Here is a 57,671-nt window from a genome sequence, read left to right on the forward strand (position 1 = left end):
CCCTTGTGCATGTCGAAGGACACGCCGTTGAGCGCGACGATGCCGCCGAACACGACGCTGACGTCGCGAACCGCAAGCAGGGGCTGTCCATCGACCGAATTCAACCGGGTCATAATGGATCGCCTTCATGCGATCGACAACTGTCCGGCCCCCACGCGCCAAACGGTGGCGGTCCCTCTACCCATCGCAACATTCTCCCTCCCCTTCGCAATCATCCGGTTTCACTCGGGGCTTCGAGTTTGAAGTCCCTTGTAAGCATGATCGGCGCTGGCAATGCTGATCTCAGCAGATTCCAATAGATCGCCTCGTCACCGCACTAGACGCGGAAGACCGTCGTCGATGCTCCCCCATCGACGGCAAGGACCTGGCCCGTGATGAAGCTGGCTTCGTCGCTGGCAAGAAAGAGGCACGCTGCGGCAACCTCGTCTGCGAGCCCCGCGCGGCGGAGAGGCGTCGATTGAACGGAGTACTTTCTGAATTCAGCACTGTCGCGCAGACGTGCTTCGGTGCGCGGCGTTTCGATGATGCCGGGCGCAACCACGTTCACGCGGACGTCGAAGGCGGCGCAATCGTGTGCCATCTGTCTGCTCAATCCGATGACGCCTGCCTTGGTTGCGGCATAGGAGGTGTTGTTGGGAAATCCCAGCATGCCCTGCACCGACGATATGTTGACTATCGACGCGGTCATCTTTTTCGAGCGGCACAATTGCAGGAAGGGCCGCGAAATGCGCAAGACGCTCTTGAGATTGGTATCGACGATGCGATCGAATTCATCGTCGGTCGTATCGTAGACACCAGTCGTGCCGGCGATACCCACATTGTTCACCAGCACATTGGGGCAGTTCGAGATCCTGGCCGCGGCCTCAAGGATCACTTCACCTGAGCCAGCTCGGCTGACGTCGACTACCACAGCAATTGCAGTTGCTCCCGCCGCTTTACAAAGCTCGGCGGTTTCTTCGAGGCCTTCGGACAGGCCGGCCGCGATCACCGACGCGCCCTCCTGTGCGAAGCGAACAGCCGTGGCGCGGCCGATACCAGATCCCGCACCGGTCACGATGGCTGACTTCCCAGAAAGCCTATCTCTCATCTCTCCCTCCACCGCATAATGTGTGACGCGCCGTGCCCTGAATCACGAAGAGAGCCGGGTCGCTGCTTTGTTCTTCTGCAACCGAGATAGGGCGCGAGCCTGTTGCTTTCGTCCTAATCAACGCTGACGGAGCCCGCCGCACCAAGGGCATTGGTGAACTACAGCAGCTTGGGCCTGCTCCGAGACTTGGAGACCGACGAAAGCGTCAACGACAAAATGCCTGATCGCTGCGCAAGATACGTGTAACCTTGCTTGGTAAATTCCAATGCCAGCGCATCCTCGAGCAAACCAAGCCGCGCCGACCAACGGTACGTGATCGCGCGCAGCGAGGAGACGATCTCACGTCCGCGTTCGAAAATGGCGACCAAAACCTCGGCTCGCGCAAGAGCCGAGGCGATCACCAACTCAACAGGATCCGCACCGACGATCGCTACGCTGTCCATGGCTGCCACGTTCACTCCTGGAGGCTCTTGCTTGACCGTCACAGTAGGCGACCAACCGTGCGCAAGAAATGCCACGGCCGAAAGAGAGTCTTGCGCAATCTGGAACTATCATTCACGCGAGAGTGGTGCCGGCGCGCCCGATCGTCCGTCTGATTTTTGCGCGTGATTCTCGCGCGGTCGGCACCCCCTGCGCGCGCACAGAAGCAACAATCACACTACTGGCTGCGTCACCAACGCTACCGGCTTTTGCTTGGCTTCGACCGGATAGGGTCCGAGGGAGAGAAAGATCACGGCAGGGACGATCTGCAATGCCGCCAACATCAGCAGAGGCGTGATGGCGCTGTTAGAGACAGCCATGACATATGCGAACACTGCGGGTCCGATGGTACCTCCGCCAAAAAACATCGTCAGAAACCAGCCATAAATCCTGGCGACCGCAAGTGTACCGAAAAAGCGGCCGGCCAGATATGGCATCAGATCGGTCTCACCGCCGATCGCCATGCCTCCGATGAACGCCCCGACGTAGATCAACGCCGGCGCGTCAGTCATGGCATAGATGACATAGCAGGAGGCCGTGAGCAGAAGTGCAACGACGCCGATGATCGACCCATGGATTTTGTCCAGCAGGTAGCCGAAAGTGATGCGTCCGAGCAGCATGGCGATTCCCGTGATGGCCACAACCTTGGCCACCTGAGCCGGGGCCGCCCCCGCGGTCTTGGTAAGAATGAACGTCATGTTGGCCGCGATTGCATAGGTCGACATACCCATGATCCCAAAACACACGGCGAGCTTCCAGAACGCACCGGGGCGAAGAATCTCGCGGAGCTCCAGCCCGGCGACCTCCAGCCTCGTCGTTGCGACATTACCGGCCGGCTCAGCCCCGTCGGGAAGCAACCCATAAGGTGTGGGGCTGTTTTTGACCAGAAGCGCGACCAGCGGCAAGCAAACCAGCAGCTGAACGGCAGCGACCGCAAGCAGCGCAGCAGACCAGCCGAACTGCGCGATGATCATCTGGATCATGACCGGCATCAAGAACGCACCGATCGCCTGCGAGCTGGCGGCAAGGCCCAGCGCCCTCCCGCGCTTGCGATCGAACCACAGCGAGATGGCGCGCGCATAAGACGGTACGTTGGTGCCGGCGCTGACCAGACTCATTAATGCCAACGTCAGATACATCTGGTTCAGCGAATTGCCGATTTGGCTCAACATGGCCAGCGAGATCGCAAATAGGACGATGCTGATCATGGCAACTTTTCGCGTTCCCCAGCGGTCGAGGAACCAGCCGAGGATCGGCGACATTATGGCCTGTACCAGTAGAAATATCCCAGCGGCCTTGGCAAGCTCGGTCTGCGCCCAGCCGAACCGCTGGGCCCATGCGCCGGCCAATAAGGCAAAGCTTGCTGCGAAGAAAACTATCGAGCCAAATCCGATGCCGGCCGCCGACCCCACGACGACCTTCCAGCCCGGAAACAATCCACGCTTTGCCATGACGATTCCCCCTCGATTCCATTTTCAAACGGGTTTCACGGTGCGCGCATCGTCATGCCCATTCCGCAGATCGATCTGTCCTTCGAAGGCAGAGGCGAACCAGTTCACCCGTTTACCTTCAATGCGGTGAGCAGGGCGGTGAGGTCCGAAGCCTGATCTAGCCCCTCCACTGCCGTGATGAGCGCTTCGGCTAGGGTTGGATCAATCGGGTCGATCAGGGCGTGTGTCTTCGCGACCACCTCGGCATGCGTCATCGGCTGCACGGCCGAGCCCTTGGCGAGCGTCGGATTCCCCGCGGGGGTGTCGATAATCGTACCGTCGGAGAGCTCGATATGCAGTCGAGGGCCGTCTTCCAGGCCGATCGACTTGTCCAGGGTAAAGGTGATCCTGTCGAATACACTGCGTACCTCGGGCTCGTTGAGCCTCGGCGGCTCAAACTGGCCGAGGCCGGCCTCGCCACTAATCAGCGTCACGCTCACCGCATAGGGCAGGCTGAACTGCGCGTCGAAGACTGTCTCGATCGGATAGACATCGATCATATCGTAGGCGGTCTGCCCAGCGGTGATGTCGACGCGCTTTACATTGTTCGCCCGCAGGCCGTGGCTGCTCATCAGCCCGAGCACCGTGTCGATCGTGGAGTGACTGCCGCGGCAACAGGCGTAGGGCTTGAGGTAGGAAGAGGCGACGTTGAGGTTGACGCCGAGACCAGCCAGCGCTTTCTCCCGGAATCCCGTGCCATCGTTGTAGGTGGTGAAGAGCCCACCGAACTTCGACTCGAAGATCCTGTGCGGACCGGTAATGCCACCCTGGGCAAGCAGGGCTGCATTCACACCGGTCTCGCACGCCTTTCCGGGATGAAGGCGCTTTGTCATCGCGCCGTCGTCGATGAATGCCCACACGCCACCGGTAAAGGAGCCCGCGATGCCTAGCGCATTTGCAAACTTCTCGGCGTCCAGCCCGAGTACCTTGGCTGCGGCTGCCGCTGCGCCGAGGCTTCCCATCGTGCCCGACGAGTGCCAGCCCCGACCTGTATGCACCGCGAAGCCGCCGATCGCGAGCAGCGAGCGATATCCGACGTCGTACCCGGCAATCGTCGCGAGCAGGAAATCCCGCCCTGAGGCGCCCGCCGACTCGGCAACTGCCAGAGCAGCCGGAATAACGGTCGATCCGGCATGTCCTGCCCCGCCGCCATCGTCAAAGTCACGGGCATGCGCCGATGTGCCATTCGCGAGCGCGGCCTGGGAAAGCGGCAGTCGATCCGGCGTGCCCCACACTGTCGCGCCAGCTTGTCGCCCATTCGCCATGGTGAGTACGCGGATGACACTGGCAGCTTCCGACGTCCGCGCGCCCGCGAGAGCAACGGAGAGAGTATCAAGGACGTGATCCTTGATGCCGGCGATGTCCGCTTCGGGGATGTCAGCCCAGGTCAGCCCCGACCACAGCGCCGCGAAATGCTCGGTCAAGGTGCCGATGCCGTCGGTGTCAAATGCCATGGTTGCCTCTCCAGGGCGAGCGTTAGGCTGGCTTTGAGCCAGCAGTGAGTTCCTGAAGGATTGCGGCAGTGTGCTCGCCCAACTGCGGAACCGGTCCCATCCGAGCCTCCCAGCGATTGCTGCGCCCCGGCGGAAGGAGGGCGGGAATCTCGCCGGCCGGACTGTCGACGGAGCGCCAGCGGTCGCGGGCTCGCAACTGTGGGTGCTGCCACAACCCCGCCATGTCATTGACCGACGCATTGGCGATGCCTGCCTTGTCGAGGCGTTCGAGCACCTCGGCACGGTCCAGCGACTTGAACTTGTCGAGGATGATGGCGTCCAGCGCCTGCCGGTTGGCGTTGCGCCGCGTATTGCTGTCAAAGCGCTCGTCCAATGCCAGCGCCTCATCGTCGAGAACGTCCGCGCAGAAGGCGCTCCACTCCCGCTCGTTTTGCAGGCCCAGCATGACCGTGCCATCGCCCCCGGTCGCGAATGGCCCATAAGGGTAGATGCTGGCGTGCGATGCCCCTGCCCGCAAGGGCGGCGATGCGCCATCGAACGCGTAATACAACGGATAACCCATCCACTCGGTCAGCGCCTCCAGCATGGACAGGTCGATGTGCGCCCCTTCGCCGGTTTTATTGCGCAACAACAGCGCGGAAAGGATGTTGCTGTAGGCGTACATGCCGGCGGCGATGTCAGCGATCGAGTTGCCGGCCTTGCTGGGCGTATCGGGCGTGCCGGTAATGGAGAGAAAGCCTGCCTCGCTCTGGATCAGCAGGTCGTAGGCCTTCTTGTCGCGGTAGGGGCCGTCGCCACCGTAGCCCGAGATATCGCACACGATGAGCCGGGGATGCGCGACGTGCAGCGAGGCGTAATCGAGCCCCATGCGCGCCGTGGCGCCGGGCGCCAGATTCTGCACCAGCACGTCTGCCTGGCCCACCAGGGCCTTCAAGGCCGACAGCCCCTCCGGGTCCTTGAGGTCCAGGATCAAGCTTTCCTTGCTGCGGTTGGTCCAGACGAAGTGCGACGCCTCGCCACGGACCCGATCGTCGTAGGCGCGGGCGAAGTCGCCCGTGCCGGGCCGTTCGACCTTGATGACGCGTGCCCCGATGTCCGCGAGCTGGCGCGTGCAGAAAGGCGCTGCGATGGCGTGCTCGAGGGATACGACTGTGATGCCTTCCAGCGGCAATGACATTAAAGGAAACTCCGGCGTTCTAAGTCAGGGCCGCGGTTGCCTGCATGGTCAGCCAACCCTCATGATCAGCCGCCCATAGGCCAACCGAGCGCCCGTCTGGGGACGGCGCGCCATTCAGGCTGAACGATTTCCCGTCGAACGTGGGACGAACAGCTTTGAACTGGAAGCTGGCAATTTCCCGGTTAGGCGCCTGGCGTCGCACCAAATCGATCAGAAGCGTTGCGATGAGCGGTCCGTGAACCACCAAGCCAGGGTACCCTTCAACCTTCGTCACGTAATCGCGGTCATAGTGGATGCGATGTCCGTTGAACGTCAGGGCCGAGTAGCGGAACAGAAGAACATCGTCCGGCTCGACATTGCGCTGCCAAGGGGGGCCAGCCTGTGCTGGCGTTGGAGCGGGCTCCGCATCGCCGGGGCGCTTCGCTTCACGATAAACGATGTCGTGAAACTCGGTAATCGCTGGTCCAGTGTGACCAGCGCGAAAGAGTTCATGGCGCACCTTCACGAACACCAGACGACCGGTGCGCCCATCCTTGATGGCGACATCGTCGATCGTCGACACCCGTTTGACCTGGTCGCCTACTCTCAGCGGCGCATGGAATTCAAACTGACCGCCCGCCCACATCCGACGCTGTAGCGGCACCGGCGGCAAGAAGCCGCCTCGGCGGGCATGGCCGTCCGGCCCCAGTTCGCTTTGCCGGTGAGCGGGAAGAAAATACAGCCAATGCCACAGCGGTGGAAGCCGCATCCCCTCGGATATCTCGATCTCCGGGAGATCCAACGTCGCGTTGAGCGCCCGAACCGGCGCTCGCGTGATCTCATCATTGAGAGTCTCGCTCCGTCCGATCCATTGGCGTAGATGCGAAAGATCAGTCATTGCGTCGCTCATTTCCTACCGTGCCTCCTGAAAAAGTTCGGCTACAGAAATGATCACGCCGCAACTTCAACTCGCCTTGAAAGCCAGTCACGCAGGCTCGCTGCCACCATCTCCGGAACTTCGACCGTCGAAAGGTGCCCGCAAGGGAAAATTTCCAATTCCGCCCCTGGTACTGATCGCGCGATTTCATTGGCGAGGCTCGGTGCTGAAATGCGGTCTTCATCACCTGCTATGACGAGGGCCGGCACCGCAATCTGCCGCAGCTTGCTGCGTTGATCCAGGCGATCGAGTACAGCCTGTTGTTGCCGCAAATACCCGTCTCGGCCAACGGTGCGAGTCATTGCAGCGGCGAGGGTCGCGAGCTCCGCCTTACCTCCAGCGACGATCTCCCCGAGCTTGTCCGCGACCGTGTCGAACAGACCACGCTTGGCGTCCTCGAGAAACGTAGTTGAGCGTTGCAGCTGAAGCGGAGACGCGGGTCTCGCATTCGTATTCACAAGGGCCGCTCCCGCCAAGCGGGTATCGCCACGTAGCGCGACCTCCAGCGCCACGTACCCACCCATCGAAATGCCGGCAATCACAAATTTGTCGGGAGCATCCGCCAGAATCTCGTCAGCAAAGTCGGCGATCGATGTGCCGCTGCACCGGGCAATGGTTGGCTCGACGATGTCGGAAAGCCGGTCAATGACGGGCTGCCACAGGCGTCCATCGGCCGCCAATCCAGGAACGAAAATAACCTGATGTTTGCTCAAGAGATGCTCCATGTCATATTCGGGAGCCTCAGGCTGCGCACTATCAAGGAACGGTTCGCGCGATCCAGAGGCGAATGTTTAGATCGGTTGGAAGAACTCAAATGGTCTCGCGCTGCGAAGCCTTCTTAAGCGGGACTGGCGGCTCAGAACTCATCCGGGACGTCAGCATCAACCGTTCGACCAACGTTGCCTTATCGGCGGCAAGGCTTCGAATCCTCGCCATATCGGCAGCGCGCTGCGCCGGATCGCTGGTATCGAAGATCATGCGCTTGTTCTCCGATGCCGCAGGTGAGACGATCTCCAGAAAGACGCGACGACGGTCTTCCGCATACTTGTCGAGCACCTCATCGCCCGCACTGCCTTGCACCACGGCGGCAAGAGCTTTGTAGAGGACGTACACGTCGAACAGCCCACCAACGAGGCCGTAGCCACCGCTGGGATTGGTCGCATGCGCAGCATCGCCCGCGAGCAGCACCCGTCCAACGCGAAACGTCGTGGCCGCGCGTTGGTGCATTCGATAGGGTGAATAGGCGTGCAGCGTATAATCCTTCGCGGCCGGGACAATCACCTTCAAGAACTCACTGATACGCTCCGGGATGCCATCCTCCGGCAGGTTCAAGTCCTCGCTGTAGGTACATCGCCAGAGATCATTTTGATCCAGCTTGACGATGATGGCCCCATAGGTCGAATCGATCAAAAAGGTCGTTCGGGCAAAACCGTACTTGGCAAAATCGAGATGGAGATTGGCCGCGACAAAACGCTTCGGCCAAGTCATGCCCTCGAATTCCAGGCCCAGCCTGCCTCGAACCGCACTGCCAGCACCATCGGCTCCGATAAGCCAGCCACTGCGGAACTTGAGCTCTCCGTCAGGTCCAGTGGCTGCAACCGACACGCCCTCGGCATCCTGCTCGATGTCCGTGACGTTGACGCCCCAGTGAACAGTCACATTCGGGTAGGCCGCGAGCCTTCGCAGCGCAATCTCCGCGAGCCGATGCTGACCGAGGTGAAGGTTGTATGGAAACTTCGTGAGACCTTCCAACACATCCAGGCTGAAATCGATTCGTTCACCGGTCGCAAACTCGATATAGCTGTAGTCCTGCTTCGAGAAACCGAGCTGGAGCGCCTCGTCCAGCAGACCCAACTCCGACAAGCCTTCAAGACAGGACCAGTGGTACGTGATTGCGCGCGGCGACGCGACGATGCCCTTCGCCCGCTCCAACACGCTGACGGTGATTCCGGACTTCGCCAATCCGAGTGCAGCAATCAGCCCGACAGGGCCAGCGCCGACGATTGTGACGGCCTCTGTAGAGGTCATGATTATCCTTTTCCCCTTTGGTATTCGTTATGAACCAAGTCCTTCTACGGAGTTTGCGCGACGCCGACGTCGCGAACCCACGAGCAGATGTGTCGAGAGCCACGCGTCATGAGTCCTCTCGAGAGACGAGCGAACTGACCACCTGCCAGCTCAGCTCACTCTTCAGCATCGTTCGGATCTTGACGAAGTCGGCACGACGCTCGAACGCCAACACGCCAGTGACGATCTCGCCCCGCCTGTACAGGAAAAGGGAGCCACCCGAATTTCGACTCTCGGCGACCTCTTCATCGCCTGCGCGATGGCCAGCAAACTGGATCCGCACGCCATGCTGATCCGACCAGAAGTATGGAATGTTTGCGCAGACCTCTAGCGGCGATCCAAGAATGTCATTTGCGGCGTTGACGCCGGCGACACGCCCCTGCTCTGCTGCATTGGTCCAGTGTTCAACCCTCATATCGGCACCCCAACGCCGGTTCGGCCACCGGACCGCATCGCCCGCCGCGAACACGTGATCGGCCGCCCGCAGCGTGCCGTCACAGACAATGCCGTTCTCAAGGCGCAAGCCCGACCTTTTCAACCACTCGGTCGAAGGCCTAACGCCCACGCCGACGACAATCACGTCGGCAGGGACTTTGGTTCCGTCGCTCAGCTTCAATACGCGACTGCCGTTGCCTTGCTGCACGACATCGGTCACCTGCTCTCCAAAGTGGAGCTCGATGCCGGCTCCTCGGTGAAGCGCCTCGTAACTTCTGAATACGGCATCGCCGAACCTGCCCAACGGCTTTCGCGCAAGATCGACAAGCGCGACCTGTCGTCCTTCGTTCGCCACCATTGACGCCAATTCACCGCCGATGAAGCCCGCACCTACTATGGCCACGGACTTCAGAGGATCGGCGAGTGCACGACGAAAAGATATAGCGTCTTCGTAACGTCTGAGCGAGAACACATCCGGCAAGCCGGACAATGCAGGCGGCATGACCGCCTCGCAGCCCGTGGCAACCACGAGCGACCGATACTGAAGCGCCCCGGACGAATGGCGTATCGTCCTTCCCTCGACATCCAGCTCCTCGGCCCTCGTACCGAGCATGAAGTTGACGCCGTGGCTCTTCAGGTCGTTGACGGCCGGATAAATCAGTGCGTCGAGCAACAGCGGTTTCGTCAGGCCTACTTTCGACAGAGGAGGACGCTCGTATGGAGGATACGTCTCGTCACTGATCATCGCGATGGTGAGGTCGGGGGCATGGCGAGCGACCGTCTGCGCCGCTCGTAACCCAGCGATCGACCCACCGACAATTGCTACGTCACAAGACGTCTGCGGCATCGCCGTATTCATTTCCTCAGATCGACGGCAAGCGACTTTACAAGCCACCGGCCGCCAACCTGCGCGACCTCCGTCGCGTCGTCGACGACGACCGAGTTCGGGTAATGCGTTGCGAGATAGCGGACGACTTCCTCCATCTCGACCCGCGCCAGGCTCTGGCCCAGGCATCCGTGCGCACCCGTACTGAACGTGAGCGGTTGATTTCTCTCTCTATGCAGATCGAACTCGCCAGGCCGCTCGAAACGCTCCGGATCACGGTTGGCCGACCAGATAGCGACGTGAACGTCCGTGCCTTGAGGGATCACCGTTCCGTCGAGATCAATGCTTTCCGTAGCAATCCTGCTCACGATGCCGGGTCTGGGAAAGAGCCTTGTCGCCTCGACGACCGCCGCGGGGATCAACGATGCATCGTTTCTGATCCTCGACCAGATGTCGCGATTGCGCAGGAGAGCCCAGACCGTAAGGCCGATCTGATGCGAGGTGTTGACCGAACTGGCCTCGAGCATGGCTGTCGCCTCGTTCAGGAGTTCCTCCGGCGAGAGCTTACCTGCCTCCTGCTCCCTGATGAGAAAGGAAAGCATATCGCTGCCGAGGCCATCCGCTTTCTTGCGGGCGAACAGATTCCGCAGGTAGTCGAAGAGCTCGTCGTACGCCGCCAAGATCATGGGCGCGAGGCTCCGGTCTCGGCTGAGGAGCGACAACGTGCGCGCTGAAAGGCTCGCAACTTTCGGGGCGTCGCTCGTCGGGGCACCGGCCAGGTGACAGTAGATGCGCGCGGGAATGGGATCTGCAACGGCCGTATGGAAAGGCACTTGACCGCTCATGCCATGCATGATGTCCCCCAGGATATCCCTGAGAACGTCCCTGATAGCCTCCACGGTATTGGGCCCCATGAAGCGGGCCAGGGGTGCCCTAAGCCGCATATGTTGCGGCCCTTCCGCCATGAGGACGCTTCGGGCACGGAATTCGTGCACGGGCCCGGTCGTAATACCGAACTGCTCCATGAGATCGAGGGCCGCATTTCTGAACCGCGAGTCGCGCAGCACGCGCGCGGCGAGTGCGTAGCTGAGCACGACATATCCCGCCGACCCGAAGCCCAGTGGCTTGCCCTCGATCGCTCCACCCATGTGCGGCTGCGGCTCCGCCGAGAACGGCTCGACGGCTGGCAGCGCATCCGACCCGCGCGAGATTGCCCCCATCGGACAGCACAAGATCACTTCCTCGACCTCGTCCTTGCGATTTTCCTCGACCTCGCTCTTGAGCAGCTTCAAGGTGCCGTCTCCGCCGATCTCGAAGACATCCGGCATGAGCGCCGCGCACGAACCATTGGCATCGCACCTGGCGAAATCCACCTTGATCTTGATCATCGCGACGAGCCTCCCAACTCAAGCAAGCGCCCCTCTTGGGCTAAGCCTGCATAAAATGTCTTCTGGTTTTCGGCGGCATGAGATCTGGTCATCAGCATCTCCCGTTATTGTCGGCAAGGCACTCTCAGCCCGTTCCGCGTGCATCCTCGAGGGAGTCATTGCTTCATCCCCTTCCCACGAGGAGTATCGAGCGCATGTCTGAGATCAGCCGGCACCTTGGGGTAACCCCATCGCCGTCCGGTGCGCAGCATGGATCCTTGATAAGCTCGTACGAGCATCTCGGTATGCGTCAGCGTAAGAGCAGTCGCATCCATTACTGCGACACGGTCCAGCTCCCGAATGCCCAGGTGAGCGGCCAGTTCGTTCAGCACGCCCTCCCCTGGAATAATGACGTCCGCCCCGGCCTCGATTACCTTGCGCGCGGCGATCTCAAAGGCCGCTCTGACCTTCCCGGGTTCGTCAAAGGCGCGCTGTAGATCGAATTCATTGAAGGCCGGATCGAGGCTGACGATCTCCGCGACCCGCGTATTCAGTTGGTGGCGGTCCACACCCTCTCTCAGCATCCGCGCACCCGCCGGCGAGATTGTCACGATGCCGATCAGCGGGGCAACCGAACAGCCGGCCAAGAGACAGCTCTCCATCATCGACGTGACCGGGATATCGAGCGCCGCTCGAGCTTCGCGCAGCGCGGGCTCGGCAAACGAAGCGATCATGACGGCATCGAATCCCTCGGCCTCGGCACGTTCGACCTGCGCAAGCACGACATCCGCAACACGGCTCCTCTCGCGCGGATATTCGAGAGCCTGCGCGGGAGACGAGGATCCGTAGGTCCCGATCGGCACCCCATGCAGGACGACCTCGACACCCGGCCCCGCAACGGCCGCGAAGCGGCGCGATAGCGATTCCGCATAGTGAGGAAGTGCTTCGAGTTCTGTGACGGACTGGTGCCAAATGCGCATCTTATCGCTCGCTTCACGCCCACTCGTCAGCCCATCAACTTGCGCGAAAGGCAAAGGCCCTCAGCTCGGTGAGGCTGCCTGCAAGAGACGTGGTCATCCCTTTTGTTTGCTCCCTAGCGTGCGCAACTCTAGTCGCGCACTCCCCTTCAAGAAATGCTTCCATTGCAAGACATTCTTTCTCGACTTGAACGAATGCGAGAGAGCGCGGCGCGCAAGTTTGCCGCGTGCCGATTGCGCACAAAGGCTCAATCAAGCCTAACCGCCTCATGGATGCTGGTCATGATCCGTGGCGCGACCACCCAATCCGTGTTCACGCGTAATCGAGCCGTGCGAGGTGCGTGAAGGAAGTCACGACACCTCGAAGCACGTCGTCAGCAATTGCCGGCTCGCAGCTGCTTCTAGAGCAGCTCGCTCGCGCCTGGTGGACTGCACGAATGCATCATTTCATCCACTTCTGCTCGAACTGCTGCTCGGCAAAGTGCTTAAGGACGAAGTCCACGAATATGCGGATTCTGGCAGGCTGGTGTTTGCGCGTATGGTAGGCGATGTTGATAGTCATAGGATCCAACTTCCATCCTTCGAGAACCGGCAGAAGCCGCCCTGCCTGAAGGTCATCATAAATCGTGTACATTGGTTGGATGAGTATCCCACCGTGAGCGAGTGCGGCCGCGCAAAGCACGCGCCCCTCGGTGGATTGAATTGCCGGAACCAGGCGTACGGTTTCCTTTTTATCCCCGCGCGAAAATCGAAACGGCTCTGGTCCGCGAGCGAACCCATATAGAAGCAAGGGATGACAGTGGAGATCCTTCGGTTCGGAGGGTCTACCGTGCTCCTTCAAATACTTTGGAGAAGCCACCGGCAGATAACGCGTTCGCGCCAATTTGCGAACCGTCGTGCTCGAGTCCCGTTCGAATGGCCGCGTCCGAATGGCGATATCTACGCCTGGATCGATCACATTTTGATAGTGATTGGCCGCCATCAAATGAACGGAGATGCCGGGGTAAAGGCGCTGAAACTGCGGCAATATGGGTGCGAGGTGCATCATTCCGAACGACGGCGAACTCGTGACGGAAAGCACGCCTGACGGTCGCTTCGTGGAGTCGGCGGCCTCTGCGTCTGCCTCGGCGAGTTCGGCCAACAGCTCTGCACAACGTTGATAGTAGCTCCGGCCCGCATCGGTCAGCCAAAGCCGTCGCGTCGTCCTCTCCAGCAGCCGAGTCCCAAGCCGCTTCTCGAGCGAACTGAGACAGCGGCTCGCGCTTGGATCAGACAAGCCCAACTTTTCCGCGGCACGTGTAATGCTGCCGAGCTCAACCGCTCGAACAAACATTTCCAATTCCGTCAACCGATCCACTGAACTCCCTCCCCAATCGATATCTTATCGCAATTATCTTTGAGAGCGGCGGCAACACCACGAGCGACAAAATCAGTCGATCCCGGCGTCAACGCTGCGAAAGCTTAGGCACCCTCTATCTTTCGTCTTTTTCCAATGGCGAACCTCACACCTGACTGGCCCTTTCCATATCTCACTCCGGAGTAAACAGTACTCTGGGCGACCCGACTCCCCGCAGCGTGAACGCGCCAAGGTTTGTGAGCCGCTGCGAGCAACGCTTTGCGAACTCGTCGGAGATGAGGACATGGAGCCCAAGCTCATCACATAGCTTTTCAATGCGGCTGACCTCGTTCACCGCACGTCCAATCACCGTGAAATCAAGTCGCCGCGAGGTGCCGACATTGCCGTAGACCACTTCGCCGAAATGAAGGGCCACATCGAGCACCAATTGTGGCTCTCTAGCCTGCTTGCGCCTCGCATTCACTGCGTCGTTCCGTCTTAGCGCCTCCATGGCGGTCGAGAAGGCCGCTTCGCAAGCTTCGCATCGCGAGCCGGTTCGGGACATGGCTGGAAAAACCGCGAGAAGACCGTCGCCGAGAAATTTCAGGATCTCGCCTCCATTCTCGATCACCGGATCGCCGATTGCCTCCAAATGCTCATTGAGCCAGCGGACAACGTCCATCGCATCTTCCCGGTCCGTAACCGTCGTGAAGCCCGACAGATCTGCAAGAACGATGGCAGCTTCAATCACTTGGCCCCGACCGCGGATGATCTCACCTGCCAGAACCTTCGCGCCGGTCATACGACCGAGATAGCTGTCGAGCGATTGCGTCGCCGTGATCAGAAGAATTTGACGATAGATCGCAAGGCCGAGTGCTGGAACGATCTCTCGAAAGCGCTCCAGATCATTGTCCTGAAAGCCTCCCACGCGATCCGTCGCGATCGAAATCGCGGTGCCACTTACGGAGGTCGCTGGCGAGAAGTCGACCAGGAACATGGCGTATTCCGTGCCACCTTGCGAGCGGAGGCCATTCAACAGGGGATGGACCTCGCATCCCTCCTCATTTTCGATCATCCATCGCCCGAATGAGACGCCTTGCGATTGCAACGCGAATACGGGGCTATGCCGGAACTTCTCATCGGTCTCGGCGCCGTGAGCAGCTGTCTCGACTTTGATTGTACTGTCGCGCCACCAATGCAACGCCGCTCCCCGAAACTGCGGATCAATAGTAGGGACCGCGACACTGACATGCCAAAGAGGTACATCATGGCGCACCAAGGTTTGGCAGACTCCGTCGAGCAGTAGCTCGGGGGAATCGCTGCTGGTCGCGCTCCGTACGATCCAATCCGCGAGATCGGTGATCTTATCCGGAGGATTGAGCATCATGAATGGCCTCGCTCCAATGCGATCTCGAGCAGATGTCGCGCGCCCTTAGGTGCCAACCCCCTGGGATCCAAGCACCGGAGCGGCATTGGCCGGTTCGCCCAGCGGCTCGTCGACATCCGATTGCGCCTTATCGGGGGGAGCCGGAACGCGAAACCAGGTCACGTAAAGCGCCGGCAGAAAAAACAGTGTCAGGAAGGTTGCTGCAATGATGCCGCCGATCATCGACAGGGCCATCGGTCCCCAGAACACCTGCGGCGCGATCGGAATCATGCCAAGACTGGCCGCCGCTGCCGTGAGCAGGATCGGCCGCATGCGGTGCTGCGTCGCCAGCATGACCGCCGTCCAGGGATCATGGCCTTCCAGCGCCTCGTCGATCTGCGCCATCAGGATGATCGAATTGCGAATGATGATTCCGATCAGCGCCAGGGTGCCGAGGATCGCGACGAATCCCATCGGTTTCCCCGACACGAGCAGGGCGGTTACGACTCCGATCAGACCGAGCGGCGCCACGCTCACGACGAGGAACATCTTCTGAATACTCTGGAGCTGAACCATGATGAAGAATGCCATCGTCAGCAGCATCAGCGGCACGACCGCAACCAGCGGCGCCTGTCCCTTCGCACTCTCCTCCACCGCTCCCCCGGTGGCGATCTTCATCGGCACCGGCAGGCTCTTGGCGAAGGCGTCCATCGCCGGCGCAAGCTGCTGAACGACGGTAGCCGGTTGCGTCGCATCGCGGATGGTGCCTCGGACCGTAATGGTCGGGGCACGATCTCGCCGCCACACGATCGGCTGCTCGAGATCGTAGCGGAGCGTCGCGAAAGACAGGAGCGGCACGACCTGCCCGTTGCCGGTTGGAATCTGCAACCCTTGCAGCGTTTCGATCCGGCTTCGCTCGTCATTGCCGGCCCGGCCGACGATGTCGACGAGATAGATGCTGTCGCGGATCTGCGTGATTGAGGTTCCACCGACCATGCCATTCAGGATCGCGGCAATATCGGCGGAGTTGATTCCGAGTTGCCGCGCCTTGTCCTGAGCGATGTCGATGCGCACGACCTTGCCTGGCTCGTTCCAGTCGAAGGTCGGGGGATCCAGGTGCGCGTTCTCGCTCATGATCCTGGCGACCTCCAGCGCTTTGGCGCGCAACTGCTGGATATCGGGTCCGCTGATGCGGTACTGTACAGGACGGCCGACCGGAGGCCCAAGATCGAGCGGATGGACGAAGAAATTGATGCCGACGAACTGATCGGCCGCAGTCTTGCGCATTCGCTCCTCAACCCTGTTGCGCGCTTCAAGGGACTTGGTGACGACCACGATCTGCCCGAAATAGTTGAAGGCCAGTTGCTGGTCGAGCGGCAGGTAGAACCGGATCGCGCCTTGTCCGACATAGGAGCTCCAACTCGCGATGTCCGGATCGCCGGCGAGCGACTTCTCGAACCGATCCATCTGCGCTTTTGTCTCCAGAATGGTACTGCCCTGCGGCAACGTCACGTCGACCAGCAATTCCGGCCGATCGGATGACGGGAAGAACTGTTGCTGGACGAATCCCATGCCCACGATCGCCGCGGCAAGAAGGCCGATGCTTCCGCCGATGGTGACCCAGCGAAAGCGCATCGCGGCCTGAAGCATGGCGGCGAAGTATCGTGACACGCGGTCCTGAGTCGCATGGCCATGACGCTTCATGGTCCTCGGCAAGATCTTCACGCCGATCAGTGGCGCGAACAGCACCGCGACCAGCCAGCTTATCAGCAATGACGCCGCGATCACGACGAACAGCGTGAAGGTGTATTCGCCCGCCGAGGAACCATTGAAACCGATCGGGATGAAGCCCGCAACCGTCACCAGCGTGCCCGTCAACATGGGAAAGGCGGTCGACGTGTAGGCGAATGTCGCCGCACTGCGCAGGTCATCTCCAAGCTCGAGGCGATGGACCATCATCTCGACCGTGATCATGGCATCGTCGACCAGAAGCCCGAGCGCGATGATGAGCGCGCCGAGGGAAATCCGCTGCAACGTCACGCCGAAATACTGCATGACCACGAACACGAGCGCCAGCACGAGTGGGATCGAGAACGAGACCACCAGTCCCGCCCTGAGCCCCAGGCTGATCAGGCTCACCACCAGCACAATGGCGACGGCTTCCACCAGCGCCTCCGTAAAGCCTCCGACGGCCTCTTCCACCACTTTCGGCTGATCGGAAACGAGATGGACCTCCACGCCGACGGGAAGCGTCGCAAGGATTTCCTGCATCTTCGCCTTCAGCGCTTCGCCGAACTGCAATACGTTGCCGGAGCGGACCATAGCGATGCCGAGCCCGATCGCCGGCTTGCCGTCGACGCGAAACAGCGGGTCGGGAGGGTCGCGATAGCCGCGGCTGATGGTGGCGACGTCGCTGAGCGGGAAGAAGCGGTTGTCGATGCGCAGGTTGATGCCGCGAAGGGTTTGTTCAGAGACGAATTGACCACTGACGCGCAGGGAGACCTGCTCCGGCCCCGCCTGCACCACTCCCGATGGCTGCACGGCATTCTGGTTCTGCAGCGTCGCGATCAGCGACTGCATGTTGAGGCCGAGAGCCGCCAGCTTGCGCGTCGATATATCGAGATAGACCACCTCGTCCTGCGCGCCGATCACCGTGATCTTGCCGACGCCCGGCACGCTCAGGATTTCCGAGCGCATCCTCTCGACATAGTCGCGCAGTTGCCGCTGGGTGACCCCGTCGGACGTGAACGCATATATATTGCCGAACACATCGCCAAACTCGTCATTGAAGGATGGCGCGCCGGCGCCCGAGGGCATCGTGTATTGAATGTCCTGGATATGCTTGCGCACCTGATAGAACTGCCACGGCACGTCCTTCGGCTTGGTGGTGTCCTTCAGGTTCACCAATACGGTCGCCTGACCGGGCGTGGTGTAGCTCTTGACGTAGTCCACCGCGTCGATCTGCTTGACTTCCTTTTCGATCCGCTCGGTGACCTGGTTCAGCATGTCGCCCACGGTTGCGCCGGGCCATTTCTGCTGGATCACCATGGTCTTGATCGTAAAGGGAGGGTCTTCCTCGCGCCCGAGGCTGCGATAGGCCAGCAAACCCGCGATGGCGGACACGACCATCAGAAACCAGACGAACGAGCGGTGCCTGAGGGCCCATTCCGACAGATTGAAGGACGTCACGGCTGATCCTCTTGCAGCAATTTCACGGATTGTCCCTCGAAAAGGGAATGCGCGCCTGCGATGACGACGCGGTCGCCGGACGTCAGTCCGAACGTGACGGCAGCGCGGTCGCCGTTGCGGGCGCCGACGGTGACCGGACGCAGGCTCGCCTTGCTGTCGGCTCCCACGATCCAGATGTTGTCGCGGCCGTTCCGATTTAGGATCGCGCCGGGTGGGATATCGATATGCACATCCTCCGGCCTGGCGACGGCAAGGCTGATCGTGGTGCCAAGCCGAAATGCGTCGGGCGGATCTTCGAGCGTGAAGCGGATTCGCCGCGTTCGGGTGGTTGTATCCGATTGCGGTGCGATCTCCCGGACGATCGCCCGGGCCCTGACGCTGCTCTGAACGAGAAGAGAGACCTGGAAGGTCGATCCTGGAACGAGACGGTCGATGCGGTCGTCCGGAATGTCGAACACGCCATCGCGAATCTCCGGACGCGCGATGGTGACGACCGTCTGTCCGAGCGACACCACCTGTCCGACCTCGGCAGACCAGGACACAACGACGCCGTCATAGCTGCAGTTCAATGACGTGTAACCGAGTTGCTCGACGGCCTTTTGCAGGCTTGCCTCGGCCTGGGTAACGCGCGCCTGTGCGGTCTGCTCACTTGCCGTTGCCGTGTCGAGGTCCACCTGAGTGCCGCTGCCTGTCTTGGCCAAGGCGCGCTTTCGCTCCAGCGTGGCTTCCGCGTTGGCGAGGACCGCCCGGGCATTGACGATGTTGGCCTGCGCGGACACAACGGCCAGCCGGGCCACGGTCGGATCGAGCGACCCAAGCTTCTGCCCCTTGGTGACGACGTCGCCGACGTTGACGTCGCGCGCGATCATTCTGCCGATCGTTTGAAACCCAAGCTCGGCCTGATAGCGAGGCTGCACCGTGCCAGTGAAGTAGTCCACGGTGCCGGACACCGGCTGCACGAGCTTGCTAAGCACGGGACGAAGCACTGGTGCCTCGGACGACTTCTTTTCGCATCCGGAGAACACCGCGAGGCAGGCGACGGCAATGAGCCGCGAAGCGACAGAGGTCGAGCGCAAGCTCATGGCGCGGCTCCATCGACGGCAACTACGACCTGTTGCCCCGGATAGAGCAGTTGAACGCCCGACGTGACGACTCGCTCGCCCTCTTTGAGACCATCAGTCAAGGCCACCACACCGGTGAGATAGTCCTTCACGACAACCTCACGGAGCGAAACCGTGTTGACGGCGTCCAGCACCCAGACCGCAGGCTTGCCATTTGCGGAAAACATCGCGCTCCATGGGATGACGAAAGCCGGCGACGACTCCCAGCGCGCTCGTCCGATGACCGCCGAACCAAGCGTCATCCCCGGCGGAGTCTGCTCGATGCCAATCTTGACAGTTACGGTACCGGTGGTTTGATCAAGGATCGGGGATATCTCGCGTACGCTGCCCACTGCGGTGACGCCCGGCATTGATTGCAAGGTGATATCGACAGTCCTGTCGTTGGGCGGCTTGGTCAGCGCGACCTCTGGCACCTGGAAGACAGCATCGCGAGGACCATCCTCCGCGAGGGCGAAGACGGTCTGTCCGGACTGCACCACTTGACCGACTTCGATGGTTCGCGACACGATGACCCCGCCTCGCCCCACTGTCAGCTCCGAATAGGTGAGCCGTTCACGGGCCGTATTCAAAGCAGCTTGGGCGCTGTTGACCTGCGCCTCTCCGGTCCGAAGCGCCGCTACAGCCTGATCGAAGCGCTCGCGGGTCGTCGAGCCGCTGCTGAGCAGAGATTGCTGCCGGTCGAAGTTCTTCTGCGCCTCCGTCAGTTGGGCGTTGGCTGAATTCAGGGCCGCCTCGGCACTGACAAGATCAGCCTGCAACTCAGTTGGATCGAGAAGCGCGAGGATGTCGCCTGCATTGACATGCTGGCCGACCTCGACGTTCCGCCGTGTCACGCGCCCGCTGGTCTGGAAGGCGACATTCGACAAGACACGCGCCTGGATGGTCCCCGTGAGAGGCAGATCGGGGACCAGGTACTGTCGACGCGGCATTGCAGCGGCCACGCGTAGGAGTCCGGTGGGCTGATCGGCGGCACGCACCGCTCCATTCGCCAGCAGTGCAAGCGCCACAGATGCCATACAGACCTTCAGGCTCGCGCCGCGTCGCATGGCGAGTACATGCGGCTCATCGTCGTTGGTCGGCATACCCACAAGCCTCTGAATTATTGAACGTTTTCAGCGAAAAGGGACGTCGCCCCTCACCGTCATGGATGGTCCTGACGGCCGGTGGCGCTTCAGAACCATAAATTCAACATACGTTGAATATATTCAGGGATGGCGTTAGGGTCAAGCATGCAGCACGTGATGGAGGTGCTTTTGAAAACCCGTGAGGTGACGAGAACGCGTGGTCGGCCACGCAAGGGGACGGAACGCAACGAGGAGACACTTCTCGAGGCCGCCCTCGATGCCTTTGCCAAACATGGCTTTGACAAGACGAGCCTGCGCTCAATCGCAGCCGCGGCGAATATTGATGTGGCGCTGATTGCCTACCGGTACGGATCCAAGCTCGAATTGTGGAAGGCTGTGGTCGAAAGGTTCTCGCGCGAGACGATCGCTTCCCTAACATCGCTGCAAGTTGATCATGCCGATGTTTCAACGGGCAGCCGCCTTGAACTCGCCATCGAGCAATTGATCGCCCTGGCCTGCCAAAGGCCCCAATTCCCGCAGTTCATTGTCAAGGAGCTCGTCAAGGGCGAGGAGAGCGAGCAAGTGGCGCTGCTTCACAGCGCATTGACCGATCCGCTGCGTCAGATCCTGGTGCCCTTGATCGAGACCGCCCATCGCGAGGTCGGCGATCCCAGGTTTGATGCGAACTTCGCGTTCTTTGCTGCGATAGGCGCGATGGCGATGACGCTGGTTACTCGCGAGCAAATCGCGCGCTTTGTGCCGGCCGCCGGAAACGACGATCAGATGCGTCGGCGCCTCGTCACAGTCATGCGCGCGATCCTCTGCTCGTGAACATGATACGCCAGAGGAGCCGCATCGTGTCGGTTCGATATTCGCGTAGATGCTTGGCGTAAGCGCAGGGCGTTTGCCCTCGACACATCGACCCTTCATTTCGATCGCAATCGAAGGATGGCGCTCTGCATCCCGAAAGCGCCTCACCGTCTCGACACTCCCTGCTTACTGACGGCGGGATGAAAGATCCTCGTCATTGACGGAAGCCCTTTGGGCAGTGGCGCAGTCGAAATCGCTTGCAGTTCAACAAATCATATATGATTCGACTAATAATATATAATTCCACGGCCTGTCAGGGGTGCGCCTCGCTCCGATGGCTTAGGTCGCATGGGTACGGCCATGCGTTCCGTCAAATGCAACGGGAGGAGCGATTGGATGGTCTCCATAGCGTTTGGTTCGCGACGTTCGGGCAAGCTCGTCGATTCTACCTTTGCGAGCTTTTCCTTGTGGAACAATCTTCACGCAATCGCATGGACCCGCTCCCGGCCTCCATAGGCAGCGGACGCATCGGCTTTGGCAGATCCGCAGGCGCCGCCTCGGTATTCGTCCCCAAGTTGGAGAGCCCTCACCTGCGGCTCAGTCACGCGAACTTTTAAACGTCCGGCAACCAGCCGCCGTGATCGCTGCGGAGATGCGGTGATGATGATGAGAACTGCTTAGGAGGAGATACAATGTACCCCGGCAATCAGATCGACTGCTCCACGGGTTCTCCACCAGCCAGCGCTGTCCCATCCTGCAAAGTCAGCGAAGGGGCATCCGCAAATGCCGGTCCGCCTATCGGCGTTACGATCTCTGACGCCAGTTCGGCTCGTTCTGATCCTCCCTCCAGCGCCCGGTTCAAGGAAGCAATGGCTCGCTTCGCCACCGGCGTTACGGTCGTGACTTTTGACGCGGGCGGTGAACACGGGGGCCTTACGGCGAACGCGTTCATGTCGGTCTCCTTGGATCCGATGCTCGTCTTGGTTTCGATTCGAAAGGCATCACGATTCTGTACGCACGTTCGGAAGGGAGACCATTACGGCGTGAGCCTGCTCACTGGCGAACAACGAGAGATTTGCAACAAGTACGCGGGCAGACCCTTCCAGGGAAGCATTCTCCTCGAGGAAATGGATGGGATTCAAGTCGTTGCCGGCAGCCTCGCGCAGTTAGTCGCGCAGGTCGTCGACATCCATGAGGTTGGAGACCACCTGCTCTACATCGGGCAAGTCCGGACACTTGCTATCGCAAGCGGCAGCGATCCCCTCATCTACTTCAGTGGCGAATTTGGCGATTTCAGATCTCGCACGGGCGACGAGCGGCAATCGCTTCGGTTGTTCTGGCCCGACATGGCAGTCGAGTAAGAAGGGAAAGACGAAGATGTCCAACATCGAAGCAAAGAAAGTAACGGCTCGCACGGACGTAGATGAGGCGAATCTTCGCGAAGAGCTTACGGCCCGTGCTCGAGCACTGCTCCCAATCCTGAAGAAGAATGCGGCGGAGACCGACCGGAGCCGGAGGATTCCGCAGGAGAACATGGACGCCATCGAAAATGCGGGCCTTCTACGGATCCTTACGCCTGCCCGTCTCGGCGGCTACCAAAGCACCTTTCGTACGCGGCTGGATGTGATTTCAGCGATTGCCGAAGGCTGCGGCTCGACCGCATGGGTCTACTACATTCTGACCGATATGGGCTGGCTTGTCGGATGTCTTCCGGAGCGGGTCCAGCATGAAATCCTGGGGAAGAACCCGAACACAAAGATCATGGGCCAGGTGACCCCAGCGGGCTCCGCAAGGCGAGTCGACGGCGGCGTCATTTTGAACAGCAAATCGTACTATTCCACGGGAAGTCAGTTCGCTGATTGGGTTTTTGCCTCCTCTCTGGAAGTCGCGAGCAATGGCGAGATTGTGCAGCCAATCGCAATGCTCGTGCCAAAGAAGGACTACCGAATCGAGGACACCTGGCACGTTGCGGGCATGCGAGGGACGGCGAGCGCATGCACCATCATCGAAGACGCCTTTGTCCCCGATCATCTCGTGTTTCCGCTGATCGAATTCGCATCTGGCAATTATCCTAGCGAGTTCAAGGATGAGGTCATCTATCGCGGCTCCTTCGTCGCATCGCTAGGACTATCGACAGCTCCAACTCACATCGGCCTCGCTCGAGCGGCCCTAAATTACACGCTTGAAATGGCCGACAAGCGAGCGGTGCCTTTCTCGACCTATCTCAAGCAGACTCAATCCACCAGCTTTCAGATCACCGTGGCTCAGGCGGCGCTCAAGATTGAAGGCGCCCAGGCCCTGGCGGAGAAATGGCTGGAGTTTTTGGACCAAGCCGCACGCAGCAATCGGGCCCTGAGCCTTCTGGAACGCGCACGGATCCGCGCGATCTGCGGCCAGATATCCCGTGAAACAATCGCTGCCGTCGACTTGCTCTTGACAGCTCACGGCACCGGCTCGTTCGCGGAAACCAATCCGATGCAGCGAATTTGGCGGGATATCAACATCGTGGCGCGACATGGCTTCGTTTCGACAGCGTTGGGCGATGAAGTTCTTGGTCGAGCGCTGATCGGGGGGATCCGGCGCACCTTACCAACATGATTTGAGGCCAGATCGCATCAGCAGACTTCCTGCTGGCGGCCAATCGACAGACCCGTTGCGGGACATTCGAAAAAACAGGAGAGGACTGATGAGGAAACGCAACGTCGCCGTGGCGGCCGGAGTGCTGACTTTGTCGGCCGTTGCTACGGCGGCCAACGCGTATGAGTTTGGTTCGCCCGGCTGGGCCCAGAAGCCAGGGGTCGTCCTCGGAGCTGCAGCTGCGGCCCCGCCACCTGGGCTCTACGGGTTCGATCAAGCGTTCACCTATCAGTCGAGCTTGGTCGGTCCGGGCGCCCCGGCTAATCCCGGAGGAGCGGCGACTGGTGTGAAAGTCGACGTGTTTGGGCAGGGCTTGCTCTGGGTGCCTGGCTGGAATTTTCTTGGCGCATCGTATGACGCAGTCGCGGTGGTGCCGTTCGTTTCTGCAAGCGTCGGCCCTCCAATCGACGTCAACCCCTCCGGTGTACACAACATGTTCCTGGCGAACGAGTTGAGCTGGAGATTGGGCGACAGCGGCTTCTTCGTGAAAGCCGGGCTGGGGCTGTACGCACCCACGGGTACTCTGCAGGGGCCAACCGGGCTCTCAAATGTAGGAAATCCGTGGTGGACATTCCAACCCAACATCGTCTTCTCTTACCTGAAGGACGGATGGAATCTCACGATCAACGTGTTCGACGAGATCAATACTGCAAACTCCCGAACGAACTATCGCAGCGGCGACGTCCTCCACGCTGAATTCACGGCAACGAAGACCATCGGGAAATGGACGTTTGGTCCGGTTGCCTACTATGCGGGGCAAATAACCAATGACAGGTCGAGTGCCTTCTATGGTGGAGCAATCAACCTCAACCGCTACGACGTCTGGGCCGCGGGCGGCATGATCGGGTACGACTTCGGCCCGGTGAGCCTCTCGGTCTGGGGCACACAGGAGCTGTCGTCGACTGCTTCGGGCGGCACTGCGGCCTCCCTGGGAGTCGACACGGCAACGATCAGCAAAGGGTTTTCGGTGTTCGCTCAGCTCAATTACCGCATCTGGGCGCCCGACGCAGCAGCTTCTCCATCGCTTCCGCGCCTTCGCAAATAGCACAATGTTTCGATCGAGGCGTCATCTTGTCGGCCGTATTGGAGGATCCGAGATGCAAGCACTAGCTCAGATATTGGGTGTTTCGGGCATCAGGCCGATCCGACCGATTTTTGTCGAAGGCCATGCCTCGGCGCCTAACCGCCTGGAGCGCGAGCATTCTTGATCATTTCGACCACGATGCGCATCGTGTCTCTGTAGTGCGCGCGCAAAAGCGCGCAGGCCAAATCCGCGTCGCGCGCAAGTGCCGCATCCATGATCGCCTTATGCTCCGCTCCAACGTCTCTCTTGCTCGATGAAGCCACGTGCAAGTAGCCACTCAGCTGTCGATAGCGGGAGCTGCTATCGATGAGCATCTGGATGAACCGCATTAGCCACTGTGACCCGCAGGCACTGACGAGCTGCAAATGAAACTTGGTGTGCTGAGCTTCCCATTCCGGATTGCACGTCAGCGCCTGGCCTTCGATGGTCGATTGGAGACGGGCCAGCGTGTGATATGTGGCAACGAGGTCAGCTTCCCATTTGACGGAGCCCAGCTCTATCGATTTACGCAGAGCAATGCACTCCAGTTCGGAGCGCTGGTTGTGTATGTCCAACGCCTCCTCTTCCGAAATCTCCGTGACTTTGAATCCCCGCTGGTCTTCGGCCGTGACGAAGCCAGTCGACGATAGGCGAGACAGCGCCTCCCTAAGAGGAATAGCGCCGGCGTCATAGCGCTCGATGAGTTCCTTGACTGTCAGACGTGCACCCGGCTTGAGAGCTCCGGTCAGGACATCTTGACGTAATCTGTCTGCAAGAATGGACGCCATGGTACGTCGGCTTGCAGGTGGGGAGGAATTCAGGCGCATGGTGCAGCTCGTCTTGATCAAGCGAGAGTTGTTCGGGTGGGAAGTGTAGCCCTGGTCGGCCAATCGCTTGGCAAGCGCGGCGCGAAACCGCTCGCCGCTGCGCTCAAGCGCCGCTGGATATGCGTAAGATTTTTTCCAGCAGGGCAAATACGGTCCCATCCGGACAATCGCTTCGGGTCCGGCCCCGCATTCCCTTTTTCGATCGATTTCAACTGCCACCCGGCGTCGATTTAATGCAATTCGTGACAGGATATATTATTTCGCAGAATTCGCAAGGGCAGCAGGCTTAGCCGCGCGGCGCCGATTGGGGCATTCCCCCTCTTTTCGGGAGATAGACCCATGTCCATCCGAGCCGATTGGCCTCGTCCGCGGCCACGTTTTCTCAAGCGGCGAGTTCTGAAGCCGCCGACGCCGGCTTCAGAACTCTTCAGGCAGACAGTCAAGCCCTGATATTCGGAGAGCAGTGTGCCACCCATTCCGCGGGAGGCGGCATCGCACACCAAAGATTACCAGCTTTCGGATTTGTGAAGTCGCATATCCGCGGCGTGAAGTTCTCCTCGTGGATGATCGCCATGTCGGAAGTGCATTCGACGATGAAGCCGGCGGAATCAAAATGATAGGTGAAGATATTGTCGCCTGCTCCGTGCCGGCCCGGCCCCCAGATGAGACTGCGGCCTTCAACATCGATCACATCCCCCAACCGCTTGAAATCGCTGAAATCGGCGAATTCCCAGCTATAGTGGTGCAGGCCCGATTTTTCCTGGCGAAACAGGCCAACGGTGTGATGACGTCCGTCCGCACCGCGCAGGAAGAACATATTGTTTCCCACGTCGCGCTCGGACAACCTCATCCCGAGCACCTGCTGTAGTTCTTCCGCGGTCTTTTCCGCATCGACGGTCGCCAACGTCACGTGATCGAGGAAACTGGGATGAACACCTGGACCCGAATAGCGCACGGGTAGATTGGATGGCACCGGCGTGTGAATCTCGATCACGTGCCCAGCGCTGGTCTGAAAGCTCACCGCTTTCTCGACGAGCTCGAGCAGCGGCTTATCAGAAATGATGCGCAGGCCAGCGGCAATGGCGCGCTTCTTCGCTTCGTCAATCGTATCTGGGTTGACGGCTTCAAGGCCCAAGCCGGCAAAACCGTTGTCCGGCGCTTCGTGAAGCACCAGCTCCGCTCGGCGACGATTGGACGTAAGCAAGGCTCGCTTGCCAGACTTTTCCGTCACGCGAACACCGGCGATCCTGACGGAATCTTCGACCGCGCGAGCGAGATCTTTGACGCCGAGCGAGACGTACCCCAATTTTTGGACCAAAAAGCTCATGTTTCTTCCCTTTGATTTGGCGCGACTTGGCGCGCTCTCCTGATTGCTGAGAACGGTACGGCTGCGTCACCGGACAAAGCAGCGCCCGGCTTCCGCCAAAGCGAGCAGGCTCTGCTCATTCACCACGAGCAGCAGCCGGCCTGCTCACTGGCTGCGCAAGAATTCCAGATTGACGTGATTGAATTCCTCGACGGCTTCCCATTGCGCCCAATGCGAGGCCCCCCTGAGCTCGACAACACGGTTGTGGGGAATAAGCTTCGCGTATTCGTACGAGCACTCCAGGAAGATGTCCTTGTGATCAACGGCGGCAATGATCAGGTAAGGACTTTTCACTCGGCGCGCCTCTTCGTCCGTGACGAAACCATCCGTCCACGAATAGTCCAGGCCATTGAAGATGTTTGCCATTGCCTGCGACATGTCGGGCTGGCTGTAGATCTTGAGCCGGATGCCAAGAACGTCGGGAAGCCGTTTTGCAGGATCGGCGATCAACCCTTCGAAAAGCTTCTCCATCAATGGCCAGGTGGGATTCGCCGCCGCGGACAAGCGTGTCCTGCTGACCTCCTTGAAGAACGGACTGTCCATGTCCGGCTTCGCGACCAACCGCCCCCACGCAGAAACCATCGTCACCTTGTCGACGCGGTCAGGATGGTTGGCCGCCAGCTTTGTTGCGACCCAAGAACCGAGAGAGATGCCCAAGAAAGACGCCTTGTCGATCTTCAGCGCGTCCATGAAGTTCTTTAGATGATTCACATACTCCGCGGTTGTGATGAGGCGGTTCGGCTTGTCCGTGAAGCCGTGGCCGAGCATGTCTATTGCGTAAGTGTCGAAATGCTTTGCGTGTTCAGGAAAATTGGCGAAGCAATTCTCCCAACTACCGCCCATCCCGTGCAGCATGATCAACTTCGGCGCGTCTTTCGGCCCTCCATTGACGTAGCGCGTCCTTACCCCACCAGCATCGACATAGCCCTGGCAGAAGGAAGAAGTCGCCAGATGGGTCCAAATGCTCTGGTAGTTTTCGGTTGCCATATTCACTCCTGATCCGCTGAAGGCAGCCCACGAAGGCATTTGATGTTTGCAGCGGCCCACCTTTGAGGGGGTCGAGCAGCCATTCCGAGAAGTCGAAGCCTTGGAAAACCCAAATGCACGGGCCCTCAGGTGAATTCAGGCAGTAAAAAACTATCCTGTCAATGATTTTATATTATTTTGCGATGAGAGGGATATCGACACTTGGCTATAGAGGTCAGGACCCGACTTCGAGCCTCTGAAGTTTTGGCCTTAAATATCTGAACAATATAAGTTACTTCCCGTTCTTTAAAGAGCCTGAGCCGGGAGGAGGCCACGACGATCGAAATATACAACAACAAAAATCATATATATTCATTGATTTTACTCCGGGCGAGCGTTAAACGGGACGCGGGATGTGACGGCAGGCCGAAGCCTGCATCCCAAAGTTCATCATTCTGCGTGGACGGCGAATGGCTTTGCGAACATTTCAGCTCACTGCTCGCTCCACCGTCAGCGCGGCAAAGATCTTCTCGCTTGCTCGCATTCCGGACGCTGCATCTGTGCAACTCCGGCGGGTCTTCCGAGGAGCTGCGGACCATCAGCCGAAGAATACAGGAGAACAACGTGAAACTGGCGAGCTTCAGCCGCGAAGGACGATCAAGCTACGGCATCATTGATGGTGCGAACGTAAGGGATATTGGCGCGGTGTTAGGCGCACACGCGCCGACCTTGAAGGATCTGCTCGCCGGCGAAGGACTCGATGCGGCCAATTCGGCAGCGGCATCGGCAACTCCTATCCCGCTCTCCGATATCGCTTTCGAACCTGTCATCCCGACCCCTGACAAGATCCTCTGTGTCGGGATCAACTATGCCACCCACATCGCTGAGGCCGGTCTTCCCAGGCCAGAAAAGCCGATGATGTTCGTGCGGTATCCTGACAGCCAGGTCGGCCATAAGCAGCCGATGATCCGCCCACGCGAATCCGAGCAGTTCGATTATGAGGGCGAGCTTGCGGTGATCATTGGCAAGCGTGGCCGGCGAATCCCGACGAGCGAGGCCTTCGACTACGTGGCCGGCTATTCCTGCTACAATGACGGCAGTATCCGCGACTGGCAGTTTCATACGACGCAGTTTACGCCCGGCAAGACCTTCCCCAGCACCGGCGGGTTCGGGCCTTGGCTGGTCACGACCGACGAAATTCCTGACCCGGCGACGCTTTCGATCGAGACGCGGCTCAATGGCGCGGTGATGCAGAAGGCGTCTATCTCCGATCTTGTCTTCGACGTGCCGCAACTGATCGCTTATTGTTCCACTTTCACCATTCTCAATCCGGGCGACGTCATTATCACAGGCACGACCGGCGGTGTTGGCGCATTCCGCAACCCACAGGTCTGGTTGAGGGCGGGAGACACGATCGAGGTCGACATATCCGGTGTTGGCGTGCTGTCCAATCCGATCGCCGCAGAACCGTCCGACTGATGGCGCCCTGACGGCTTGGCGCAATCGTGCGCGCGATCAAGTCGGGATCGGGAGAGGCCGTGACGCGAAGCGCGAGATCAAAAGCCCTCTTCGACGAGATTGATCAGCCGGCCGCTGAGGTCGACCTCCGGCGTCACGTCCGGATAGCGCGCGCGGTAATCGGCCAGTAGTCTCGCAAACAGCGGACCCTGCGAGCCAGACCCGCGCAGTCAGGCGCAGGCGCCCCTTTGGCGTGACTGTGGCCTGGCTGGCCGCGGCGTCCAGATCGTCAAACCTGTCGACTATCTGTCGCGGCTGCTCGAAGTGGAGCCTCCCGATCTCGCTCGGGCTGACGCGCCGGCTGGTCCGGCTGAGCAGCCGCACCAAAGGATGCGCCTCGGTGTGCATGACGTGCTTGCTCGCCATAGCCGGCTACAGTCCGAGGCGCTCGGCGGCCTCCCGCAGCTCTCGCGATGGCGCAGGACCCCCGGATACTCGTCCATCGCTATCTTCCAGCCTCGCTCCCTATCGTCAATCCAGAGGAAACGATCATTCAATAAATCAGCCAATGATCAAATCAGAGGACAACCCTAGCTGCGAGGTCTCGAAACCGTCCGGAGCAAGACCCGATGCTAGACCTCGAAACCTGGTCGCCGCGCGCGCTCGCCGCGCTGAGGATCATCACCGCCCTGTTGTTCATCGAGCACGGGCTGATGAAGCTTTTCGCTTTCCCCGCCGCCATCCCCGGCCTGCCGACCCCGCTGCCCGCCATCATGCTGGTCGCGGCGCTGATCGAGGTCATTGGCGGCGCGCTGATCGCGGTCGGACTGTTCACCCGCGGCGCCGCGTTCATCTGTTCCGGCGAGATGGCGGCTGCCTATTTCATGTTCCACATGCCACAGAATTTCTGGCCCGCGGTTAACCAGGGCGACGCCGCAATCCTGTACTGCTTCGTCTTCCTCTATCTCGTCTTTGCGGGGGCCGGCGCCTGGAGCATCGACGGCTTGTGGTCGGGCTCGCGGCAGGGTCTGGCGAGGGCATGACCATGACGGCGCGGCGGCTTCCGACCTACTACATCTCGCACGGCGGCGGTCCTTGGCCATACATGGACGACAACATGCGCCGCCGCTTCGACAAGCTCGAGGCTTCACTGCTGTCGATCCGGAACGAGTGGGGCAGCGCCGCGCGGGCTGCCCTGATCGTCTCGGGACACTGGGAGACGCCGGAGTTTGCCGTCTCTTCGGCGGCCGCGCCCGGCATGGTGTTCGACTATTACGGCTTCCCCGAGCATCTCTATGACATCAAGTACGATGCGCCCGGCTCGCCGGAGCTTGCGGTGCGGGTGCTCGCCATGCTCCAGGCTGGCGGCTTTGCCTGCGAAAGCGACCCCGAACGCGGCTTCGACCATGGGACGTTCAGCCTGATGAAGCCGCTCTGCCCGAACGGCGAGATGCCGATCGTTCAGTTGTCGATCAAGCAGGACCTCGATCCACAAGCACACCTGTCGGTCGGGCAATTGCTCGCTCCGCTCCGCGACGAAGGCGTCGTGATTATCGGCAGCGGCTCGAGCTTCCACAATCTCGGCCTCAGGGGCCCCGCCGCGGTCGAGCCCTCCCGCCAGTTCGACGATTGGCTCCAGCAGACGCTCCTTGCGACATCGACCGACGAACGGCGTCGGCGCGTTGTCGCCTGGACGCAGGCACCACATGCGCGCACTGCTCATCCGCGCGAGGATCATCTTATCCCGCTCATGGTGGCGCTCGGCGCAGCCGATAAGGAATCCGCCGCACTCGTCTTCCATCAGGACGATTTTTTCGGGAGCTGGGCGCTATCGAGCTTCCGTTTCGGCGATCCGCTATGTCTTGGCACGCAAACGTCGTCGGTCGAGAGGTAATACGGTCGCCGACGAGACGAGGCTTTCGTGCAGGATTCGTCGGCATCTGCGCTAAACCGGTGCCTAAGCGCATCCATGTCGGTCGCTATCGGCGAATATTGGCGAACCTGCCGACCTGTCCCTGCCATGCGTGCGCGGCATCGATCGGCACGAACGCAACCACGCAAATGCGATCGGAATATTGTAATAATACGTATCGTATCGTATCTATGGAATGGAAGTTGTCAAGGAGCGGGAGTTCGTCAGCAAGGCTATGGAAGCAAGGCAAGGGCGTTTGTCGAAAGCCGTAACGCTGTGCTACGGAGGCGAACCGGCTCGATTTTTAATTCAAGCGCTCAGAACCCGCCATGGCATCAATCCAAGCAAAACGCACCTCTAGGGGAGCTGCCACTGAAGCAGAGATGAATTCTCAAGACGCCGACGCCGCTGATCCGAGGCCGATCGGACGGCCGCGCGATCTCGCCTCGCGGCGATCGATCCTGTCGGCGACGATGAGCCTGCTCCAGACCATGTCGGTCACAGACCTTGCGATCGAAGCGGTCGCGCGCGAGGCGCGCGTTTCGAAGGCGACGATCTATCGCTGGTGGGACAGCAAGGGCGCACTCGTGATCGACGCGTTCATGGAATCCCATTTCAGCAATACGCCGATGCCGACCGCAGTCGATCCTCGGACTGCTCTCAAGCGGCATCTCACCTCGCTCGTGCAATATTTCAGTGGGCGCGCCGGAAAGCTGGTCGTGCAGATCCTGTGCGAAGGCCACAACAACAATGCACTGCTCGCCGAATTCAATGAACGGTTCTCCAAGAACCGCCGGCGCCTCGTACAGGAGACTTTTCAGCGCGGGCAGCAGGAGGGCTTGTTCAGACTCGATATCGATGCGGCGTGGGCAGTCGAGATGCTATATTCGCCGATCTACCGCCGTCTGATCTTCGGTCAGCCGCTCGACGACGAGTTCATCCGGCTGCTCTGCAAGAGCGTGGATTCCCTGTTCTCCACCGACGCGAAACCGAAGGCGCCGCGGCCGGGCCCGAAGAAATAGCCGCCCCGCCTCACCCGTTCCGCGATCTGCGGCACCTGGCTCCCGACCAATGTTTGCGCGCCGGATGTACAGCGCGAGATGAGTTCCGTGCACGCCCTGCTGCACGTTGCGAAGATCTCGCTTGTCGCAGCTCCCTGCTCTTCCACGGCGGACGCGATCGCCGACGTCCTGGCGGTGGTATCGCCGATCTCCTTGATGGCGCCGACGGAGTCCTGCGTCGCGGATTGAATTCCGCTGATCTGCTGATCTCGTCGGTCGTCTTCGATGTCTGCTCGGCCAGCGCATCCGTTCTTCCCAACCGATTTGTGCTAGAGTTCGTTCGCCCGACTTTCCCCAGCCCATATCAACTCTTTTTGCCCTCGACTGGTCCGCAATGGAAAAGGGTCACTCCACCGGTCGCGTAGTTCGCGGTATCGGCGGCCACCCGCCGGCCGATCTCCGAGCTCATCGCACCGGCCAGGGCCTCGCCGCTGTCGAACTCGCCCTCCCACATGCAGAAGAAGGGCGCGGGGCCTTCGGGCGCGGCAATATCGAAGCTGTGCCGGCTGGCTCTGAGGCCGGGCAGTTGAGCGGCCAATGGAAGGTGCTTCTGCTCGTAGTAGCTCGGGAAATGATCCGGATCCTTCGGTTGCCCATAGAGTACAACGATCTTGCGCATGCGTCCCATCTCCTCCCGTCGATGGTGATGTGTGTTTGCCGCTCGACCGACTGACACGTTCGTGGCCGGCTCGAGCTCGCGTTCCCGGATCATGTCCGAAGCCTTTTCGCCGATCACGATGGTCGCACGCTGCAAGCGGCGGCCATCAGATCGTGCTGCGTGATCAGCAAAACATCGTCTGGATCGTGGTAAACTCCTTGAGCCCCTCCTGGCCGAACTCGACGCCGATGCCGGACTGCTTGACGCCGCCGAACGGCGCGTTCGGCTGGATTGCTCCATGCCGGTTTATCCAGACAGAGCCAGTCTCGAGCTGGGACGCGACCTCCTTGGCGCGATTGATGTCCGAACTCCAGACCGAGCCTACGAGCCCCATCTGCGAGTCATTTGCCAATGCTATCGCCTCTTCGGTGCTCGAATAGCGGATGATCGGCAGAGCCGGGCCGAACTGCTCGCGGTCGACCAGCGAGCAACCCCGCTCGACGTCGGCCACCAGCGTGCTCGGATAGAAATATCCGGGGCCGTTCCCGGGCCGTCCACCGAGCAGCAACCGTCCGCCCTTGGCGACGGCGTCCTCGACACAGGAAGCGACGATGTCGCGCTGGCGGGCGTTTTGCACGGGCCCCAGGATCGAGCCTTCCTCGAGCCCGTTTCCGACCGGAATGCCGGCTGCAAAAGCAGCGAGTTCGGCGCACACGGGGTCGTATATGCTGTCATGCACATAGAGGCGCTTGAGGGCGGCACAGGTCTGACCTGAATTGATGAAGCCGCCCCAGAACAGGCCTTCAGCGATCTTCTTCGGATCGCAATCGGGCAGGACGATGCCCGCATCGTTGCCTCCGAGTTCGAGCGTGAGGCGCTTGAGCGTTTCGGCGGCACTTGCCATGACTCTGCGCCCGGTCTGGGTCGAGCCGGTGAAAGTGATCTTGCCGATGCCGCCATGGGCCGACATGAGCGCGCCCAACGCATCTTCGCCGGTGATCACGTTGACGATGCCGGACGGCAGCACGCCGCCAAGAATTTCGACCAGGCGGATGGTGGATAGCGGCGTCAACGGCGAGGGCTTGATAACCACGGTGTTGCCGGCACGGATCGCCGGCATGATGTGCCAGCAGGCGATCATGACGGGCCAGTTCCAGGGCGTGATCGCCCCGACGACGCCAATCGGCTTGCGATGAATTTCGACTCGCCCTTGCGGCCCGTCCTCCACGAGTTCCGGCGGCAGACTTAGTTGCGCCGTCGCGTCCGTCCAAGCGACCGCCCCGCCGATCTCGAACCGGGAGCCGAGCCCGTTAAGCGGCTTTCCCTGCTCAAGCGTGAGCAACTGGGCCAGTTCCTCGGGGTCTCGATCGCACGGGCGCAAGCCCGAACGGCCTGCGCGCGCTCGGTGTCTGGACGGGTACTCCAGCCGCGAAACGCCGCGGCAGCGGCTTCGACTGCCCTGTCGAGGTCGGCCGCGCTTGCGACCGGCATCGTTCCCATGGACTTGCCGGTCGCCGGGTTGATGACGTCGCGGCGCCCAATCCCCTCGACGGGGTGGCCTCCAATGAAAAGGGAAAAAGTCCTCATCAGTGCACTTCCTCGTGATCGCTTTGGCGTTAGGGATATTGTCGTCGCGTCCATTATTTGACTTCAGATGCACTCCGTCTTGAAGGCGGACGCCACTCAGCTTGGATTCAGACGTCGTCTTTTCGATCTGCGGCTCGCGGGGCTTACGCCAAAGCCGATCATGCATCTTCGGCGTGCCCATGCGGAAACTAAGCGCGATGAGGTTGGGTTGAATCGTCGTCGCGCATTTCAGCATGATCGTCTCGGAAAACCGCTGCACACTTGTCCGGATCATGCTCTAGTGTTCAGACCGCGCGATCGTATGAACGGCAGCGTCGATCTTCGATGCAGCCCCCGTTCTTTCGCCGACATGGTTGGCCAGATCGGCTCGAAAGACCGACAAGCGTCCAATCAGGCTGAGAATGGAAGCACTCAGCATGCTGCATGCTGCCAGGGCGAACCACGGGAGGTAGTTGCCTGCCGCATCGTATGCGAGGCCAGCCACCAGCGGACCCAGGCTGCCACCGATCGATACGGCAAGCATGATGCCGCCAAAGAGAGAGCTGAAATGCTTCGATGGGAAGCGTCGACCGATCAGGAAGAAGGCCAGATCGAGTTCAGATCCAATGGTGAAGCCCAGCGCCAAGGCTCCCGGCAAGATCAATTCTGAGTTGCCCAATGCCAGCATGACGACACCACAAGCAGACAGTCCGAAGATGGTCGCCGCAAGCAGGTTCGCCTCCAGGCGGTCTAGCAAAAACCCGGTGATCAACCGCCCGACAATGACGGCGAAGCCCATAAGCCCGGCCAACTGCGCCGCTTCGGCCGGCGACAAGCCGCGATCTGTCAGCATGGGAACAAGGTGAACGATCGTTCCGAATATCCCTATTGAGGCCAACAGGAAAGTTGCTGCCAATAGCATGAAGCGCTTGTTGGCGTACAACCTCCACGTCCATTGTGTGGCACCAACTTCACCAGGGTCACGCGCGGACTTGTCCTTCAGCAGCCAAGCGACGATCGGGATGGCCGCAAGGACGAGCACAGATAGTCCGATGTAGGCGCCGCGCCAAGTGTAGGCAGTCAACAGCTTGTTGACCAACGATGGAAACAGCAACGCGCCAAGACCAGGTCCGCAATATACGATCCCATAGGCGAGTCCCAAATGTCTCGGAAAATTGGCCAGGACGAAGCGTCCATACGAGACCGGGGTTGTCGCGTTGCTAAGGACAGCAAGAAGGAACGTAAGAACCAGGAAGCTCAGCAATCCCGTAGTTGCGATGCCGAGCAAAAGAAACGACAGCGCCAATCCACCTGCAGATAGAAGCGCCATTCGGAAAGCGCCGAACCTATCAACCAGTTGACCCGAGAGGGGGCTGATGATGCCGATAGTCAGCATGGGGATCAGAACGCCGAGGGACGCCATCCCGCGGGTCCAGCCGAACTCGGTTGCGAGCGGCTTTAGGAATAGCCCCGAACTATAGAAAAAGATCGACGTCACTCCGGTCGTCATGCCGAGGAGGCAGCCGAGAATCACGTTGCGACCGCGCCATAGCTCGCCGCGCAAACCAGTTTGACTGTCCATCCCCGGGCCCCCAGCTTTCCTGCCTTTGTGATTTTTATTACAGTACGGATCGTTTCATAAAGAAGAGACCCGGTCAACCCGCTTCTCTCGCTGCTTAGGCAGACCCCGGCAACGACCCCGCCCAGTCGCCGCTCGTCCCGCCGGCGGCCTCTACGATCGCCTCGACATGCTCAAACACGATCCGCCGTTCGATGATGTGCACGACCTCGCAGGTTGCCGATACGGCATGCGGTCGGTACCGGATTTTTGTGTGCGAAGCCGGCAATGGCGATGGATCGTCAGTCGGTTGTGGTCAGCCCTGCGCTTCCAGGTATTTTTCCAGCGTGAGCGGCTCGGCGACCAGGAGCGGATCGAACAGCGCACAATCCTTGAACTCGCTGGCTTCGAAGAACCATCGCTTGGATGCAGGCATGCCCCACAACTGCGCACGGCGCGGGTTGGACAGATCCCATCGTATCGGCGGCGTCTCGGGATCGATCACCTGATAGTGCGTGTTGAAGAGCTCGATGCGATGGCCGTCCGGATCTCGAAAGTAGACGAAGAGCGCGTTGCTGAGACCATGACGGCCAGGACCACGGTCGATCACGTCGAGATAGCCGAGACTCGACACGACGTCGCAGGCGTGGATGAGCGTCGTCACATCGGGAACGGTGAAGGCGAAGTGATGTAATCGCGGCCCCTTGCCGTTGGTGAAGACTATGTCGTGGGTGTTACCTTTGCGCTCCAGCCAGGCCCCCCAAAGCTCGTCCGAGCTCGCCGGTGCCGTATATTCAGCCAGCCGAAAGCCCAACTCGCTCCAAAAATCGGTGGCGGTCTGAACATCGTGCGTCACGACCTGATAGTGATCGAAGCGCTGTGGGCTACCGCCGCGAAACGTATGGTAGTCCTGCATCCGACGCTCGACGATGTCCCTGCGAGCGGCGAACTCGACGGGAATCCCGGTGGGGTCGCGAAAGCGAAGCGTTTTGCCCTGGTGGGCGATATCGGCGAATTCGTAAGAAATCTCCTTCCGCTTGAGGTAAGCGGTGAGCGGCTCGAAATGGCTGTCGTCCTCGACACGCATGCCGATGTACAGTGCCTTCGGCGGGGCCTCGTCCTTGTGCAAGGCGATCGAGCAATAGTTCGCCTCCTCGAGGCCGCGCAGATAGAGCGCGTCCTTTGTTTCGTCGGTCACGACCAGACCGAGCGCGCCGGCGTAGAAATCACGGCTGGCGCCGAATATCGCGGCAAGTCAGGACGACATGGCTCGCCCTGGTGATGTTGAAGGTCGGCTTTCGATTCCACAGCGGCAGCATTCGTCTCTCCTGCTTCAGTCAGCGAGCCCCAATTGGGCATCCAAACGCGTGAGCTTGCGCGCCAGATCGTTCTCGTCCTGGACCGTGGCATAGACATAGCGATCGGGGCGGACGATCACCGCCGCCGTGCTGTTGGCGGCGGCCCATTTGGCAAAAATGTCGCCGGCTTCGACGAGCGCGGTGACGCCATCTGGCGCCGGCTGCACCGACGACTGGATGACAATCCGTTGGCCACCGATGCGCCGCCAAGCATCCGCGTGAGGCTCCATCCACGCCTGCGCGGCCGCATTGGCAGTCACATACAGAAAGGCCATCGGGCAAATGTCGTCCATCAGCCGGGCGCGGTCCTGGCTGACGATCTCCGGCTGAACCATGAGACTTCCCGACAATGGATCATCGACGAGAATGCCGTTCGCCAGATTGGGAATGAAGGCTTGGCGCGTCGTCGTCATCCGGCCTTCGCGCAGTTCGGCGCGTAGCGTCCGGTCACGCTCGAGCGCACGGGCCTCGTCCATTTCGCCGATGATGAGGCCGAACTCCTTGGCGTGCTGGATGACCTTTGCGACATTTGGCTTCCGCTCGGTCTCGTAGGTCGACAGCAGGGCATCGGACCAGCCGTGACGCTGCGCAAAGACGAGCTTCCACGCCAGATTGAAGGCATCGCGCAGACCCGCGCAGAGACCCTGGCCAAGAAAAGGTGGCGTCTGATGGACGGCGTCGCCGGCCAGGAATACGCGCCGGCTCGCCCAACGATCTCCGACCCGCGCCGCAAAGCGGTAGGTTGCGCTGCGCCAGATGTCGAAGCAGCGGATGTCGACATAATTCGCCATCACCGCGCGCAGCCGCGCCGGATCGTCAAAATCGGCCGGGCTCTCGTGCGCCAGGAGCTTGATCTCCCATCGGCGCAGATTGCCGGGGCCGACGACATAGGTCGCCGGCCGCGACGGCCAGCAATATTGCGTGGTCTTGCGCGGCAGCTCGGTGTCGCAAAGCTGCCAGGCATCGACCACGATCCACCATTCGTCGAAGCGATAGTCCTCAAGACTGAAACCGAGACGCTTGCGAATCTCGCTATTGGCCCCGTCGCAGCCGACCAGGACCGCGGCGGTCGCGGTTTCACGGGCGCCAGTCGCGCTGTCAGCAATCGTGACGATGACACGAGAAGTATCCTCCGTGAAGTCCGCGACCGTGCAGCCGAGCTTCATGGTGACGTTCGCCCGCAAGCTGAGCGCGCGCCGGAGCATCTTTTCGAGCTCCGGCTGGATGAAGGTCGAGGTCGACGGCCAGCCGAGCGCGTAGGGTGGCGGGGCCGGATCGAACAGCTTGATAATCTCGCCGTCGACGCCGAGGAAGTCCGTTCCAGGATGTGGCCGCGTGCTGGGGAAGAGGGTGTGGGCAACGCCGCAATATTGCAGCGCGCGCATCGCCTCCCAGTCCAGAACGATGGCGCGCGGAGTCGGATACACCTCCGGGAACCGTTCCACGACGCAGACGCTCAGGCCCTGCGCGGCCAGGAGGTTTGCCAGCACGCCGCCGGTCGGCCCACAACCTGAAATGACGACGTCGAAATGCTGCAAGGCGTGATCTCCAATGCGGTTCGTAGCGGAGACTATCGATAGATGCAGTCTATGATTACCTGCTTGCCAACCATTTCTCTAACGCATCCGGCGAGGAGGCCACTCCCCTTCGCAAGAACCGTGGCGGTTGCGCCCATCCCGACTGAGCAACCGAGGTGGTGCTGAAAACGCTGCGCCCGAGAGAATTCCGGCTCGGTGCACCTGACCTCCTCTTTCTGCGGCCTGCACCGGGCGTGGGCTTCGCCATTCCGGGAGGCCCTTTTGCCACGGCGGCCCGATGCCGCACGCTTTATGAGAGCAACGACGTTCGAAAGGTGAGCTCCGAAGAGATTCGGCCTCTCTGTCGGCCTCGGGATCAGTGAACGTGCAAGCGACTTAGAGCACCCCAGCATTCGACAAGAATGTCGTAATGGCCTTTGCTGCGCCCGCGGGGTTTTCCAATTGAAGGGCGTAGTGCCCCTCGACGTCCACCACATGCGCGTTTCGCCAGAAGCGTGCGATTTCATCGGCTTGTTCGCGCGTAAGCGCGGCGCCCAGGCTGGCCCGCAAGATCAGGACGGGACATTCTACCCGTGCCGCGTAGGGACGCAGATTATAGCTCAGGTGCACAAGCCCCTGCGCGACTCGAATCTTGTCATACCGCGGGATCAACCGACCATCGTCGGTATGCACATAGTTATGCTCAATTCGATGATGGAGCGCGGCATCCGGATCGTGGGTGAAAGGCTTTATCGGCCTCATGAAGGCATAGGCCTCCTCCTTCGATCCGAACTCATCAGGATGGCTTATCGTGCCGTACGCGCCTTCGAGGACACTTCGCGCACTGTCGCGCGTACCATAAAAGTTGCTGAGATGAGGGCCGGCAATCAGCCCAAGGGCCGACACACGCTGCGGATATCGGGCCGCGAATACCTGAGCAACACGCCCTCCGAGGGAATGCCCGACAAGGACCGCACGATCGATTCCCAATTCCTGCATGAAGATCACGAGGTCTTCGGCGTATTCTTGCGCCGAATAGTCGCCGTCGACCTTGTCGGTACGACCATGCCCGCGTTGGTCGGGAGCGTAGATGTGAAACCGATCCCCCATCGCTTCCGCCATGAATTCCCACATCCGGCCATAGCCAAGGGAGGGATGGAGGAATATCAGCGTCGGTTGCTGTCCCGGCCACTCGTGGTAGTGCATTTCAAGTCCATTCGGGAGCTTGACAGCATCTTGTCGAAAACGACGCGGCATTTGACATCCTCCACTCGCACGGACTTCGCCCACCTCGCGGGCGGGCGAGAGTCGCCTCGCCACGTGATCACGTGTCCGTCGAGATGACGGACCCGTCACTCAGCTTTCACCATCCGGAAGTGCGAGAAGCACGAAGGCCATGCGGCATGGCTTGCCCGATCGATTTGACCAGCTATGGCTTGTTGCGCGCTGAATCAGGACATCGCCGGCGCGCATGAGCGTCTCACCATTGTCCATCATGGCGAAGATCTCGCCCTCCAGCACGATCGCGTAGTCGAGAGAATGGGTCTTGTGAAACCAGAAATGCCGACCGGGCCGCTCTCCAAGAACCTCATTTTTGGCGAGGAATTCAGCGAGCCGAGCGGTGTCGATCTCTTCATCCGGCGGAAAGTCGGCGATCCTCAGCAACGAGCCGCCTTCGGAGTGAAACCCGAAGGAGTGACCAGCAGGCGCCGGATCGTCTCCAGGTGCTGCGGCTAAGCCCGTGGCCCAAAGAACCTGCGCCACCGACGCAAAACTCGTTATCGTGACATTCGGCGTGGGCCCATCCGACAAGATCATGGAGCGCCCGTGGCTGTCTTCTCCGGTTACGATCCGTCGCACCGGCTTGTATTTGCGTTCTGCCGCACGCCCGACGGTTTTTTCGTCCTTCAAATCGCTCATTGGATGTGACCCCTCGATGGATGGCGAGTGCCAATTACAATACAATACGTTTCGTATTGTCAATAGACGCCGCGGTCGAAAATCCGTCCAAGCACCTTTCGAGCTGAGTCCGACGGAGGCTGAAGCCAGACAACGAATGACGGTTGAACTTGACGTCCAGCTTCACGTCCGGATAGCGCTGTAATCACCGACAGCGGGTGCCGCTTCCAAGATCGGAACGCGGCTGATAGGTTTGCAGAAAAACAGATGCGAAGGAGGAAACCATGGAAGGGCCGGACGAGAACGACATCGCGCCTGCAGTGCTGGCGATCGGGCGCCCCGTTTTCCCGCAAGCCCTGATCGATACATTGCGACGCATCGCGGGCGTCGGTCACTGCATGGTCTTCACGTTCGACGAGCGGACGGCACGCTGCCTTCTTGATATCGGCAATATTCCGACCGGGCCCGATCTCGGTGCTGCCTATTCAAGCCACTTCCATCTCACTGATCCAAACCGCGATGTGATCTTTCGCGAACGGGCGAGCGCCTCGCCGATCGTGCTGCCGACCTTTGCGCGCCGGATGTACAGCGCAAGATACGCCAAGATCTTCTTCGAGGATGCTGATATTGTCGACAAGTTCGCGACGGCGATCTGGGTCGAGCACACCTGTTTCTATGCGAACTTCTACCGAACGACATCGCAGGGCCGATTCAACTCCGAGCAGGTCGCGCGGCTGAACAGGATCGCGCCTGGCGTTGGCGCCGCAGTGGCGCGTCATTTTCAGGCCCAGATCGCGCCGAATCACAATCCTTTCCGTAAGCTTGAACTTCTGTTCTCAACGAGCGCCCCGCTGACACGCTTGACGCGCCGCGAAAGAGAAGTGTGCCTGCGCATTCTTTCGGGCTTCAGTTCTGAGGCGATTTCTGCCGATTTGGCCATCAGCCTACAGTCGGCGTTGACTTATCGGAAGCGTGCCTACAGGAAGCTAGGCATTGTCTCTCAAAACGAACTCTTCGCAATTGTATTGCGCCTGCTTGCCTCGCCGCATGGCCTGAATTGACTGAAGTCCTCTAACTCGCGCGTGGCCGGCCCAGCACAGATAGCCAGATTAGATGTCGACCGAGATGACTGTACCGACTGCCCTCGGTTTGCAGCGCTTGCGCGAACTAACCTTCCGGGACGAAACCGGCAGACGGCGCCGCAAGTAAAGGCTTGACGACGCGCCCGTTCGGCTCAACTCGTCGAGTCTCAGTATGGGCATTTCGGCCGAACGAGGTGGTATCCCGCCTGCCGCAGGCTGGATAGTCTCATCCAACGAAACTAAAATCGCGCCATGCCCGAAAATGAGCTTGAGTGGTCACCAGAGCTGATCCATCCCAAGAACGTCGCCGGGACGGCGCTGCTGGGTAAGGCCTGCGACATTCTCGAGTTGATCGGCAGATCACCGGGCCTGCTGGATCAGGTGCATCTCGCCGAGCAGACGGGTATCCCCAGGGCAACGCGATACCGCATTCTTGCGGCGCCGATCTCGCGCGGACTGATCCGGGCCGACCCCCGCACGCAAGCGTACACGCTCGGCTTCAACTTCCTCGATCTCGCGTAGAACGCCTGGTCATCATCGGATCTGGCATCGATCGCGACCTTGGAATTGAGGCGATTGCGCGATCTGACCGGTGAGACCGCCTATCTTGCAGTTCAAGAAGGTCATCACGTTCTGTCCCTCGGCCGCTTCGAGAGTGCACATTCCGAGCGATCCAGCGCCAGGCTCGGCGCGCTAAAACCGATGCACTGCACGAGTCAGGGCAAAGCGATCCTCGCTCATCTATCCGACGCGCAGGTCGAACTTGCGCTGCGCGATGGCCTCGGAAATTCACTGACAAGACGATCTGCGATCCCGAGCAGTTGAAGGCCCATCTCACCATTGTCCGCGCTCGAGGCTACGCGATCGATGACGAAGAGATTATCCTCGGCACTCGCTGCGTCGGAACGGCCATTCTTGATCCTTCCGGAAAGCCGCTCGCGGCCGGTGGACGGCCGCTGAGCCAGAACCTGCCTGGCCAACCTTCCGCCATGGGCAAAGCGCAGAAGAGCCTGCTGCGGAACTTTGCTAGCCTCAGCCGATCCTGGCTAGGTTGGAAGACTACTCTGCGGATCGCGCACACAGGGCGGGTAGATTCTCGCTCCCTTGGCGGTCCCGTCGAACGCCGCGCCCCCGGCAGATAGCTTGCACCCATCCCCCCTGCGCGTCTGACTGGGAGGGGCCTTGGCCGTGCTCATGTCCGTTGCCAAATAAAGGCAAAACCACATAGTATTGTATCATCGCATTTGTTCGATCAGAATCAGGACTTCCTTGGGTGAAAGCTTCCAAAGTTCAGCGCGTGCCCGTCACGGCTGCCCCGATTCGACAGCAAGTCGCAAGCAACCTTCGTACGGCGATCATTGATGGTCGATTTCAACCGGGGGAGAGGTTGAAAGAAAGCGAGCTGTGCGCATGGACCGGTGTCAGTAGAACGGCCGTGCGCGAGGCCCTGCGACAGCTCGAGGCAGAAGGGATCGTCGACAATATTCCCAATCAAGGTCCCGTCGTGGCTCGGGTGTCGCCCGACGAGGCACGGCAGCACTATGAGGTCCGGGCTATGTTGGAAGGGCTGACCGCGAGGACGGCCGCCGAGAAGATTTCGGAAGGTCAGATCAAGGACTTGCAGAAGCTCAAGCGGGAATTGGACCGCGCCTTCAAGTCCGGCAGCATCGCCAAGGTGCTTGCGTGCAAGAACGAGCTCGACGAATTCCTGATGAGCGTTTCGTCGAACAGCGTCATCAAGGGCTTCGTCAGCGTCATTCGCGCGCGATTGAGCTATCTTCGTCCGATCGTCCTGGCGCAGCCCGAACGCCTGAAAGAGAATGCCATCGAGGTCCATGGGATCATCGACGCCATCATGGCCCGGAAGCCTCAGGCGGCCTGGCAAGCCGCCGTAAACCACGTCAACATGGGTGCAAAGGCGACGCTCAAAGTGCTTGAGCAGCTCGAGGCCGCGGCGGCACACCAGGCTGCGCTGGATGCCGAGGCCGCGCTTCGGGCAAAACGCCCGCGAGGACGGCCCAGGCGCGACGCGATGCCGAATAATCCCGTGGGGCGCGTAACAGCTTAGGCAATGATCTCAAGCCAGTTCGTGTGCCGGCCTGCTAGCCGCCATCGGCGCTGAGGCCGTTGTCGCGCACCACCTGTCCCCAGATCTGGGACTGCTCCGTAAAGAATTTTCGCATGTAGTCCGGATCGCTGGCGACGATCGTCAAACCCATCGCGTTTATCCTTTCCGTGACGTTTTCCTCCCTCAGCACGGCGCTCATCTCGGCGCGGAAACGCTCGATCATCGGCTTTGGCGTCTTTCCTGGCGCATACAGTCCCCACCATGGCGTCGCAACCAGATCGGGAAACCCGCTTTCCACGAGCGTCGGCACATCGGGCAGGGTCGGGTGCCGTGTCGAGCCAGTTTGGGCGAGCGGGCGTAGCAGCTTGGCCTCGACCTGGCTGTTGAGCACCGTGGTTGCTGCGATGATCAGGTCGATATGTCCGGCGATCGCGTCGTTGACGGCAGGAGCGGCCCCCTTATAGGCCACGTGCACCCACTGCGCGCCGGAGCGTTTGGCAAGAAGCAGCATGGTCAGGTGGCCAAGGCTCGCAGTGCCGGCCGACGCAAATCCGAATCCGCCCGGCTTCGCCTTCGACGCCGCGATCAGCTCGGCCAGCGTCTGATACGGCCGTGAAGGCTGGCAGGCGATGATGTTCGGCGCCGTGCCCACGAGCATCACCGGATCGAGGTCCGTCTCGGAATTGTACGGCAGGCTCGGTTGCGTCACCGGATTGGTGGCGTGGGTATCGAACACGAACAGCCAGGTGCGGCCGTCCGGCGGCGATTTTGCGACCGCCGCGGCGCCGATGCTGCCCGCGGCTCCCGCACGGTTCTCGATGATGATCGTGGTGCCCAGCCGCTGCTGCAAGCCCGGCTGGACCAGCCTCGCGATCGCATCAAGCGTTCCACCGGCCGGAAACGGCACGATGAATTTCATCTGGCCTGCGGGCCATTCCTGGGCTCTGGCTGCGAACGGCGCGGCGAGCGCTGCCGCGACGACAGCACGTCGAGTGAGCTTTCCCATGCGTCTCTCCCCGGATTATTATCAAGAGCAGTGTGTCCGGCCGAGGCCTGCTCGGGTCGCGGCCGAACCGAAGACGACCACCGGAAAGCAAGTCCGATCGCCGCCATCCATGATCGTTATCGTCGCGCGAATGTCGCGATCGACCCGGCAACCGGTCGTCCACGATGCCAGACGGCCGAGATCTTGTGGGCGTTGGCGATGTCGACCGAAGGATCGGCATCGAGCACGACGAGATCGGCGAGCTTGCCCGCCTGCAACACGCCACGGTCCTCCACCTTGAGCAGCTTCGCAGCGCCACTGGTCGCAATCGTCAACGCCTCCAGCGGCGTGAGACCGGCCTCGACCATGAGATCGAGCTCGCGGTGCTCGGCAACGCCGGGGAAGCGGAGGCCTACGCCGGAATCGGATCCGAACCCGATATTGATGCCGGCGCGATAGAGCGTCATCAGGTTCTTCTGGTTCATCGCCAGTGCCTTCCGGGCGCGCTCCGATCCGGGAGCATCATGAACCTTCTGCTGCCACGCCGGATCTTCCAGCTGCGTCTTGACGGCAGGATCGAGCCCCCTGTTCACGAACGGATCGGCGGTGACCTGCGGCTTGTCCGCAAAGATGAAATTGGAATCGTCGAGCGCCAGGGTTGGCACATACCAGGCAGCGCCCGTCTTCATGAGGTCGATCGTTGGTGGATCGATCTCCTTGTCCCGGATGCCATGGGCCAGGATATCCGCGCCGGCCTTCAAGGCCGCCTGGGCATCTTCCAGATCATTGATGTGGAAGGCAACGCGAAGCTTGTTGTTGTGGGCCTCGTCGACGGCAGCCGTGTAGACTTCGGGCTTGACCTTGACCGGCAGCAGCTTACCGAAATCGTCGAGCCAGATCTTGATCAGGTCGGTCTTGCGCCCCGCCATCTCCCGCACGGCCTCCCGCGCCGCCTCCGGCGTATCCGGGTGGTAGATCTGGCTCGGACCGACCGGGACGATCGCCACCGGTGGCGCGCCCATGGCGACGCCAATGCCGCGGTCGGCACCGAAAATATCCGCGCCGGGCACGTTGCCCGCATGCAGCTCGGCGCGCAGGTCGTAGAACTCCGGCGCGTTCAAGCCTAACGACGTGATCGTGGTGACGCCGTAGGCTTCCCATTGCCGAAGTTGCGACAGGATGTAGTCGCGATTGTAGTTATCGGGACTCACTTTGAGTCCCCGGACGATTCCGATGTGGGAATGGTCGGAGATCATGCCGGGCATGATCGTCTTGCCCTTGAGGTCAATGACCTCCGCCCCGGCCGGCGCTTTCACCGACTTCGCATCGCCAACCGCCGAGATGCGACCGTCCTCGATGACGAGAATGGAATCCGCGACCGGCTTGCCACCCAGTCCGTCGATCAGCGTGGCGCCCGTCAGGACAACGGGCTTTGAGACGTCCTTGTTTTGCGCCTGAGCGGGTACGGACAGAAACAGGCCCGAAATGGCCAAGGCAACGGCCGATGCGGCTCTCATGATGGGTTCCACTCCCTGTTTGGCGCCGCCTGGTTGATCCAAGCGGTCATTAATTTTGATCGTATCTAATACCGATATTTGGCAATTGATCCTGGCGCGTCGCGCCAGGATCACGGCGTTCGGACAGCCTATCTGAGAACGAATGGATAGGGCTCGTCGCCGCTGCTCATCCAGACGGTCTTGGTCTGCATGTATTCATTGATGGCTTCCATGCCGTTCTCGCGGCCGAGGCCGCTGCGCTTGTAGCCGCCGAAAGGAGCCATGTAGCTCACCATGCGGTAGGTGTTGACCCACACCATGCCCGCCTTCAGCCGGTCGGCCATCACATGAGCCCGCTTCATGTTCTGCGTCCAGACGCCGGCTGCAAGGCCGAACAGGATATCGTTGCCGATCTCGATGGCGTCTTCCTCGTCGCGGAACGGGATCACGGAGAGAATCGGACCGAACACCTCTTCCTGCGCAATCCTCATGTTATTCCTGACGCCGGTGAACACTGTGGGCTCGACGAATAGACCCTTGCCGCATTCCGGCCGGCGGGCGCGATCGCCCCCCAGGGCCAGATGCGCTCCGTCCTTCCTGGCAATCTCCATATAGGCGAGCACCTTGTCGAACTGCGGCAGGTTGGCGACGGGCCCGACCTGGGTATCGTCGCGCATGGGGTCGCCCATCTTGATCGTGGCGGCCGCCTTCAGGAGCTTTTCGACGAAGGCGTCGTGAACCGATTCCTGTACCAGCATCCGGGATCCGGCGATGCACGCCTGCCCGACGGCCGCGAAGATCCCGGCAATGGCACCGTTGACCGCATTGTCGAGATTGGCGTCGTCGAACACGATGTTGGGAGACTTGCCGCCCAGTTCGAGGCTGACCCGTTTCAGGCCACGCGCGGCGCCCTCGTAGATCTTCTGGCCCGTGGCGTCGGAGCCGGTGAAGGCGACCTTGGCGACCTGTGGATGCTCGACGAGCGCCGGTCCAACCTCGTTGCCGAAGCCGGTGACGACGTTGATGACACCGGGCGGGAAGCCCGCCTCCTCCACCAGCGCCATCATCTCGAGCAGTGATGCCGAGGTGAATTCGGAGGGTTTGAGCACCACGGTATTTCCCGCCGCGAGCGCCGGAGCGAGCTTCCACGCAACCAGCATCAACGGCGAATTCCAGGGGATGATTCCGACCACGACCCCCACCGGCTCGTGCTTTGTGTAGGTGAACATGTTGGGCTTGTCGATCGGGATGACCGAGCCCTGAATCTTGTCGGCGAGGCCGCCGAAGTAATAATACCACTGTGGAATGTGGTTGAGCTGGCCGCGCATCTCGCTGATCAGCTTGCCGTTATCCTTCACCTCGATCTCGGCCAGCCGCTCCGCATTGGCCGCGATGAGATCGCCCAGCCTGCGCATCAGAGCGCCGCGCTGGGTGGCATTGAGCTTCGGCCACGGGCCGACATGCATCGCGCGATGCGCGGCCTGAACCGCGCGCGCAGCGTCCTCGGCATTGCCGCGCGGGATCAGAGCCCACGGCTCGGCGGTGTAGGGATTGAGAGTCTCGAACCACTCGCCCGAGGCTGGATCCTCCCACTTCCCCCCGATGTACATCTGATACTTCTTCATGGCACCTCGTCGCCGGCAAATAAATTAATAAGTTTCGTATTATCGTATTAGTTATTTTTTATGATCGTCAAGCGATTTCGAAAACGGGCTGCCTATGGTCTGAGGCACAAGCCGCCGGTTTGACAAATATGCGCGTATCATAATACGGTATTACATATTTTATAGCAGGGCGGATGACAAAGCTCTGCAGGCTGGGGAGCAGGAATGACGAGGAACGTAGCCACCGACATCGCCGTCGCACTCAAGAGTGCCGGAGTCGAAAATTTCTTTCTCCTGACCGGCGGCGACCAGCCTTTGTGGATCGCGCTTCGCGATGCCGGCATCCGCATGGTGGTGGCACGCAGCGAAGCCAGCGCGGTCTACATGGCCGACGGCTATGCCCGCGCGAGCGGCCGCGTGGCGCCCGCCTACGGACAGGCCGGACCGGGTGCGGCAAACGTCGCAGCGGCGCTGGCTGACGCGGTCTGGGCGCAATCTCCGGTCTTTGCGTTAACCGGCGCGACGGCAACGCACGCGCTGCACATGAACGAGTATCAGGACCTCGACCAGCACGTGATCTTCCAGCCGGTCACCAAATGGAACGGCGCCGTCGCCGCGCCCGAGATGACCGGCGGCCTCGTGTCGCAGGCGCTGCAGATCGCGGCGACGCCGACCTGCGGGCCGACACATCTCGACGTGCCGAAGAATTTCTTCGCCATGCCGGGCGCCTCGCAGATCCTGAATCCGCCCGACCAGCGTCCTGGCAATGCGGCAAACGGGGCAGCGCCACATGAGTCTGACCTCGCTGCGGCGATGGATCTGCTCAGGAAGGCGAAGCGCCCGGTCCTGTTCGTGGGAGAAGGCGTGAGACTGGCAGGCGCGTGGGCGGAGCTCGCCCTCCTGTCGGACCTCGCCGGCATCCCGCTCGTGGCGACGGCCGGCGGCAAACCCGCCATTCTGACTTCGCATCCGAACTTCTGCGGCATCGTCGGCCGCTATTCGTCCGTGACCGCCAACAGCCTCGCGGCCGAGGCCGATTGCGTCTTGGCGCTCGGCACCCGGCTGGGTGGCCTCGCGACCAATGGCTACACCCTGCCCGACCGGCACGCGACCGTGATCCAGATCGATCACGACCCCGTCGCTCTCATCAATACCTACGCGCCTCGTCTCGGAATTCGCGCCGACATCAAGATCTTCCTCACGGATCTGCTCAACCTCGCCAAGCGCGAGAGCGTCAAGGCCGCGCCCGATTGGCTCGCGCGCTGCCGCGCCGATGCCGGCAAATGGACCGCACGCCACCGCGATCTGACGGCCGCGGCGTCCGGCAATGCCGTGCTTTCGCCGCTTTCGGTTCTTGACGAGCTCTCCCGCTATGCCGGCGAGATCACCCTCGTCGCGGACACCGGCTACATGGCGGCCTGGAGCGGGGTCCTGTATCCGATCCTGCGTTACGACTCGTTCTTCCGTGCGGTGGGATCGCTCGGCTGGGCGCTGCCCGCCTCGCTCGGCGTTCAGATGGCGCGAGCCGAAAAGGTGGTGTGCGTGACCGGTGACGGCGGCGCCGGCTATCATCTGGCCGACATCGAGACGGCGGTCCGATACCGGCTGCCCGTCGTCATCATCGTCATGAACAACAGCGCGCTGGCTTTCGAGTACCATGAGCAGAAATATCGCTGGAACGGAAACGTGGTCGCGCAGGCCAACGACTTCGGGCGGGTCGACTTTGCCGCCGCCGGTATCGCGCTCGGCGCCAGAGGGGCGCGCGCGACCAATCGCGAGGAACTCGCAACAGCGATAGCGACGGCGATGAAGGCATCCGATCCGTTCATCATCGACGTCGTGATCGACAAGGAAGCGTTTCCGCCCGTAACCAATTTCGATGCGGTGATTGAGCGGGAGCTCTAGATGCCCACGCAACCGCGCTCATGAACGATGTCGAACGCAACAATGGACTGAACGCGCTGTACTGACTGCACTCAACTCAAAAAACAAATCCGGGTGGAAATCATGAAAACTCGCCGCGCTGTCGTTGCAGGCGCCGCGCTCGGCATCTTGCCGCTCGCAGCGCCGTCCGTCGTCCGGGCCGAGAAGGCCACGATCCGCTGGCGCCTTGCCTCCAGCTATCCCAAGAACCTCGACACGATCCACGGCATCGCCGTTCGTCTCGCAAAGCACGTCGCCGAGATGACCGAGGGCGGCCTGCAAATCCAGGTGTTTGGTCCCGGCGAGATCGCGCCCGGCCTGCAGGTGCTCGATGCCGTGCAGAACGAAACGGTCGAGATGGGACACACGGCGTCGATCTACTACAGCGGCAAAAATCGGGCCTTCGCGATCGACACTGGACTGCCGTTCGGCATGACACCGCGCCAGCACCTGTCATGGATGTATCGCGGTGGCGGGCTCGAGCTGTTCAGGGAGTTCTTCAAGGCTTACGGCATCGTGAATTTTCCCGGCGGCAGCACGGGCGTTCAGATGGGCGGCTGGTTTCGCCGCGAAGTCAACACTCTCGATGATCTCAAGGGCCTCAAGATGCGCATCCCCGGAATTTCCGGCGATGTCGTCGCCAGACTCGGCGTCGTCCCCCAGAACATTGCCGGCGGCGACACCTATCCGGCGCTGGAACGCGGCACGATCGACGCCGTCGAATGGGTCGGCCCATACGATGATGAGAAGCTCGGCTTCAACAAGGTCGCCAAATACTACTACTACCCCGGCTGGTGGGATTGCACCGGTCAGTTGGCCTTCTATGTCGGCGTCAGGGCATGGTCTGCGCTGCCGGCGCACTACCAGCGCGCGTTCGAAGTGGCAGCCGCGGAAGCCTCTTGGGACATGCTCGCGCACTACGACTCAAGCAACATGGCTCCGCTGCGCCGGCTGATCGCGGGCGGTACCGAGCTCAGGCCGTTCTCGCGCGAGATCATGGAAGGCGGATACCGTGCGGCCTTCGGCCTCTACGGCGAGGAAGCCGAGAAGAATCCCGAATTCCGCAAGATCTACCGCGAGTGGCTCAAATTTCGCGATGATATTGTGACATGGTTCAGGGTGGCGGAGGCCACCTTCGAATCCAATCTTTACAGTCTGTACAAGACTTGAGCGGCCGATCTCTCTCGATAGAGCGGCAAATAAGACGGCCCGCTCCCCTCGAAGATCTCTTTCTCGGTTCGGGGCAAAGGGCCAATCCACACGCGGTTGGAACGGTGCGACGCGTGGCTGTTCTCCGGCGGCTACCGGGCTGAAATAGGCGACGCTGTACCGGCGGAGTTTGACCTTCACATGGATCAGTGCGCCCACCCCGCCCCGCCCTCCGGCAAAGAAATGAAGGGATTGATCTCGAAGCTCTCCACCTCATCGCCCTGCGCCGCCATGAAGCGCGAAAGGGCTGCGATGGCATTTGGCAAGCGCATCGAGATCGACCTTGGGCTGTCCGCGCGCGCCGTCAGGGATCGGAAAGGCCTTGATCGACCGGATCATGTCGAGCGCGGTCTCATGGCTCACTGGCGCGCAGCGCAGAACCGTATCCTTCTTCCGTGTAGATGCCGCCGAGCCCAAACATCACGACGGGCCGAAGATGGGATCGCGGTGCGCGCCGATGATGGTCTGAACGCCGCCGCCCACCATTTTGGCGACGGTCACGCCGGGTTGAGCGGTCCTTCGAAAGGATCAAGTAACGCCGTCGGACGGCGATGGCTACGACAAACTTGCCACCAACCCACTTGGCCGTTGTCCAGCTGGCGTTAATCGGGCTATGGCCGCGCGCCAATGCAGCCATGCCGCAGCTATTCTTCTACTGGCAAAAGAATGGTCAGCTTCAGTTCGGACCGGCTTGCAAGATCAAATGTCACCTGCTCATAGCTGAGAAAGCCGTCTTGCGGATGATTGAAGGTCCGCGTACCACCCTCGCGAGACAGCACGCTCTGCTCGTCCCATAGACTTGCGAACAAGGGACTGTTCACCCGAAGCTCTTCGGTAAGGGCTTGGAGATTAGTCTCGTCCTCCAGATGGGTTCCGACATTGGCGCGGAACTCTGCAACGACGCGGCGAGCGCGAACCAGCCGAAGCGATGATCGTGCTCGTTGCCATCGAAGTCCGCGGCGATACCGCGGAGCGCCATATAGGCGCTGCCCAACGGATCAATTCGCGAGCGGCGGCGGCGTCCGTTTCCACCTCAGAAACTCTTTGTGGTCGCGATGTCTGAAATCGCCTCACGTCCTTGGGAGGGTTCCTGACGAACGGGGGCCTCTCCTCTAGGAATAGCTCGTCGGTGCGAGGCCAGCCCAAGTGACGGCAGTGAAAGACTAACCGGGCCGGCATAGAGAGGCAGGCATGCCATTTGCTGCGTATTAAAGAGAAGGCGTGAAACAGCCGATGGATACCATCGAGCTGATCTCTCAATGAGCGATGATGATTCTCGATTGCCTTGCTGCCGCTTTCTCCCTGCCTCGACATACATCTTCGCAGTGAAGCCATCTCTTGCGGCTGGTCTGCGCATGATTCTCTTATGATCCGATCAATGCGGGTCGGTTCTCGGCTCCGAGATCAGCGGCGCGCCCCCAATGGAAACCGGCCCTTCTGGCTTAGAGGGCTGGACGAGCCTCTTGGCCGGCTTCGAAACGGCCTGTGCTGGCGGCGGAGGAGGAGCCGGAGGAAGAGACGCAGGTGCGGCGGAATTCTGTAAAGATTCGATTCTTGAGCTCAGCGCTGCGATTTGATCCGATATTCGTTGTAACTCGGCTTGCTGCGCACCTATGTTGCGGTTGAGTTCCGCGATCGTCTCGCTTGCCTCCTGTTGCCCTGACCGAATCTCCGAAAGCGTCGCCCTGTCCTCAGGTGAGAAGGCTGGCATTGGGGCCACCTCACGCGACGCCGGTTTCTCGATGAACTTTTCGATGTCGATCCCAAAATAGGCTCCGCCGACGCACAGCCCGATTGCGACTATCAGCGCAAAAGCCCACAGGAAGCGTCTTGATGATCTGTGCAAGGCGGGCGGCAACTCCGAGCCGTTCGCTTGATCAATCACATTCATCGTCTTTCGCTCGCGTTTCCGATCGGTACTGGCTCTCGTTGACGCGAATAACGGACGACGGTCAAGAGGCGCAGCGAACTGGCTCAACAGCTATTCGCACTGGAGAGATCCAAAACATCATGCAATTTTCAGAACTCCCATACAGAGCCATTCAAGCCCACGATGCTTTTCCCCGCAAAACCCGATGCAGCGCACGAATGCTGCACGGCGAGCGCAAAAACGCACGATGCGAGCGCAACGACAAGTCTAGTTTTTCGCCGTTCAAATAGCGGGCATCGTGCGTGTGGGGGGAATGCGAGGCGCAGCTTGAGAGATAATCTGAGCATGTCTACAGAATGCGTGCGCAGTTAGGTACCTTGCTGCCAAGGACATCACACGCAAGAGCGCGTCGCCACTTTTCATGAGGTTGTTTGCGCGTTTCCGCGCCTTGGGCAGCGCGTTCCGTGCTAAGGTCTGCCACGAGATAAAGCTGCCTCCTAGTCGTCGAACGACTGAGAATACAATCGCGCCATCAGGTACAGGCTCCGGTTGTTCAACACGAGACTGGTCACCCGGTCCAGGACGCCGAGCATCGAACAAGAGATGAGCCTAGGTCGCATTCAGAAGCCGCTCACAAACCTTGGCTCGAGCGCTTAGTTTCGACCCCAATCGCTCTATGATGGCATTGTCTAACCCTTCTCTTTCCGCGCGCGCGCGGATAGCGGTCACGAGATCAGGGATCTGATCCGCCATAGAAATCAGGCCTGCAATAAGTTTGTCCGCATCAACGCGCGTTTCGCGAGCAAATTTTTGCCATTGTCGCAAGCCGATTTGTTCGAGCTTGTATTCCCCTGCTACCTTCATTGCGAGCTTGATCTTGCGTATGTCGACATCATCGTATGGCAAAATGCTGGCTACGTCATAGAGTGGCGCAAGACGCACATGAGGGCCGCTGGCCAGAAGCAGAGAGTAGTTTTTGGCATGCGCGTCGGGGCCTCCAATAAGCCAATTGAATCCCAGGGCGTTGACGAATGTTTCAATATCCGCCTCACGGTGTGTCGAGTAGGTACGCAAGAGCTCGATTATATCGACCGGCGTGGGCCCGCCTTCGTTTTGATATTTTTTGGTCGGCAGCACGCCCATTGCCTGGCAGACATCTTCCTGGTGGACCCGAATGATGTCGTTCCCGCTCGGTTGGCGGTCATAACGCTCAATCACGATCGCGACTTCATTTTCGAACCGCATCACTTTGGTTTCTGCAACCGGTAGCCCAAGACTGCGCGCAAGTACGAGACAGACATGCTCGTTCTCGGCGTGACCATCGAAATGGCCGGTCGGGGGTTTGAGGATATGTGTGGTCGGAATGCGCCCCGATGGAAGGCCCCAACGGCCTTTCTTCTGAAGAAGCGCCGTCTTCGGCTGTGCGCCGGCTAGACTGAATTGACCCGTATCGCGCGGCAGACGCCAAGCCGCGTGATCCTCACGCAAGGCCTGAAGCCGCTTTGCGATGTCCGACTCGTCTAGCCATTCGACCTTGTCGTCTCGTCCTGCTTTGAGAGCCTCTAAACGATCAGGCGTGACGAATTGAACGGCTCCTGCGCAATCCTCGCCGACATGGGCGATGAGAGCGAAGACATTGCGGGCCGATACCTGGAATTTCTTGGCCCAACGATCGAGCACACGCTCATTGTCCGGCAGAAGTCCCCAGAGAAACGCCTGTACGGCGGCCGGACCATGCTCTTCAGCGGCGAGCGGCATTGAGAGCGAGAGGGGGTAAGCATCCTGCGCGGTACGCCAGTCGCTGTCGTAGACAAAGGTCAGTCGGCCGCGTGTATCGTTTCGCACGCGGCCAACTTCGTTACCATCCAGGAGGGCGACAAGTTCGTTTGTCATGTTTTGCTCTTTTTCGCCTTGGCGACAATAGCATTGATGTCAACGGCGGTCGGTGCCGGGCCGCGGCTCGTCTTCAGTTCGGGGTTAGCGTTCAACGGAATGCCGAGAGCATCCAATGCCCGAAGCACAAGCGCCAATTCGGCGCGCGGATGGCCATGCTCAATCTCGATGACCCATTGACGGCTGACGCCGATACGTTTGGCAAGGGTCGACTGGTCGAGTTTGAGCCGTTTGCGCCGGTCGCGAATAACGGCGCCGAGATCGGCGGGTGTGCGGATGAGCATGGGGAATCCATTTTTGTCAGCGTTCGCTGACATTATCAGATGTCAGCGTTCGCTGACAATCGTCAATGTCGGCGTTCGGCAACATTTACAAATGTAAACGATCGCTGGCATATAGAATTCCATCAGGCTTTTCAGGGATTTGGCGGACAGGCCCAGCAGATCGACCTGCTAACCAGGCAGGTCTCCGGCCAGCTATTCCAAGCAAAAAGCGGAGTTACTGGGCGGTAGGATGGGCGAATATGAAGTCTTGCCGTCGGGCTTCTGAGCATAGCGCGCCCGCAGACTCCCGAATTTGGACTACGAGCGAAGGACGCCCGTTCAGGTCACGATCTGCTCTACTGACGACCACGGTCTGATCTTTTTGAACCTGTCGCGAGATCGTCAGTACCTCTTCTTTGGACCCATTTACTCCAAAACAGATATCTCAACGGACTTCGCTCCTCGCGGTTTCGCTAGGTCTAGTCCCAGCCCTTCCAGGCGGCGCCGAGGCATTTCTCGCATTCAACTGATCACACGCCGCAAGGAGTGCGTCTGCGTACTGGTCCGCGGCCTGCCGCACCCACTCGATGTTGACCACAGCAAACCACGCAATCAAAGCCAGAAGGTCTATTGCGATCGCGGCCCAAACTTCGGATCTTTGGTTCGAGAATACAGCCCAAAGTGCAGTGTCGTTGAGCCCGGTCGTCTGCGCAAGGATCGCCGCTATGGAGGCAATCGCCGCAAATCCGCAAACGGCGATGCCGATTGGCCGGATACCGAGTAGATTGCGCCGGAATCCATACTGGGCGTTCTCTTTCTCTACAAGAGGAAAGCCCTTGCGGGTTTTCTCCTTGAGCCACTTCACCGCCGAACCATAGACACCATCAGCTTTCGCCACATCGGACTCTTGTTCCGCAGGCGTTGGCACTTGCCAATGGGGAACATTGTTTTTCAAAAAGTCATGATACCGCGCCAATGTCGAAGGGTCCAAAGATCCAGCATGGCGAAGCTTCAGTGTTGTGGGCCAGCCGCCCCACTGTGCGAGTAAAGCGTCTTCGATATTCTTGCCCCGAGTGCGCGCCCAAGATCCAAGCGCGTAAAGCAGGCCGCAAGAAACCGCAATCGTCAGAAGAGTTGTACCGACGTTGGAAAGAACTAGCTGCGGAAACCAAGCTAACGCGGTCATCAATGGCGGGAAGACCATCAGCAGACCGGGAAATAACCTGGCTTGCCGGGCGTAGCTGTCGAAGAAATCTGTGATGGCGACCAATCTCAATCTTCCTGTTCGTCTGGATAGGGCAGGCACTCAGCGGGACTGTAGTCATCACGTTCGGGCGCATTCTTGGACGTCCGCTTGTTCGAACCTTCGGTCGAGATGACGTGCGCGCCGCGATGGTGCATGGCCCGGACAACGGACTTGCGTGGATGGTCCTCATCGGCTTTGGCCGAGCTGATAATGGCGCTGAAGGTCGTTTTGCCGCCCTGCTGCGTCTTTCTTTCACCCAAGATTTTGTCGAGCAATTCGGTCGTAACGTTGTGGCGTCCGCCATGATGGGGAACTTGAAACCGATCGATGCCCGGTAAGGTCAATCCTGCCGAGGGCGCATAGTCGATGATCTCCTGGAGTCCGGCTCGGCCGGTATCGCCGGTAAGCAAGATTTTGCAGTCATTTAGACAGGCATATTGGACGACGCTCATTTCGTTTTCGTTGCTCGTCTCGCCTGCTGGAAAATATTCGTCACCCCAAGCGGCTCGAGCAAGCGCACTCGCCTCTTTGGCGACGCGAATGACGGCGTCGCGCGCAATCTCGAGGAGGCCCTTCTCCTCGGGAGTTTTATCAGACGAAACAACCAGATCTAGAAAGCGTGAGCGGGTCGGGGCCATGACCCGGAACGCACCAACGGCACTCCCCTGAAACGGCTCATAAATCGAGATCTTCTTGCGGAGAGCGATCTCTTCAAGCGCTGCAAGGTTTGAATAGGCTTCCCTCAGCGCCTTCTCCAATCCCTCGACTGTTGTAAAGCGTTTGAACCGAGGGAGAAGCTCTGCGGCATAGACCCAAGGACGCAACATCCAAGGCGCGCCGACCTCAAAGTCTTCCAAGACACGCTGCAGGCCTCCGGCATGATCGCCGTCGTTGTGAGTAGCGATAACGTGGTCGATCCGCTTCGGATTGCCATAGTACTTGTTTACGAAGCCGACGACCTTCTCGCCGGTTGATTGGTAGCCGCCATCTACAACATGGATGAAAGTCTGTCCGTTCAACTCATAGCGCACGCAAATGGCGTCGCCGCTGCTTTTCGCTTCAACATCCAAAAAATCAATCTCAA

At 60.3% G+C, this 57,671-nt stretch carries 49 protein-coding genes and 4 pseudogenes (1 of these 53 running past the window's edge); 15 read left to right on the forward strand and 38 right to left on the reverse strand.

What is annotated here, in order from left to right; genetic code table 11:
- The 17 genes and pseudogenes from livG to AXW67_RS05225 all read right to left on the reverse strand — a co-directional run.
- Positions 1 to 113: pseudogene (gene livG, locus AXW67_RS41605) on the reverse strand (high-affinity branched-chain amino acid ABC transporter ATP-binding protein LivG); the annotation flags it as partial.
- 203 nt (positions 114 to 316) lie between these two features.
- On the reverse strand, positions 317 to 1,087 hold the full coding sequence (locus AXW67_RS05150) for an SDR family NAD(P)-dependent oxidoreductase (RefSeq protein ID WP_063676987.1): 771 nt from the start codon (positions 1,085 to 1,087) through the stop codon (positions 317 to 319).
- 158 nt (positions 1,088 to 1,245) lie between these two features.
- Complete coding sequence (locus AXW67_RS05155) at positions 1,246 to 1,539, reverse strand: hypothetical protein (protein ID WP_145927430.1); 294 nt, start codon at positions 1,537 to 1,539, stop codon at positions 1,246 to 1,248.
- Between the two features lie 201 nt (positions 1,540 to 1,740).
- Positions 1,741 to 3,018 (reverse strand): MFS transporter, encoded by a 1,278-nt coding sequence (locus tag AXW67_RS05160; protein WP_063676989.1) that lies wholly within the window; start codon positions 3,016 to 3,018, stop codon positions 1,741 to 1,743.
- A 104-nt stretch (positions 3,019 to 3,122) separates the two neighbouring features.
- Complete coding sequence (locus AXW67_RS05165) at positions 3,123 to 4,511, reverse strand: MmgE/PrpD family protein (RefSeq protein WP_063676990.1); 1,389 nt, start codon at positions 4,509 to 4,511, stop codon at positions 3,123 to 3,125.
- Between the two features lie 22 nt (positions 4,512 to 4,533).
- Positions 4,534 to 5,688 carry a CaiB/BaiF CoA transferase family protein gene (locus AXW67_RS05170; RefSeq protein ID WP_063676991.1) on the reverse strand — a complete coding sequence of 385 codons (1,155 nt, stop codon included), beginning with the start codon at positions 5,686 to 5,688 and terminating at the stop codon, positions 4,534 to 4,536.
- A gap of 19 nt (positions 5,689 to 5,707) precedes the next feature.
- Complete coding sequence (locus AXW67_RS05175; protein WP_063676992.1) at positions 5,708 to 6,577, reverse strand: HTD2 family dehydratase; 870 nt, start codon at positions 6,575 to 6,577, stop codon at positions 5,708 to 5,710.
- Between the two features lie 41 nt (positions 6,578 to 6,618).
- Positions 6,619 to 7,317: an alpha/beta fold hydrolase gene (locus tag AXW67_RS05180; RefSeq protein WP_063677076.1), complete on the reverse strand. Its 699-nt coding sequence runs from the start codon at positions 7,315 to 7,317 to the stop codon at positions 6,619 to 6,621.
- Between the two features lie 97 nt (positions 7,318 to 7,414).
- Positions 7,415 to 8,632, reverse strand: a complete 1,218-nt coding sequence (locus AXW67_RS05185) for an FAD-dependent oxidoreductase (RefSeq protein WP_063676993.1) — start codon at positions 8,630 to 8,632, stop codon at positions 7,415 to 7,417.
- Between the two features lie 106 nt (positions 8,633 to 8,738).
- Positions 8,739 to 9,965: an NAD(P)/FAD-dependent oxidoreductase gene (locus AXW67_RS05190; RefSeq protein WP_201723634.1), complete on the reverse strand. Its 1,227-nt coding sequence runs from the start codon at positions 9,963 to 9,965 to the stop codon at positions 8,739 to 8,741.
- Positions 9,962 to 11,320, reverse strand: a complete 1,359-nt coding sequence (locus AXW67_RS05195) for a cytochrome P450 (RefSeq protein WP_161491225.1) — start codon at positions 11,318 to 11,320, stop codon at positions 9,962 to 9,964. The genes AXW67_RS05190 and AXW67_RS05195 overlap by 4 nt, the downstream gene beginning before the upstream one ends.
- Positions 11,321 to 11,475: 155 nt before the next feature.
- Positions 11,476 to 12,279, reverse strand: a complete 804-nt coding sequence (locus AXW67_RS05200) for an aspartate/glutamate racemase family protein (RefSeq protein WP_063676994.1) — start codon at positions 12,277 to 12,279, stop codon at positions 11,476 to 11,478.
- Positions 12,280 to 12,718: 439 nt separating this feature from the next.
- Complete coding sequence (locus AXW67_RS05205; RefSeq protein ID WP_063676995.1) at positions 12,719 to 13,633, reverse strand: LysR family transcriptional regulator; 915 nt, start codon at positions 13,631 to 13,633, stop codon at positions 12,719 to 12,721.
- Between the two features lie 172 nt (positions 13,634 to 13,805).
- Positions 13,806 to 14,999, reverse strand: a complete 1,194-nt coding sequence (locus AXW67_RS05210) for an adenylate/guanylate cyclase domain-containing protein (RefSeq protein WP_063676996.1) — start codon at positions 14,997 to 14,999, stop codon at positions 13,806 to 13,808.
- Between the two features lie 45 nt (positions 15,000 to 15,044).
- Positions 15,045 to 18,167 carry an efflux RND transporter permease subunit gene (locus AXW67_RS05215; protein ID WP_082907779.1) on the reverse strand — a complete coding sequence of 1,041 codons (3,123 nt, stop codon included), beginning with the start codon at positions 18,165 to 18,167 and terminating at the stop codon, positions 15,045 to 15,047.
- Positions 18,164 to 19,249, reverse strand: a complete 1,086-nt coding sequence (locus tag AXW67_RS05220) for an efflux RND transporter periplasmic adaptor subunit (protein WP_082907780.1) — start codon at positions 19,247 to 19,249, stop codon at positions 18,164 to 18,166. Before AXW67_RS05220 ends, AXW67_RS05215 begins: the two co-directional genes overlap by 4 nt.
- Complete coding sequence (locus AXW67_RS05225; RefSeq protein WP_082907781.1) at positions 19,246 to 20,370, reverse strand: efflux RND transporter periplasmic adaptor subunit; 1,125 nt, start codon at positions 20,368 to 20,370, stop codon at positions 19,246 to 19,248. The genes AXW67_RS05220 and AXW67_RS05225 overlap by 4 nt, the downstream gene beginning before the upstream one ends.
- A gap of 147 nt (positions 20,371 to 20,517) precedes the next feature.
- Between AXW67_RS05225 and AXW67_RS05230 the strand changes: the two genes are divergently transcribed.
- The 4 genes from AXW67_RS05230 to AXW67_RS05245 all read left to right on the forward strand — a co-directional run bounded on the left by AXW67_RS05230 (position 20,518) and on the right by AXW67_RS05245 (position 24,844).
- Positions 20,518 to 21,183 carry a TetR/AcrR family transcriptional regulator gene (locus tag AXW67_RS05230; protein WP_063676997.1) on the forward strand — a complete coding sequence of 222 codons (666 nt, stop codon included), beginning with the start codon at positions 20,518 to 20,520 and terminating at the stop codon, positions 21,181 to 21,183.
- A 671-nt stretch (positions 21,184 to 21,854) separates the two neighbouring features.
- Positions 21,855 to 22,523, forward strand: a complete 669-nt coding sequence (locus AXW67_RS05235) for a flavin reductase family protein (protein ID WP_082907783.1) — start codon at positions 21,855 to 21,857, stop codon at positions 22,521 to 22,523.
- A gap of 16 nt (positions 22,524 to 22,539) precedes the next feature.
- Positions 22,540 to 23,760 (forward strand): acyl-CoA dehydrogenase family protein, encoded by a 1,221-nt coding sequence (locus AXW67_RS05240; protein ID WP_063676999.1) that lies wholly within the window; start codon positions 22,540 to 22,542, stop codon positions 23,758 to 23,760.
- Positions 23,761 to 23,848: 88 nt separating this feature from the next.
- On the forward strand, positions 23,849 to 24,844 hold the full coding sequence (locus AXW67_RS05245; protein WP_063677000.1) for a SphA family protein: 996 nt from the start codon (positions 23,849 to 23,851) through the stop codon (positions 24,842 to 24,844).
- Between the two features lie 134 nt (positions 24,845 to 24,978).
- On the opposite strand, the gene AXW67_RS05250 is transcribed toward AXW67_RS05245, so the two are convergent.
- The 3 genes from AXW67_RS05250 to AXW67_RS05260 form a co-directional block, all read right to left on the reverse strand.
- Entirely contained in the window at positions 24,979 to 25,848 is an 870-nt protein-coding gene (locus AXW67_RS05250) for a GntR family transcriptional regulator (RefSeq protein WP_201723635.1), read from the reverse strand.
- 280 nt (positions 25,849 to 26,128) lie between these two features.
- Positions 26,129 to 27,016, reverse strand: coding sequence for a VOC family protein (locus tag AXW67_RS05255; RefSeq protein WP_063677001.1), 888 nt, complete (start codon positions 27,014 to 27,016; stop codon positions 26,129 to 26,131).
- A 144-nt stretch (positions 27,017 to 27,160) separates the two neighbouring features.
- Positions 27,161 to 28,042 (reverse strand): alpha/beta fold hydrolase, encoded by an 882-nt coding sequence (locus AXW67_RS05260; protein WP_161491226.1) that lies wholly within the window; start codon positions 28,040 to 28,042, stop codon positions 27,161 to 27,163.
- Between the two features lie 603 nt (positions 28,043 to 28,645).
- Here AXW67_RS05260 and AXW67_RS05265 point away from each other — a divergent pair.
- From AXW67_RS05265 to AXW67_RS05280, 4 genes are all read left to right on the forward strand, one after another.
- Entirely contained in the window at positions 28,646 to 29,500 is an 855-nt protein-coding gene (locus AXW67_RS05265) for a fumarylacetoacetate hydrolase family protein (protein ID WP_063677082.1), read from the forward strand.
- A gap of 608 nt (positions 29,501 to 30,108) precedes the next feature.
- The gene (locus AXW67_RS05270) at positions 30,109 to 30,522 is read left to right on the forward strand and encodes a DoxX family protein (RefSeq protein WP_063677003.1); all 414 of its coding nucleotides are present in this window, start codon (positions 30,109 to 30,111) and stop codon (positions 30,520 to 30,522) included.
- The gene (locus AXW67_RS05275) at positions 30,519 to 31,373 is read left to right on the forward strand and encodes a DODA-type extradiol aromatic ring-opening family dioxygenase (RefSeq protein WP_488226171.1); all 855 of its coding nucleotides are present in this window, start codon (positions 30,519 to 30,521) and stop codon (positions 31,371 to 31,373) included. Before AXW67_RS05270 ends, AXW67_RS05275 begins: the two co-directional genes overlap by 4 nt.
- A 401-nt stretch (positions 31,374 to 31,774) precedes the next feature.
- Positions 31,775 to 32,413 (forward strand): TetR/AcrR family transcriptional regulator, encoded by a 639-nt coding sequence (locus AXW67_RS05280; protein WP_063677005.1) that lies wholly within the window; start codon positions 31,775 to 31,777, stop codon positions 32,411 to 32,413.
- A gap of 81 nt (positions 32,414 to 32,494) precedes the next feature.
- Here AXW67_RS05280 and AXW67_RS43755 read toward each other — a convergent pair.
- The 8 genes and pseudogenes from AXW67_RS43755 to AXW67_RS05315 all read right to left on the reverse strand — a co-directional run.
- Positions 32,495 to 32,696 (reverse strand): annotated as a pseudogene (locus AXW67_RS43755) (hypothetical protein); the annotation flags it as partial.
- A 60-nt stretch (positions 32,697 to 32,756) separates the two neighbouring features.
- Complete coding sequence (locus AXW67_RS05285) at positions 32,757 to 33,071, reverse strand: EthD family reductase (protein WP_063677083.1); 315 nt, start codon at positions 33,069 to 33,071, stop codon at positions 32,757 to 32,759.
- 163 nt (positions 33,072 to 33,234) lie between these two features.
- Positions 33,235 to 34,637 (reverse strand): annotated as a pseudogene (locus AXW67_RS05290) (aldehyde dehydrogenase family protein).
- Between the two features lie 277 nt (positions 34,638 to 34,914).
- Positions 34,915 to 36,198 (reverse strand): MFS transporter, encoded by a 1,284-nt coding sequence (locus tag AXW67_RS05295; protein ID WP_063677006.1) that lies wholly within the window; start codon positions 36,196 to 36,198, stop codon positions 34,915 to 34,917.
- 292 nt (positions 36,199 to 36,490) lie between these two features.
- Positions 36,491 to 37,372: a VOC family protein gene (locus tag AXW67_RS05300; RefSeq protein WP_201723637.1), complete on the reverse strand. Its 882-nt coding sequence runs from the start codon at positions 37,370 to 37,372 to the stop codon at positions 36,491 to 36,493.
- A 135-nt stretch (positions 37,373 to 37,507) separates the two neighbouring features.
- Positions 37,508 to 39,070 carry a bifunctional 3-(3-hydroxy-phenyl)propionate/3-hydroxycinnamic acid hydroxylase gene (locus AXW67_RS05305; protein ID WP_063677007.1) on the reverse strand — a complete coding sequence of 521 codons (1,563 nt, stop codon included), beginning with the start codon at positions 39,068 to 39,070 and terminating at the stop codon, positions 37,508 to 37,510.
- Positions 39,071 to 39,445: 375 nt separating this feature from the next.
- Positions 39,446 to 40,306: an alpha/beta fold hydrolase gene (locus tag AXW67_RS05310; RefSeq protein ID WP_063677008.1), complete on the reverse strand. Its 861-nt coding sequence runs from the start codon at positions 40,304 to 40,306 to the stop codon at positions 39,446 to 39,448.
- Between the two features lie 99 nt (positions 40,307 to 40,405).
- A complete protein-coding gene (locus AXW67_RS05315) occupies positions 40,406 to 40,969 on the reverse strand; it encodes a cupin domain-containing protein (protein WP_063677009.1) in 564 nt (187 codons plus the stop codon).
- A gap of 263 nt (positions 40,970 to 41,232) precedes the next feature.
- Here AXW67_RS05315 and AXW67_RS05320 point away from each other — a divergent pair, with 263 nt between their 5' ends.
- From AXW67_RS05320 to AXW67_RS05330, 5 genes and pseudogenes are all read left to right on the forward strand, one after another.
- The gene (locus tag AXW67_RS05320) at positions 41,233 to 42,009 is read left to right on the forward strand and encodes a helix-turn-helix transcriptional regulator (RefSeq protein WP_063677010.1); all 777 of its coding nucleotides are present in this window, start codon (positions 41,233 to 41,235) and stop codon (positions 42,007 to 42,009) included.
- A gap of 273 nt (positions 42,010 to 42,282) precedes the next feature.
- Entirely contained in the window at positions 42,283 to 42,552 is a 270-nt protein-coding gene (locus AXW67_RS05325) for a helix-turn-helix domain-containing protein (protein ID WP_063677011.1), read from the forward strand.
- An 18-nt stretch (positions 42,553 to 42,570) separates the two neighbouring features.
- Positions 42,571 to 42,855, forward strand: a pseudogene (locus AXW67_RS41610) (IclR family transcriptional regulator domain-containing protein); the annotation flags it as partial.
- Positions 42,852 to 43,172: an IclR family transcriptional regulator domain-containing protein gene (locus tag AXW67_RS44980; protein ID WP_161491227.1), complete on the forward strand. Its 321-nt coding sequence runs from the start codon at positions 42,852 to 42,854 to the stop codon at positions 43,170 to 43,172. The pseudogene AXW67_RS41610 and the gene AXW67_RS44980, both read left to right, overlap by 4 nt.
- Positions 43,173 to 43,303: 131 nt before the next feature.
- Positions 43,304 to 44,098: a GntR family transcriptional regulator gene (locus AXW67_RS05330; protein ID WP_082907789.1), complete on the forward strand. Its 795-nt coding sequence runs from the start codon at positions 43,304 to 43,306 to the stop codon at positions 44,096 to 44,098.
- Positions 44,099 to 44,132: 34 nt separating this feature from the next.
- Here AXW67_RS05330 and AXW67_RS05335 read toward each other — a convergent pair whose 3' ends face one another.
- The 3 genes from AXW67_RS05335 to AXW67_RS05345 all read right to left on the reverse strand — a co-directional run bounded on the left by AXW67_RS05335 (position 44,133) and on the right by AXW67_RS05345 (position 48,204).
- Complete coding sequence (locus AXW67_RS05335; protein ID WP_063677013.1) at positions 44,133 to 45,104, reverse strand: Bug family tripartite tricarboxylate transporter substrate binding protein; 972 nt, start codon at positions 45,102 to 45,104, stop codon at positions 44,133 to 44,135.
- Between the two features lie 116 nt (positions 45,105 to 45,220).
- The gene (locus tag AXW67_RS05340; protein WP_063677014.1) at positions 45,221 to 46,600 is read right to left on the reverse strand and encodes an amidohydrolase family protein; all 1,380 of its coding nucleotides are present in this window, start codon (positions 46,598 to 46,600) and stop codon (positions 45,221 to 45,223) included.
- A 128-nt stretch (positions 46,601 to 46,728) separates the two neighbouring features.
- Positions 46,729 to 48,204: an aldehyde dehydrogenase gene (locus AXW67_RS05345; protein WP_063677015.1), complete on the reverse strand. Its 1,476-nt coding sequence runs from the start codon at positions 48,202 to 48,204 to the stop codon at positions 46,729 to 46,731.
- 204 nt (positions 48,205 to 48,408) lie between these two features.
- On the opposite strand from AXW67_RS05345, the gene AXW67_RS05350 reads away from it, so the two are divergent.
- Entirely contained in the window at positions 48,409 to 50,088 is a 1,680-nt protein-coding gene (locus AXW67_RS05350; RefSeq protein ID WP_063677016.1) for a thiamine pyrophosphate-binding protein, read from the forward strand.
- 102 nt (positions 50,089 to 50,190) lie between these two features.
- Entirely contained in the window at positions 50,191 to 51,276 is a 1,086-nt protein-coding gene (locus AXW67_RS05355; RefSeq protein WP_063677084.1) for a TRAP transporter substrate-binding protein, read from the forward strand.
- A gap of 252 nt (positions 51,277 to 51,528) precedes the next feature.
- On the opposite strand, the gene AXW67_RS42630 is transcribed toward AXW67_RS05355, so the two are convergent.
- The 7 genes from AXW67_RS42630 to AXW67_RS05385 all read right to left on the reverse strand — a co-directional run.
- Entirely contained in the window at positions 51,529 to 51,732 is a 204-nt protein-coding gene (locus AXW67_RS42630; RefSeq protein WP_347336741.1) for an acetate--CoA ligase family protein, read from the reverse strand.
- A 227-nt stretch (positions 51,733 to 51,959) separates the two neighbouring features.
- On the reverse strand, positions 51,960 to 52,235 hold the full coding sequence (locus AXW67_RS42635) for an MmyB family transcriptional regulator (RefSeq protein ID WP_161491230.1): 276 nt from the start codon (positions 52,233 to 52,235) through the stop codon (positions 51,960 to 51,962).
- A gap of 455 nt (positions 52,236 to 52,690) precedes the next feature.
- On the reverse strand, positions 52,691 to 53,206 hold the full coding sequence (locus AXW67_RS05365; RefSeq protein ID WP_063677018.1) for a hypothetical protein: 516 nt from the start codon (positions 53,204 to 53,206) through the stop codon (positions 52,691 to 52,693).
- A 588-nt stretch (positions 53,207 to 53,794) separates the two neighbouring features.
- Positions 53,795 to 55,078 carry a type II toxin-antitoxin system HipA family toxin gene (locus AXW67_RS05370; protein WP_063677019.1) on the reverse strand — a complete coding sequence of 428 codons (1,284 nt, stop codon included), beginning with the start codon at positions 55,076 to 55,078 and terminating at the stop codon, positions 53,795 to 53,797.
- Positions 55,075 to 55,362, reverse strand: a complete 288-nt coding sequence (locus AXW67_RS05375) for a type II toxin-antitoxin system Y4mF family antitoxin (RefSeq protein WP_027556291.1) — start codon at positions 55,360 to 55,362, stop codon at positions 55,075 to 55,077. Before AXW67_RS05375 ends, AXW67_RS05370 begins: the two co-directional genes overlap by 4 nt.
- Before the next feature lie 424 nt (positions 55,363 to 55,786).
- Positions 55,787 to 56,611: a hypothetical protein gene (locus tag AXW67_RS05380; protein WP_063677020.1), complete on the reverse strand. Its 825-nt coding sequence runs from the start codon at positions 56,609 to 56,611 to the stop codon at positions 55,787 to 55,789.
- Positions 56,612 to 56,613: 2 nt separating this feature from the next.
- Positions 56,614 to 57,671, reverse strand: the 3' portion of a protein-coding gene (locus tag AXW67_RS05385) for a ComEC/Rec2 family competence protein (RefSeq protein ID WP_063677021.1). The gene runs 13 nt beyond the window's last position; only the last 1,058 of its 1,071 coding nucleotides appear in the window; its start codon lies off the right edge, out of view — the gene reads right to left on this strand; its stop codon occupies positions 56,614 to 56,616.

It is taken from the genome of Bradyrhizobium neotropicale (assembly GCF_001641695.1).
GTDB lineage: Bacteria > Pseudomonadota > Alphaproteobacteria > Rhizobiales > Xanthobacteraceae > Bradyrhizobium > Bradyrhizobium neotropicale.

What these genes read in the sequence shown, in the direction of transcription:
- AXW67_RS05150 (WP_063676987.1), bottom strand. Translation starts at nt 1,087, where the DNA reads ATGAGAGATAGGCTTTCTGGGAAGTCAGCCATCGTGACCGGTGCGGGA.
- AXW67_RS05160 (WP_063676989.1), bottom strand. Translation starts at nt 3,018, where the DNA reads ATGGCAAAGCGTGGATTGTTTCCGGGCTGGAAGGTCGTCGTGGGGTCG.
- AXW67_RS05165 (WP_063676990.1), bottom strand. Translation starts at nt 4,511, where the DNA reads ATGGCATTTGACACCGACGGCATCGGCACCTTGACCGAGCATTTCGCG.
- AXW67_RS05170 (WP_063676991.1), bottom strand. Translation starts at nt 5,688, where the DNA reads ATGTCATTGCCGCTGGAAGGCATCACAGTCGTATCCCTCGAGCACGCC.
- AXW67_RS05175 (WP_063676992.1), bottom strand. Translation starts at nt 6,577, where the DNA reads ATGAGCGACGCAATGACTGATCTTTCGCATCTACGCCAATGGATCGGA.
- AXW67_RS05185 (WP_063676993.1), bottom strand. Translation starts at nt 8,632, where the DNA reads ATGACCTCTACAGAGGCCGTCACAATCGTCGGCGCTGGCCCTGTCGGG.
- AXW67_RS05190 (WP_201723634.1), bottom strand. Translation starts at nt 9,965, where the DNA reads ATGAATACGGCGATGCCGCAGACGTCTTGTGACGTAGCAATTGTCGGT.
- AXW67_RS05195 (WP_161491225.1), bottom strand. Translation starts at nt 11,320, where the DNA reads ATGATCAAGATCAAGGTGGATTTCGCCAGGTGCGATGCCAATGGTTCG.
- AXW67_RS05200 (WP_063676994.1), bottom strand. Translation starts at nt 12,279, where the DNA reads ATGCGCATTTGGCACCAGTCCGTCACAGAACTCGAAGCACTTCCTCAC.
- AXW67_RS05210 (WP_063676996.1), bottom strand. Translation starts at nt 14,999, where the DNA reads ATGATGCTCAATCCTCCGGATAAGATCACCGATCTCGCGGATTGGATC.
- AXW67_RS05220 (WP_082907780.1), bottom strand. Translation starts at nt 19,249, where the DNA reads ATGAGCTTGCGCTCGACCTCTGTCGCTTCGCGGCTCATTGCCGTCGCC.
- AXW67_RS05225 (WP_082907781.1), bottom strand. Translation starts at nt 20,370, where the DNA reads ATGCCGACCAACGACGATGAGCCGCATGTACTCGCCATGCGACGCGGC.
- AXW67_RS05230 (WP_063676997.1), top strand. Translation starts at nt 20,518, where the DNA reads ATGCAGCACGTGATGGAGGTGCTTTTGAAAACCCGTGAGGTGACGAGA.
- AXW67_RS05235 (WP_082907783.1), top strand. Translation starts at nt 21,855, where the DNA reads ATGTACCCCGGCAATCAGATCGACTGCTCCACGGGTTCTCCACCAGCC.
- AXW67_RS05240 (WP_063676999.1), top strand. Translation starts at nt 22,540, where the DNA reads ATGTCCAACATCGAAGCAAAGAAAGTAACGGCTCGCACGGACGTAGAT.
- AXW67_RS05245 (WP_063677000.1), top strand. Translation starts at nt 23,849, where the DNA reads ATGAGGAAACGCAACGTCGCCGTGGCGGCCGGAGTGCTGACTTTGTCG.
- AXW67_RS05250 (WP_201723635.1), bottom strand. Translation starts at nt 25,848, where the DNA reads ATGGGACCGTATTTGCCCTGCTGGAAAAAATCTTACGCATATCCAGCG.
- AXW67_RS05255 (WP_063677001.1), bottom strand. Translation starts at nt 27,016, where the DNA reads ATGAGCTTTTTGGTCCAAAAATTGGGGTACGTCTCGCTCGGCGTCAAA.
- AXW67_RS05260 (WP_161491226.1), bottom strand. Translation starts at nt 28,042, where the DNA reads ATGGCAACCGAAAACTACCAGAGCATTTGGACCCATCTGGCGACTTCT.
- AXW67_RS05270 (WP_063677003.1), top strand. Translation starts at nt 30,109, where the DNA reads ATGCTAGACCTCGAAACCTGGTCGCCGCGCGCGCTCGCCGCGCTGAGG.
- AXW67_RS05275 (WP_488226171.1), top strand. Translation starts at nt 30,519, where the DNA reads ATGACCATGACGGCGCGGCGGCTTCCGACCTACTACATCTCGCACGGC.
- AXW67_RS05280 (WP_063677005.1), top strand. Translation starts at nt 31,775, where the DNA reads ATGAATTCTCAAGACGCCGACGCCGCTGATCCGAGGCCGATCGGACGG.
- AXW67_RS05285 (WP_063677083.1), bottom strand. Translation starts at nt 33,071, where the DNA reads ATGCGCAAGATCGTTGTACTCTATGGGCAACCGAAGGATCCGGATCAT.
- AXW67_RS05295 (WP_063677006.1), bottom strand. Translation starts at nt 36,198, where the DNA reads ATGGACAGTCAAACTGGTTTGCGCGGCGAGCTATGGCGCGGTCGCAAC.
- AXW67_RS05310 (WP_063677008.1), bottom strand. Translation starts at nt 40,306, where the DNA reads ATGCCGCGTCGTTTTCGACAAGATGCTGTCAAGCTCCCGAATGGACTT.
- AXW67_RS05315 (WP_063677009.1), bottom strand. Translation starts at nt 40,969, where the DNA reads ATGAGCGATTTGAAGGACGAAAAAACCGTCGGGCGTGCGGCAGAACGC.
- AXW67_RS05320 (WP_063677010.1), top strand. Translation starts at nt 41,233, where the DNA reads ATGGAAGGGCCGGACGAGAACGACATCGCGCCTGCAGTGCTGGCGATC.
- AXW67_RS05325 (WP_063677011.1), top strand. Translation starts at nt 42,283, where the DNA reads ATGCCCGAAAATGAGCTTGAGTGGTCACCAGAGCTGATCCATCCCAAG.
- AXW67_RS05335 (WP_063677013.1), bottom strand. Translation starts at nt 45,104, where the DNA reads ATGGGAAAGCTCACTCGACGTGCTGTCGTCGCGGCAGCGCTCGCCGCG.
- AXW67_RS05340 (WP_063677014.1), bottom strand. Translation starts at nt 46,600, where the DNA reads ATGAGAGCCGCATCGGCCGTTGCCTTGGCCATTTCGGGCCTGTTTCTG.
- AXW67_RS05345 (WP_063677015.1), bottom strand. Translation starts at nt 48,204, where the DNA reads ATGAAGAAGTATCAGATGTACATCGGGGGGAAGTGGGAGGATCCAGCC.
- AXW67_RS05350 (WP_063677016.1), top strand. Translation starts at nt 48,409, where the DNA reads ATGACGAGGAACGTAGCCACCGACATCGCCGTCGCACTCAAGAGTGCC.
- AXW67_RS05355 (WP_063677084.1), top strand. Translation starts at nt 50,191, where the DNA reads ATGAAAACTCGCCGCGCTGTCGTTGCAGGCGCCGCGCTCGGCATCTTG.
- AXW67_RS05365 (WP_063677018.1), bottom strand. Translation starts at nt 53,206, where the DNA reads ATGAATGTGATTGATCAAGCGAACGGCTCGGAGTTGCCGCCCGCCTTG.
- AXW67_RS05370 (WP_063677019.1), bottom strand. Translation starts at nt 55,078, where the DNA reads ATGACAAACGAACTTGTCGCCCTCCTGGATGGTAACGAAGTTGGCCGC.
- AXW67_RS05375 (WP_027556291.1), bottom strand. Translation starts at nt 55,362, where the DNA reads ATGCTCATCCGCACACCCGCCGATCTCGGCGCCGTTATTCGCGACCGG.